This is a genomic window from Arthrobacter sp. 10L430 (assembly GCF_056395245.1).
The window spans coordinates 57,412-114,045 of sequence record NZ_JBFTJD010000002.1 but is presented as its reverse complement, the minus strand read 5'-3'; the positions used below and the strand labels follow the sequence as shown (position 1 = coordinate 114,045).

General features: G+C 66.2%; 56 protein-coding genes and 1 pseudogene (1 of these 57 only partly in view). 45 read left to right on the top strand and 12 right to left on the bottom strand.

Translation table 11 applies throughout. The features are described 5' to 3' along the window. Together AC1DDG_RS02745 and AC1DDG_RS02740 are read right to left on the bottom strand one after the other, a co-directional pair. Positions 1-487, bottom strand: partial view of a VIT1/CCC1 transporter family protein gene (locus AC1DDG_RS02745; RefSeq protein WP_476874861.1) — the 5' portion only. The gene continues 257 nt to the left of window position 1, outside the view; 487 of the gene's 744 nt are visible here — the first part of the coding sequence; it begins with the start codon at positions 485-487; the stop codon falls past the left edge of the window. Between the two features lie 50 nt (positions 488-537). Next, a complete protein-coding gene (locus AC1DDG_RS02740; protein WP_476874860.1) occupies positions 538-1,758 on the bottom strand; it encodes a ferritin-like domain-containing protein in 1,221 nt (406 codons plus the stop codon). Positions 1,759-1,845: 87 nt separating this feature from the next. Between AC1DDG_RS02740 and rimP the strand changes: the two genes are divergently transcribed. The 5 genes and pseudogenes from rimP to rbfA all read left to right on the top strand — a co-directional run. Then, positions 1,846-2,463, top strand: coding sequence for a ribosome maturation factor RimP (rimP, locus tag AC1DDG_RS02735; RefSeq protein WP_230120576.1), 618 nt, complete (start codon positions 1,846-1,848; stop codon positions 2,461-2,463). Further along, positions 2,463-3,440: a transcription termination factor NusA gene (nusA, locus tag AC1DDG_RS02730; protein ID WP_476874859.1), complete on the top strand. Its 978-nt coding sequence runs from the start codon at positions 2,463-2,465 to the stop codon at positions 3,438-3,440. The genes rimP and nusA overlap by 1 nt, the downstream gene beginning before the upstream one ends. A 218-nt stretch (positions 3,441-3,658) precedes the next feature. Beyond that, positions 3,659-4,000, top strand: a complete 342-nt coding sequence (locus AC1DDG_RS02725; RefSeq protein WP_476874858.1) for a YlxR family protein — start codon at positions 3,659-3,661, stop codon at positions 3,998-4,000. A 152-nt stretch (positions 4,001-4,152) separates the two neighbouring features. Then, entirely contained in the window at positions 4,153-7,083 is a 2,931-nt protein-coding gene (infB, locus tag AC1DDG_RS02720) for a translation initiation factor IF-2 (protein ID WP_476874857.1), read from the top strand. Between the two features lie 86 nt (positions 7,084-7,169). After that, a pseudogene (gene rbfA, locus AC1DDG_RS02715) lies at positions 7,170-7,496 on the top strand (30S ribosome-binding factor RbfA); the annotation flags it as partial. Between the two features lie 56 nt (positions 7,497-7,552). Here the strand turns inward: rbfA and AC1DDG_RS02710 are convergent. Further along, on the bottom strand, positions 7,553-8,674 hold the full coding sequence (locus AC1DDG_RS02710; RefSeq protein ID WP_476874856.1) for a ScyD/ScyE family protein: 1,122 nt from the start codon (positions 8,672-8,674) through the stop codon (positions 7,553-7,555). A 175-nt stretch (positions 8,675-8,849) separates the two neighbouring features. On the opposite strand from AC1DDG_RS02710, the gene AC1DDG_RS02705 reads away from it, so the two are divergent. After that, the gene (locus AC1DDG_RS02705) at positions 8,850-9,335 is read left to right on the top strand and encodes a nucleoside deaminase (RefSeq protein ID WP_476874855.1); all 486 of its coding nucleotides are present in this window, start codon (positions 8,850-8,852) and stop codon (positions 9,333-9,335) included. A 15-nt stretch (positions 9,336-9,350) separates the two neighbouring features. Here AC1DDG_RS02705 and AC1DDG_RS02700 read toward each other — a convergent pair whose 3' ends face one another. After that, positions 9,351-10,556, bottom strand: coding sequence for a pyridoxal phosphate-dependent aminotransferase (locus tag AC1DDG_RS02700; RefSeq protein ID WP_476874854.1), 1,206 nt, complete (start codon positions 10,554-10,556; stop codon positions 9,351-9,353). Between the two features lie 114 nt (positions 10,557-10,670). On the opposite strand from AC1DDG_RS02700, the gene truB reads away from it, so the two are divergent. From truB to AC1DDG_RS02685, 3 genes are read left to right on the top strand one after another with little or no spacing between them, the layout of a single operon-like run. Then, the gene (truB, locus tag AC1DDG_RS02695) at positions 10,671-11,606 is read left to right on the top strand and encodes a tRNA pseudouridine(55) synthase TruB (protein ID WP_476874853.1); all 936 of its coding nucleotides are present in this window, start codon (positions 10,671-10,673) and stop codon (positions 11,604-11,606) included. Between the two features lie 2 nt (positions 11,607-11,608). Beyond that, a complete protein-coding gene (locus tag AC1DDG_RS02690) occupies positions 11,609-11,962 on the top strand; it encodes a hypothetical protein (protein WP_476874852.1) in 354 nt (117 codons plus the stop codon). A gap of 2 nt (positions 11,963-11,964) precedes the next feature. Next, on the top strand, positions 11,965-12,417 hold the full coding sequence (locus AC1DDG_RS02685; protein WP_476874851.1) for a hypothetical protein: 453 nt from the start codon (positions 11,965-11,967) through the stop codon (positions 12,415-12,417). A gap of 48 nt (positions 12,418-12,465) precedes the next feature. Here the strand turns inward: AC1DDG_RS02685 and AC1DDG_RS02680 are convergent, their stop codons facing one another. Continuing rightward, complete coding sequence (locus AC1DDG_RS02680; RefSeq protein WP_476874850.1) at positions 12,466-13,308, bottom strand: DUF937 domain-containing protein; 843 nt, start codon at positions 13,306-13,308, stop codon at positions 12,466-12,468. A gap of 234 nt (positions 13,309-13,542) precedes the next feature. On the opposite strand from AC1DDG_RS02680, the gene AC1DDG_RS02675 reads away from it, so the two are divergent. The 7 genes from AC1DDG_RS02675 to AC1DDG_RS02645 all read left to right on the top strand — a co-directional run bounded on the left by AC1DDG_RS02675 (position 13,543) and on the right by AC1DDG_RS02645 (position 21,778). Next, positions 13,543-14,526 carry a bifunctional riboflavin kinase/FAD synthetase gene (locus AC1DDG_RS02675; RefSeq protein WP_476874849.1) on the top strand — a complete coding sequence of 328 codons (984 nt, stop codon included), beginning with the start codon at positions 13,543-13,545 and terminating at the stop codon, positions 14,524-14,526. 40 nt (positions 14,527-14,566) lie between these two features. Further along, positions 14,567-15,421 carry a tryptophan 2,3-dioxygenase gene (gene kynA, locus AC1DDG_RS02670; protein ID WP_230117551.1) on the top strand — a complete coding sequence of 285 codons (855 nt, stop codon included), beginning with the start codon at positions 14,567-14,569 and terminating at the stop codon, positions 15,419-15,421. Continuing rightward, a complete protein-coding gene (gene kynU, locus AC1DDG_RS02665; protein WP_476874848.1) occupies positions 15,418-16,662 on the top strand; it encodes a kynureninase in 1,245 nt (414 codons plus the stop codon). Before kynA ends, kynU begins: the two co-directional genes overlap by 4 nt. 242 nt (positions 16,663-16,904) lie before the next feature. Further along, on the top strand, positions 16,905-17,174 hold the full coding sequence (rpsO, locus tag AC1DDG_RS02660) for a 30S ribosomal protein S15 (protein ID WP_230117553.1): 270 nt from the start codon (positions 16,905-16,907) through the stop codon (positions 17,172-17,174). A 248-nt stretch (positions 17,175-17,422) separates the two neighbouring features. After that, entirely contained in the window at positions 17,423-19,681 is a 2,259-nt protein-coding gene (locus AC1DDG_RS02655; protein WP_476875013.1) for a polyribonucleotide nucleotidyltransferase, read from the top strand. Between the two features lie 150 nt (positions 19,682-19,831). Then, positions 19,832-21,175: a M16 family metallopeptidase gene (locus AC1DDG_RS02650; protein WP_476874847.1), complete on the top strand. Its 1,344-nt coding sequence runs from the start codon at positions 19,832-19,834 to the stop codon at positions 21,173-21,175. Positions 21,176-21,316: 141 nt separating this feature from the next. Further along, complete coding sequence (locus AC1DDG_RS02645) at positions 21,317-21,778, top strand: DUF1579 family protein (RefSeq protein ID WP_230117555.1); 462 nt, start codon at positions 21,317-21,319, stop codon at positions 21,776-21,778. A 30-nt stretch (positions 21,779-21,808) separates the two neighbouring features. On the opposite strand, the gene AC1DDG_RS02640 is transcribed toward AC1DDG_RS02645, so the two are convergent. After that, the gene (locus AC1DDG_RS02640; RefSeq protein WP_476874846.1) at positions 21,809-22,075 is read right to left on the bottom strand and encodes a MoaD/ThiS family protein; all 267 of its coding nucleotides are present in this window, start codon (positions 22,073-22,075) and stop codon (positions 21,809-21,811) included. Between the two features lie 4 nt (positions 22,076-22,079). After that, entirely contained in the window at positions 22,080-23,213 is a 1,134-nt protein-coding gene (gene moaA, locus AC1DDG_RS02635) for a GTP 3',8-cyclase MoaA (RefSeq protein ID WP_476874845.1), read from the bottom strand. Positions 23,214-23,658: 445 nt separating this feature from the next. Here moaA and AC1DDG_RS02630 point away from each other — a divergent pair, with 445 nt between their 5' ends. The 6 genes from AC1DDG_RS02630 to AC1DDG_RS02605 all read left to right on the top strand — a co-directional run bounded on the left by AC1DDG_RS02630 (position 23,659) and on the right by AC1DDG_RS02605 (position 28,740). After that, the gene (locus tag AC1DDG_RS02630) at positions 23,659-25,107 is read left to right on the top strand and encodes a molybdopterin-dependent oxidoreductase (protein ID WP_476875012.1); all 1,449 of its coding nucleotides are present in this window, start codon (positions 23,659-23,661) and stop codon (positions 25,105-25,107) included. 23 nt (positions 25,108-25,130) lie between these two features. Beyond that, the gene (locus tag AC1DDG_RS02625; protein ID WP_476874844.1) at positions 25,131-26,420 is read left to right on the top strand and encodes a molybdopterin molybdotransferase MoeA; all 1,290 of its coding nucleotides are present in this window, start codon (positions 25,131-25,133) and stop codon (positions 26,418-26,420) included. After that, positions 26,408-26,902 (top strand): cyclic pyranopterin monophosphate synthase MoaC, encoded by a 495-nt coding sequence (moaC, locus tag AC1DDG_RS02620; protein ID WP_476874843.1) that lies wholly within the window; start codon positions 26,408-26,410, stop codon positions 26,900-26,902. Before AC1DDG_RS02625 ends, moaC begins: the two co-directional genes overlap by 13 nt. Further along, the gene (locus AC1DDG_RS02615; RefSeq protein ID WP_476874842.1) at positions 26,899-27,411 is read left to right on the top strand and encodes a MogA/MoaB family molybdenum cofactor biosynthesis protein; all 513 of its coding nucleotides are present in this window, start codon (positions 26,899-26,901) and stop codon (positions 27,409-27,411) included. The genes moaC and AC1DDG_RS02615 overlap by 4 nt, the downstream gene beginning before the upstream one ends. Next, a complete protein-coding gene (locus tag AC1DDG_RS02610; protein WP_230117561.1) occupies positions 27,401-27,865 on the top strand; it encodes a molybdenum cofactor biosynthesis protein MoaE in 465 nt (154 codons plus the stop codon). Before AC1DDG_RS02615 ends, AC1DDG_RS02610 begins: the two co-directional genes overlap by 11 nt. Before the next feature lie 113 nt (positions 27,866-27,978). After that, on the top strand, positions 27,979-28,740 hold the full coding sequence (locus tag AC1DDG_RS02605; RefSeq protein ID WP_476874841.1) for a MerR family transcriptional regulator: 762 nt from the start codon (positions 27,979-27,981) through the stop codon (positions 28,738-28,740). Positions 28,741-29,474: 734 nt separating this feature from the next. Here AC1DDG_RS02605 and AC1DDG_RS02600 read toward each other — a convergent pair. Then, the gene (locus AC1DDG_RS02600; protein ID WP_230117564.1) at positions 29,475-29,840 is read right to left on the bottom strand and encodes a hypothetical protein; all 366 of its coding nucleotides are present in this window, start codon (positions 29,838-29,840) and stop codon (positions 29,475-29,477) included. Positions 29,841-29,969: 129 nt separating this feature from the next. On the opposite strand from AC1DDG_RS02600, the gene dapB reads away from it, so the two are divergent. Next, on the top strand, positions 29,970-30,728 hold the full coding sequence (gene dapB / locus AC1DDG_RS02595) for a 4-hydroxy-tetrahydrodipicolinate reductase (RefSeq protein WP_476874840.1): 759 nt from the start codon (positions 29,970-29,972) through the stop codon (positions 30,726-30,728). A gap of 5 nt (positions 30,729-30,733) precedes the next feature. Next, complete coding sequence (locus tag AC1DDG_RS02590) at positions 30,734-31,222, top strand: hypothetical protein (protein ID WP_230117566.1); 489 nt, start codon at positions 30,734-30,736, stop codon at positions 31,220-31,222. 30 nt (positions 31,223-31,252) lie between these two features. Here AC1DDG_RS02590 and AC1DDG_RS02585 read toward each other — a convergent pair whose 3' ends face one another. Then, positions 31,253-32,488 (bottom strand): heparan-alpha-glucosaminide N-acetyltransferase domain-containing protein, encoded by a 1,236-nt coding sequence (locus AC1DDG_RS02585; protein WP_476874839.1) that lies wholly within the window; start codon positions 32,486-32,488, stop codon positions 31,253-31,255. A gap of 103 nt (positions 32,489-32,591) precedes the next feature. Between AC1DDG_RS02585 and AC1DDG_RS02580 the strand changes: the two genes are divergently transcribed. The 8 genes from AC1DDG_RS02580 to AC1DDG_RS02545 all read left to right on the top strand — a co-directional run bounded on the left by AC1DDG_RS02580 (position 32,592) and on the right by AC1DDG_RS02545 (position 41,312). Then, positions 32,592-32,984, top strand: coding sequence for a hypothetical protein (locus tag AC1DDG_RS02580; RefSeq protein ID WP_476874838.1), 393 nt, complete (start codon positions 32,592-32,594; stop codon positions 32,982-32,984). A gap of 9 nt (positions 32,985-32,993) precedes the next feature. Next, positions 32,994-33,752 (top strand): carbon-nitrogen hydrolase family protein, encoded by a 759-nt coding sequence (locus tag AC1DDG_RS02575; RefSeq protein WP_476874837.1) that lies wholly within the window; start codon positions 32,994-32,996, stop codon positions 33,750-33,752. A gap of 97 nt (positions 33,753-33,849) precedes the next feature. Next, entirely contained in the window at positions 33,850-34,758 is a 909-nt protein-coding gene (gene dapA / locus AC1DDG_RS02570; RefSeq protein WP_476874836.1) for a 4-hydroxy-tetrahydrodipicolinate synthase, read from the top strand. A 42-nt stretch (positions 34,759-34,800) separates the two neighbouring features. Further along, positions 34,801-36,492 (top strand): ribonuclease J, encoded by a 1,692-nt coding sequence (locus AC1DDG_RS02565; protein WP_476874835.1) that lies wholly within the window; start codon positions 34,801-34,803, stop codon positions 36,490-36,492. 93 nt (positions 36,493-36,585) lie between these two features. Next, a complete protein-coding gene (locus tag AC1DDG_RS02560; protein WP_476874834.1) occupies positions 36,586-39,501 on the top strand; it encodes an FtsK/SpoIIIE family DNA translocase in 2,916 nt (971 codons plus the stop codon). A 39-nt stretch (positions 39,502-39,540) separates the two neighbouring features. Then, positions 39,541-40,224, top strand: coding sequence for a CDP-diacylglycerol--glycerol-3-phosphate 3-phosphatidyltransferase (gene pgsA / locus AC1DDG_RS02555; protein ID WP_476874833.1), 684 nt, complete (start codon positions 39,541-39,543; stop codon positions 40,222-40,224). Between the two features lie 2 nt (positions 40,225-40,226). Continuing rightward, complete coding sequence (locus tag AC1DDG_RS02550; protein WP_476874832.1) at positions 40,227-40,721, top strand: CinA family protein; 495 nt, start codon at positions 40,227-40,229, stop codon at positions 40,719-40,721. Positions 40,722-40,859: 138 nt separating this feature from the next. Then, the gene (locus AC1DDG_RS02545) at positions 40,860-41,312 is read left to right on the top strand and encodes a helix-turn-helix domain-containing protein (protein ID WP_476874831.1); all 453 of its coding nucleotides are present in this window, start codon (positions 40,860-40,862) and stop codon (positions 41,310-41,312) included. Positions 41,313-41,416: 104 nt separating this feature from the next. Here the strand turns inward: AC1DDG_RS02545 and AC1DDG_RS02540 are convergent, their stop codons facing one another. Further along, entirely contained in the window at positions 41,417-41,926 is a 510-nt protein-coding gene (locus AC1DDG_RS02540; RefSeq protein ID WP_230117576.1) for a MarR family winged helix-turn-helix transcriptional regulator, read from the bottom strand. A gap of 42 nt (positions 41,927-41,968) precedes the next feature. Between AC1DDG_RS02540 and AC1DDG_RS02535 the strand changes: the two genes are divergently transcribed. From AC1DDG_RS02535 to dapF, 6 genes are all read left to right on the top strand, one after another. After that, positions 41,969-42,193, top strand: coding sequence for a DUF3046 domain-containing protein (locus AC1DDG_RS02535; RefSeq protein WP_230117577.1), 225 nt, complete (start codon positions 41,969-41,971; stop codon positions 42,191-42,193). Between the two features lie 208 nt (positions 42,194-42,401). Next, positions 42,402-43,451 (top strand): recombinase RecA, encoded by a 1,050-nt coding sequence (gene recA / locus AC1DDG_RS02530; RefSeq protein ID WP_230117578.1) that lies wholly within the window; start codon positions 42,402-42,404, stop codon positions 43,449-43,451. A gap of 124 nt (positions 43,452-43,575) precedes the next feature. Further along, positions 43,576-44,046, top strand: coding sequence for a regulatory protein RecX (locus AC1DDG_RS02525; RefSeq protein ID WP_476874830.1), 471 nt, complete (start codon positions 43,576-43,578; stop codon positions 44,044-44,046). Between the two features lie 22 nt (positions 44,047-44,068). Continuing rightward, a complete protein-coding gene (miaB, locus tag AC1DDG_RS02520) occupies positions 44,069-45,613 on the top strand; it encodes a tRNA (N6-isopentenyl adenosine(37)-C2)-methylthiotransferase MiaB (RefSeq protein WP_476874829.1) in 1,545 nt (514 codons plus the stop codon). Positions 45,614-45,695: 82 nt separating this feature from the next. Then, positions 45,696-46,574, top strand: coding sequence for a tRNA (adenosine(37)-N6)-dimethylallyltransferase MiaA (miaA, locus tag AC1DDG_RS02515; protein WP_476875011.1), 879 nt, complete (start codon positions 45,696-45,698; stop codon positions 46,572-46,574). A gap of 120 nt (positions 46,575-46,694) precedes the next feature. Continuing rightward, on the top strand, positions 46,695-47,639 hold the full coding sequence (gene dapF / locus AC1DDG_RS02510; RefSeq protein WP_476874828.1) for a diaminopimelate epimerase: 945 nt from the start codon (positions 46,695-46,697) through the stop codon (positions 47,637-47,639). Here dapF and AC1DDG_RS02505 read toward each other — a convergent pair. Next, positions 47,620-48,234, bottom strand: a complete 615-nt coding sequence (locus tag AC1DDG_RS02505; RefSeq protein WP_476874827.1) for a class I SAM-dependent methyltransferase — start codon at positions 48,232-48,234, stop codon at positions 47,620-47,622. The genes dapF and AC1DDG_RS02505 overlap by 20 nt on opposite strands. 386 nt (positions 48,235-48,620) lie before the next feature. Between AC1DDG_RS02505 and hflX the strand changes: the two genes are divergently transcribed. After that, a complete protein-coding gene (gene hflX, locus AC1DDG_RS02500) occupies positions 48,621-50,198 on the top strand; it encodes a GTPase HflX (RefSeq protein WP_476874826.1) in 1,578 nt (525 codons plus the stop codon). Next, entirely contained in the window at positions 50,191-52,248 is a 2,058-nt protein-coding gene (locus AC1DDG_RS02495) for an ATP-dependent DNA helicase (protein ID WP_476874825.1), read from the top strand. The genes hflX and AC1DDG_RS02495 overlap by 8 nt, the downstream gene beginning before the upstream one ends. Before the next feature lie 71 nt (positions 52,249-52,319). Here the strand turns inward: AC1DDG_RS02495 and lexA are convergent, their stop codons facing one another. Further along, positions 52,320-53,069, bottom strand: coding sequence for a transcriptional repressor LexA (lexA, locus tag AC1DDG_RS02490; RefSeq protein WP_476874824.1), 750 nt, complete (start codon positions 53,067-53,069; stop codon positions 52,320-52,322). 384 nt (positions 53,070-53,453) lie between these two features. Between lexA and AC1DDG_RS02485 the strand changes: the two genes are divergently transcribed. The 5 genes from AC1DDG_RS02485 to AC1DDG_RS02465 all read left to right on the top strand — a co-directional run bounded on the left by AC1DDG_RS02485 (position 53,454) and on the right by AC1DDG_RS02465 (position 56,605). Continuing rightward, positions 53,454-53,783 (top strand): LysM peptidoglycan-binding domain-containing protein, encoded by a 330-nt coding sequence (locus AC1DDG_RS02485; RefSeq protein WP_476875010.1) that lies wholly within the window; start codon positions 53,454-53,456, stop codon positions 53,781-53,783. Between the two features lie 68 nt (positions 53,784-53,851). Beyond that, the gene (locus tag AC1DDG_RS02480) at positions 53,852-54,970 is read left to right on the top strand and encodes a histidinol-phosphate transaminase (protein ID WP_476874823.1); all 1,119 of its coding nucleotides are present in this window, start codon (positions 53,852-53,854) and stop codon (positions 54,968-54,970) included. Between the two features lie 58 nt (positions 54,971-55,028). Continuing rightward, the gene (hisB, locus tag AC1DDG_RS02475) at positions 55,029-55,655 is read left to right on the top strand and encodes an imidazoleglycerol-phosphate dehydratase HisB (RefSeq protein WP_476874822.1); all 627 of its coding nucleotides are present in this window, start codon (positions 55,029-55,031) and stop codon (positions 55,653-55,655) included. Next, positions 55,652-56,446 (top strand): imidazole glycerol phosphate synthase subunit HisH, encoded by a 795-nt coding sequence (hisH, locus tag AC1DDG_RS02470; protein ID WP_476874821.1) that lies wholly within the window; start codon positions 55,652-55,654, stop codon positions 56,444-56,446. The genes hisB and hisH overlap by 4 nt, the downstream gene beginning before the upstream one ends. Next, complete coding sequence (locus AC1DDG_RS02465; RefSeq protein WP_476874820.1) at positions 56,447-56,605, top strand: hypothetical protein; 159 nt, start codon at positions 56,447-56,449, stop codon at positions 56,603-56,605. Positions 56,606-56,634: the final 29 nt, after the last annotated feature.

The window sequence follows — 56,634 nt, the reverse complement described above, 5'->3', positions numbered from 1 at the left end:
CAGCGTGCCACGGGCTCACAATGTCCTGTTCATCGATATTCAGTTCCGCGGACAGGTGCGCTGCCAGCGCATCATGTGCGGTGAGCTCCAGGGCGACGTTCTGCGCCGTTTCCTCACTGAGGCCCTTGCTCCGGTAGATGGCCGCCAGTTCGAGCAGCTCCTCCTCGGGCTCTTCGGCAAGTTCCCGGCGCTCCTTTTCGATCAGCGCCTTCTGGCTGTCGCTTTGGCTGCTGACAGATACGTATTCGCCAAGCGCCATGGACACCGCGCCGCCCACCAGCCCCGCGGCACCGGCCGCAAGAATGGGGCCGTGCTCGCTGGTCGCACCGGCTACGCCCACCACAATCGCGGCGACCGACACGATGCCGTCGTTCGCGCCGAGGACACCGGCGCGAAGCCAGTTCAGCCGGTGGACAATGTCGTTGTTGTGGGGCTCGCCTTGGTGGTGTCCGTCGTGGGGCAATCCTGCAACGTCCGCTGACTCCATCTCTCCAGCAAACCACCAGGGCGTCCCTGCTGCCAGAGTCCAGCCGGATATTAAGACGGTGAGGACAGGTCCGCATGCGGCGAGGGCGCAGCTTCCGGCAGTACGGGGAGCTGGGAGGTGTCCAGCACGAGGCCGGGTACAGGGCCGGGATCGGACCCCCAGCCGATGGAACTCTGCGTGGCCGCAAGGAGCGAGGCAATGGCCCATTTTCTGGTGGGGCCTTCACTCAGTGCGACGAGATCGCCGTAGACAGGGAGCGCTCCCGCTTCCAGGCTGGCCAGTCCGGCGGCGGGGTTTTTCAGGAAGGAGGCATCGAGCGTGTAGCCCGGCTCCCGGGGCGGGATCTGGGCACAGTGCAGGCGGCTGTGCGTCTCTGCTTCGTCCACGCGTGCCTCGTGGCTGGTCAACAGGACCTTGGCCCGTTGTGTCGCCTGGCCAGCGAGTCGAGTGAGCGCAACCTGGTAGCCGTAGACGGTCTCTACCTCGGTGCGGACAGTCCTTTGCAGCGCATCCGCCAGGCTCGCTGCGCTGGACGCCGTCGCGGGGCCGGAAGCCGTCGCGGCGCCTGGCGCGGCGCCTGGGGCCGGCGCCCCGGAGGCCGTCCCCGGTTCCGCAGAGGCCGTACCTGGCGAACCCGACGCACTGTCGCCTGGGCCTGCGCCTGGGCACGTGACCGTGGAATTGGCCAGCGGAGCGGGCGGGGCAGGAAGTGCAGGCACCGGCGTTCCGGAGGCCTGGGCAAGAGCCGCCGCCTGGAGCAGCTGTGCGGTGCCGACCGCGGACAAAAGGCGGGCCATCCCGCCGTCGGCCGTTTCCGCATGGGTGAGGCGCTTCCGCCCACTGGCAGAGAGCCCGGCCACCAGTGCTGGGACTGTCGCGGGCGCCGCGGCAGCCGCAGCTGCGGTTCCGGATCCAGACGCCGAAGGCGCGGCGGAAGCAGCGGCGGTGGCCTCGTCGGAGGGCAGAATCAGTGCGCGGGCCTGGGTAGTCAGCAAAGTCACAGTCCGCGAATAAATCTGGCGCTGGGCGCCGGAAGCGTCCTCCGCGAGCTGCAGGCTGACTGCCCGCAACCGCATGGTTTCAGCCAGGGCGGAGGCCCGTGCCTGCTCGGAAAAAGGGGGTGCGGCCGGGCGCTGGGCTTCCCGCGGAATCAGGGCAAATCCGAGGCTGAGAACCAGGAACGCGGTGAAGGCGGCCCGGGCGAACCGGAAATGGCTGGCCGGCCGGCTTCTTTCCCTGGTGTCGTCTTTCACAACAGACCATGTTGTCACGGCCGCAGGGAACTCCGTGCACCAAGGCGGCCGGAAAATGGCTACGCTAGTACTCACAACATCATCTATCGGGAGGCGGCCGGCATCGTGAGCAATGCAGAAGCCACGACTTCATCAGACCGGACCGACGCGGGAAAGTCTGAGCCCGCGGCTGTCCACAATCCCGAGGCTGAACGCCTCCGGTCTTTGCTTGAGCCCGCGGTCCAGGCACACAGGCTGTACTTGGAGGATGTTGCCATCAACATCGCAGGCTCCAACCGCGTTGTCCACGTAGTGGTGGACCTGCCGCAGGAAGAAACGGGCGGGGTCAGCCTGGATGTCATTGCAGACATCTCCAGGGAACTCTCCGACATCCTGGACAACGATCCCAGCACGGACAGCCGCCCGTACGACCTTGAAGTTTCGTCGCCCGGCGTGGGGCGTCCCCTGACCGAGCCCCGGCACTGGCACCGCGCCCGCGGCCGGATGGTGAACGTTAACGTCATCCAGGGCGAAAACGTCACGGGCAGGATCCAGTCAGTGGACGACTCCGGCGTGACCCTGGTCCCCGAAATTGCCGTGAAAAAGGGCATGAAGCCGAAGCAAGGCGATCCCGTAAAACTTCCTTTCGACAAGATCCGCAGCGGAAAAGTCGAAATTGAGTTCAGCCACCTCGACGAGGCCGGTCTGGAAAATGAGCACAATGGACCTTCTGAGGAGGCCTGATGGATATTGACATGAGCGCACTGAGACTCCTGGAGCGTGAGCGCGAAATCCCGCTGGATCTCCTCATTCCCACGATCGAGCAGGCACTGCTGGTTGCCTACCACAAGTCTCCGGGGGCCTTCGAGAAGGCCCGCGCTGAACTCGACCGCAAGAGCGGCCACGTGACCATCTGGGCCACCGAGATCGATGACGACGGCATGCCCATCGGCGAGTTCGAGGACACTCCTGCGGGCTTCGGCCGCATCGCGGCAAGCACCGCCCGCCAGATCATCCTCCAGCGCCTGCGCGACGTCGAGGACGACAACGTCCTGGGCGAGTTCAAGGGCCGCGAAGGAGAGCTCGTGGCCGGGCTGATCCAGCAGGGCAACAACCCACACATGATCCAGGTCAACCTGGGAACGGTCGAGGCTCTGCTTCCGCCGCCCGAGCAGGTTCCGGGGGAGAAGTACATCCACGGAAACCGACTCCGTGCCTTCGTCATTGACGTCCACCGCGGCACCAAGGGCCCGTCCATCACGCTGTCCCGCTCCCACCCGGGCCTCGTGCGGAAGCTCTTCGAACTTGAGGTTCCGGAGATCGCCGACCACTCGGTGGAGATCGTTGCCCTGGCCCGTGAGGCCGGGCACCGCACCAAGATCGCAGTGAAGGCCAACACCTCCGGCATCAATGCCAAGGGCGCCTGCATCGGCGAAATGGGTTCCCGCGTCCGGGCAGTCATGACCGAGCTGAATGACGAAAAGATCGACATCGTCGACTTCAGCGAGGATCCGGCAACGTTCATCGCCAGCGCCCTGTCACCGTCGCGTGTGAATTCCGTCACCATCACCGACGAAACCACCCGCTCCGCCCGCGTCGTGGTGCCGGACTACCAGCTGTCGCTGGCCATCGGCAAGGAGGGCCAGAACGCCCGCCTCGCCGCCAAGCTGACGGGCTGGCGGATCGACATCGTTTCTGACGCCGCGGCGCCGCGCGGCTAGAAGAACGTTTTCGCAGTTCGGCCCAGGCTGAACCGGCACCCGAACTGCCTGCCATGGCGGCGGGCAGTTTCGGGTCATTGGCCCCCAAGGGGCTAGAATAGAACATGACCGCGCCTAGCAGCCGGCATCAGTGTGTCTGTTTGTGCCCACGTTTCTGCCCGATGGCAGCAGCTGGCCCCCGGGCAGGCAGATAAGTACAGGCAGGAAGATACTCGACAGTGGCAGCAGTGCAACACCTCGGGAATCAGCCGCAACGTACCTGCATCGGATGCCGGAAGAAAGGGTCGCGGTCTGAGTTACTCCGGCTCGTTTCCGACGCCGGCGGATCATCCGCCGTCGCTGTGGATGAACGACGCCGGATGGCTGGCAGGGGTGCATGGCTGCACCCCAGCGAAGCGTGCCTGGCCCTGGCGGTCAAGCGGCGTGCGTTCGGAAGGGCCCTTAACGGCGCGACCGGAACCGCCGCCGTCGAACGCCGGATAACGGCAGGAACGCTAGCTGCGGACGCCCCGGCGGCTGCAGCAACAACCGTCCAACCTGAAAGCGGGTCAGAAAACTGATGGAAACCCGATGAGTTCCCAGCGATGAGTGCGCAACGATGACAACTTTGTTGCGCTCTGCAATGGACCTTTCAGCTGCACTCGCGGCGGAGGTCCGCAGTAAGAAGTAGACGGTTCGTGCCTGGCTCGGTGCGGACCGAGACAGGAGAAATGTGGCCAAGGTCCGCGTACATGAGCTTGCTAAAGAGCTCGGTATTACTTCCAAAGATGCAGTAACCAAACTGCAGGAACTGGGCGAATTTGTTCGCTCCGCCTCTTCCACCATTGAGGCCCCCGTCGTGCGGAAACTCCGCAACGCCTTCCCGGCTGCGGCCGCTTCCAAGACCGAAGCACCCGCAACCGCTCCCAAAGCTCCCGCCGCGGCAGGAGAATCACGCCCCGCCCCGGCTCCCGGTCCCGCTGCCCCCAAGGCTCAGGCACCTGCCCCGGCACCGGCCCCCGCACAGGTACCTCAGGCGGAAGCTCCGGCGGCGCCTGCAGCGCCCGCTGCTCCCGCTGCCGCAGCACCTTCGGCCGCCGCCCCCGCAGCTCCCTCGACGGGCGCCAAGCCCGGAGCGCGCCCGGCACCCAAGGCTGAAGCGCCGGCTGCGCCCGCAGCACGACAGGGCGGCTCGGCACCTCGACCGGGCGGTCCCCGTCCCGGCAACAACCCGTTCGCGACGTCCCAGGGCATGCCCCGCGGCCGTGGCGGCGACGGAGACCGTCCGTCGCGCCCGGGCAACAACCCGTTCGCACCTTCGCAGGGCATGCCGCGTCCCGGTGGCAGCCGCACTGACGGCGACCGCCCCGGCGGTCCGCGTCCCGCGGCAGGTGCCGGCGGTCCCCGTCCGGGCGCTCCGCGTACCGGTGGTGCTCCGGGCGGTCCCCGTCCCGGTGCTCCGCGTACCGGTGGTGCTCCGGGCAGTCCCCGCCCCGCAGGTGCCGGCGGAAACCGTCCTACTCCGGGCATGATGCCCAACCGCACTGAGCGTCCGGCACCGGCTGGTGCAGGACGTCCCGGTGGCGGCGGCCGCGGTCCGGGCCGTCCAGGCGGCGCTCCCGGAACCGGTGCTCCCGGTGCAGGCGGCGGCGCTCCGGCCGGCGGTGGCTTCGGTAAGGGTGGCCGCGGTCGCGGCGGAACCCAGGGTGCCTTCGGTAAGGGCGGCGCAGGCCGCGGCAAACAGCGCAAGTCGAAGCGCGCAAAGCGCCAGGAACTTGAGCAGATGAGCGCCCCGTCGCTGGGTGGCGTGAGCGTACCCCGCGGCGACGGCAACACCGTAGTGCGGCTTCGCCGTGGCTCGTCCATCACGGACTTCGCTGACAAGATCGAGGCGAACCCCGCCGCACTGGTGACCGTGCTCTTCCACCTCGGTGAAATGGCAACGGCAACCCAGTCGCTGGATGAGGAAACCTTTGCACTGCTTGGCGAGGAGCTTGGCTACAAGCTCCAGGTCGTTTCGCCGGAGGATGAGGAGCGCGAGCTGCTCTCCACCTTCGACATCGACTTCGACGCCGAACTGGAAGCCGAAGGCGACGAAGACCTCGAGGCACGTCCTCCGGTTGTCACTGTCATGGGCCACGTCGACCACGGTAAAACCCGACTGCTCGATGCCATCCGCAAGTCCGACGTTATGGCGGGCGAGCACGGCGGCATTACGCAGCACATTGGTGCCTACCAGGTCACGCACACCCACGAAGGCGAAGACCGCAAGATCACCTTCATCGATACCCCGGGCCACGAGGCGTTCACCGCCATGCGTGCCCGTGGTGCGAAGGTCACCGACATCGCCATCCTGGTGGTCGCAGCGGACGACGGCGTTATGCCGCAGACCGTTGAAGCCCTCAACCACGCGCAGGCAGCCAACGTGCCGATCGTTGTCGCTGTGAACAAGATCGATAAGGAAGGCGCCAACCCGGACAAGGTCCGTGGCCAGCTGACCGAATACGGCCTGGTTCCGGAAGAATACGGTGGCGACACCATGTTCGTTGAGGTCTCTGCCCGCCAGAACCTCAACATCGACGAGCTGCTCGAGGCTGTCCTGCTGACCGCAGACGCAGCCCTGGACATGCGCGCCAACCCGAACAAGGACGCCCGCGGCATCGCGATCGAAGCCAACCTCGACAAGGGCCGCGGTTCCGTGGCAACTGTCCTGGTGCAGTCCGGTAGCCTGCGCGTCGGCGACACGATCGTGGCCGGTACGGCCCACGGCCGTGTCCGTGCGATGTTCGACGACGACGGCAGCGCCCTGACCGAGGCCGGCCCGTCCCGCCCCGTCCAGGTGCTGGGTCTGTCCAACGTGCCGCGCGCCGGTGACACCTTCTTCGTGACAGCTGACGAGCGCACAGCCCGCCAGATCGCCGAGAAGCGTGAAGCTGCCGACCGCAACGCTGCCCTGGCCAAGCGCCGCAAGCGCATCAGTCTGGAAGACTTCGACCAGGCCGTCGCCGAAGGCAAGATCGACACCCTCAACCTCATCCTCAAGGGTGACGTGTCCGGTGCCGTGGAAGCCCTCGAAGACGCGCTGCTCAAGATCGACGTCGGCGAGGGCGTCCAGCTCCGCGTTATCCACCGCGGTGTCGGTGCGATCACGCAGAACGACGTCAACCTGGCAACGGTCGACAGCGCCGTCATCATCGGCTTCAACGTCAAGCCCGCAGAACGGGTTGCCGAACTGGCAGACCGTGAAGGCGTGGACATGCGCTTCTACTCCGTCATCTACGCAGCAATCGATGACATTGAGCTGGCTCTTAAGGGCATGCTCAAGCCGGAGTACGAAGAGGTCCAGCTTGGCACCGCCGAGGTCCGCGAGGTGTTCCGTTCTTCCAAGTTCGGCAACATTGCCGGTTCCATCGTTCGCTCGGGCATTATCCGACGCAACTCGAAGGCCCGCATCAGCCGCGCCGGCAAGATCATCGGCGACAACCTCACCGTTGAGACGCTCAAGCGCTTCAAGGACGACGCCACCGAGGTCCGCACGGACTTCGAGTGTGGTATCGGTCTTGGCTCGGACGGGTTGCGATCTGCGATCGCAACCCGTCCGGCTCCGRCAGGCCCGATGCCACTCCCAGGCCGCCGGAAAAACTCCAACGGGAGTCCGTCGTAGACTCGCCCTAGGCGCGTGGCAATAAACCAACGAGAGTACGTCAGCTGCTATCGCGCCGTCGTACATCCAAATATTTAGGAGTGGAAATGGCTGATCCGGCACGCGCTGCCAAGTTGGCGCAGCGGATTAAGGTTGTTGTTGCAGAGGCTTTGGGCCGGAAGGTGAAGGATCCGCGGCTTGAGGGCATTACTGTTACCGATGCGCGTGTGACCAATGACCTGCAGCATGCCACCGTCTACTACACGGTGTTCGGTGACCAGGCCGTGCAGGCGGATGCGGCCAAGGGGCTGGAGAAGGCCAAGGGCGTGCTGCGGCAGGAAGTGGGCCGGAATATCACCGTCCGGCTGACGCCTACGCTCGAGTTCGTCGCGGACCAGATCCCCGTGAACGCCTCCAACCTTGCACCACTTTTGTCATATGGAGGTTGTGTGCCCGCCAGGAGTTCCCCGGCGTTTGCCTGGCGCCGGTTTCAGCCGTCTGAATCGTGCTCCAGGGGCACGGACACGACCCGCCCTTCGGGTGCCTTGTTCGGTTCCGGGAGGGAATTGACGGTGGCGTAGAGGGTGTCACCCCTGACATCCACGTCTGCGGCGAGCGTTGCCGGCAGCACCACGTGTTCCTTGCCGGAGTGGGCAGAAAGCCGGAGCACGCCCTCGCCAAACAGAGACGCCACATAGACGTTGCCCTCATCGTCCATGTCCAGCCCGGTGGGGGACATCACGTCGTCGGCAAACATCTTGACGCGGCCGCTGTGCGGGTTGATCTTGAACACTGCGCCGCGGGCACCAAGGGCCGGGTCCTCCGGTCCGCCGGGAAGCGATGTCACGTACAGCCAGCCGTCCGGTCCCCGTTTGACGTCGGTGGGTACCGGCTCGAAGTTGTAGGTTTGGCCGGACACGCAGCCTGGCAAGCCCACAGCCTTTGCCTCCGCGGCGGTGAAGCGGTGCGGCCGGGGCGGCAGGACAGCCACTGTTTCGGTCTCGCCGGTCCTCACATCAACCGAGACGATGCTGTTGGCGCCGGCATCGGCCACGTAGATGGTGTCCCCATAGACTTCGATCCCGTAGGGATGGGAGTCCACATGTCCCTTGTAGGAAGCTTCCACTTGCGGTGGCAGCTGTGCCGCGCAGGCGGTGGGAAGGCTCCGGAACCCGTAGGAGTTGCCGGCGTCGGCGTTTTCTTTCGTTTCGAGGGCGGCCAGATCGCCTACGGTACGCTGCTTTCCGTCCGCATCTATGCTGCGGAGGTGACCGGCCAGCGCAATATTTCCTCCGGCGCCGGCCCCTTGGCTTTCAGCGAAATAGATGGTCTTGCCGCGGCGGTCGCTGCCCGCGACATCCCAGGCGCTCTTTTCGTAGAGTTTGGTGCGGCTTCCGTTCCGGCCGATCTGCGTTAGTCTGCCGGCGAATTCTTCGCTGACCAGGACGGAGCCGTCATGTCCGTCGCTGATGTGGAGGGGGCTCAGCAGGCCCTTGGCCAGCACGGCGGGTGCCGGCGTCTTCGGGTCCGGGGCAGCCTGTGCTGCCGGAGCGAAGCACAGAAGGAGCGAGGCGGCGGCGAAGGCTGCCGTACGTGATCTTTGCTTTTTCATGCTGTCTCCAACGTCAATGGTGATCATCCAGAGCATTGAGACCGTTAGTGGGCCGGAAAGACCCGTTCCCCCTGACGCGCGCAGTCTAGTCCCGCTGGTCCGGAGCTGTCGATGGGCGCGGGAGACCATCCCTGCAGGCGGGGGGAAATTGGGCGCATCTGGCTATGATCAGATCATGCTTGCGCAACCTTCAGCGGCAGATGTCCGTGAGTACCTGACTCAGGCGGTAGCCCTCGCCGAGAGGAACGTGGCCGCCGGGGGCGGACCCTTCGGCGCGCTGGTGGTCACCCCTGACGGGACGGTCCATGAAGGAGTAAACCGGGTCACCCGGGACAACGATCCTACCGCCCACGCTGAAGTGGTTGCCATCCGGACCGCGGCGGCGGAGTCAGGCAGTTTCGATCTCGGCGGCGCGGTCCTCTATGCCAGCTGTGAACCGTGTCCGCTCTGCCTCGCTGCTGCGCTGTGGGCGCGAATCGACCGTGTGTACTATGCCGCAGACCGACACGGCGCGGCGGCCGCGGGGTTCGACGATGCAGTTTTCTACGAGTATTTCGCCGGTACCCGCCCGGAACTGCTGCCGGTCAGCCACACCCCGGTTCCGACGTCGGGCGTCCCCTTCGACGCTTGGCGCAACAACACTGAACGCACCGATTACTGACGCCGGTGACCGGCCCTAGCTGCTGATGGGTTCTTGTCCCCGCGCGGAATACCTGTTGCCACCGTTGTGCTCCCGTTCCGGAAGCCGGCTGACGCCCTCCACGAGTTCAGCTTGGCTGCCGCACAGCGCGATCCGGATCCAACCCTCGCCAATAGACCCGAAGGCGGTTCCGGGCGCAAACGAGACGCCGGAATCGGCGAGGAAGCGCCGGACCCAGCCCCGGACATCGCCGCCGCTTAGATGTGACACATCCGCCCACAGGTAGAAGGCCCCCTGCGCATTGAGGAACCGGATGCCTTTGGAGCGCAGGATGGCGGAGGCCGCATCCCGGTTGGCGCGGTAGTGTTCCCGCGCGTGCGCCACGTAGTCCTGCGGGCCGGTGAGTGCGGCCAGGGCCGCATACTGCGACGGCGAGGCAACGCAGGAGACGATAGCCTCCATCACGTTGTTCATCCGCTGCTCCAGACCGGGCGGGCAGACGAGGGCCCCTATCCGGAGTCCGGTCAGGCCGTAGGTTTTGGACAGCGTAAGGGACGTGAATACTCTCGCTTCGCCGGGAACACTGCTGTCAAAGCGCGCCGGGCTGACGTGGGGTACATCGTAGGTGAAGGCCTCATAGCATTCGTCCGAAATGATCCAGAGGTCATGCCTTCGGGCCAATTCCACGAGCTCGCGGGTCAGATCCTCGCCCAGAACCGCGCCGAGGGGGTTCGACGGCGAATTGAGCATGAGAACGCGTGTCCGGTCCGTGATGAGCGCTTCCACATCCTCGATCCGGGGCTGGAAGTCGTGCTCGGGGTAGAGGGGATACCTGACAGGGACGGCATTGACCAGCTGGCTGGTCATGGCGAAGGTGGGATAGCCGGGATTGGGGATCAGGATTTCGTCGCCCGGGCCGAGGAGGATGCTCATGGCCAGGTGCAGACCCTGCTGGGCGCCGTCAACCACGTATACCCGGTCGGCTCCGATGCCGGTGCCGGACTCCTCGCGGAATCTGTCAGCGAAGGCTTCCCGGAGGGCGGGGATTCCGGCGTTGGGAGTGTAGTTCGTTTCGTCCCGGTCCAGGCAGGCGATTCCAGCGTCCAGGACATGCCGGGGGAGCGGGAACCCGGGTTCGCCGATGCTCAGCACCACAGCGCCGGGGGTGCGCCAGGCCGCCTCGGTGATTTCGCGGATCTGGTTGACGGGAACATCGCTGATGTGCGGCGCAAGCTCAGGCATGACTGCCATCCTAGCCCTGGCGCACCGGCCGGCGCACCGGCTGGCAGGCCGGCCGGAAGGTCGGCAGGGCGGGGCCGGACCGGGCTGGCCGGCCGCCCCGATATACTGGGAGGCGTGCTTTCTGGACTGGTAATAGTGGACAAGCCGCAGGGATGGACCAGCCACGATGTGGTTGGACGGATGCGGCGGATCGCCGGTACCCGGAAAGTGGGCCACGCCGGAACGCTGGATCCCATGGCCACCGGCGTGCTCGTGGTCGGAATCAACAAGGCCACGCGGCTCCTTACCTACATCGTGGGGACCTCCAAGACCTACACGGCAACCATCCGGCTCGGCGAATCCACCGTCACGGACGACGCCGAGGGCGAGGTCGTGGCCACTGTGAGTGCCGCTGCTGCCACGGAGGACGCCATCCGGGCCGGGATCGCAGCGCTGACCGGCGAGATCCAGCAGGTGCCCAGCAGCGTCAGCGCCATCAAGGTCAACGGAGAGCGCGCCTATGCCCGCGTCAGGTCGGGTGAAGACGTAAAGCTCGCCGCCAGGGCCGTGACCATCCACCGCTTCGAGGTGCATGGAATGCGCCGCGAGCGGGGCGGGGACGTGGTGGACATTGACGTCACCGTCGAATGCTCGTCCGGGACGTATATCCGTGCCCTGGCCCGCGACCTGGGCGGTTCACTGGGCGTCGGCGGCCATCTGACGGCGTTGCGCCGGACCCACGTGGGGCCGTACTCGCTGGACCAGGCCCGGACGCTCGAGCAGCTCGCCGAGGAACTCGAAATCCTGGAAATGTCCGAAGCGGCCCGGGCCCTCATGCCCAACCGGGAACTGAGCGCGGAGGAAACCACCGAGATATCGTTCGGCCGCCGGATCGCTGCGGGAGCCCCTGCGGGCTCCGCGGAAGCGGCCACCGCGGACCGTCCGGCGGCCGCGTTCGCCCCCGACGGATCACTCGTGGCCTTGCTCGCTGACACGGGCAGCTTCGCCAAGCCGGTGCTCGTATTCGCGCCCGGAACCGGCGGTTCGCCCACCAGTGAGCAGGCCGGTTAGCCTTGGACGCATATTTCTACATCATCCTGGGCGTCGGACTCCTCTCCACCGTCATCTGCGCGGTGGCGGGAATCCTGAAGAAAGCCCCCAACGATGTCACTATTCTGTCGGTGGGCGCCGTGGAGTTGTCGCTGCTGGTGTACCTCGTCGGTTCGATCGTCCGGGTTATTGCGGGGGAACAGATCGCAGGCGAGGCCTGGGAATTCTGGGGCTATCTCGTCACCGCCCTCATGCTGCCCGTCGCCGCCGTGTACTGGTCCATCCTGGAACGGACCCGCTGGAGCAACTTTGTCCTTGCCGCCGTCGGCGTGACCGCCCTGGTCATGGCCGCGCGAATGAACCAGATCTGGTACTGAAAGTGGAAGAAGCACACAACGTGACCGCAACACCCAAGACCGCCGCAAGCCTCCGGAACACGCGCAACACAGGCCCGGGACGGCTGCTCATCGCGGTGTATGCCGTGTTCGCCATTTCAGCCACAGCGCGGGCCGGCTACCAGATTCTCACCAAGTTCTCCGAGGCGCCGCTGGCCTACGTGCTGTCTGCCTTCGCAGCCCTCGTCTATGTCGTGGCCACGGTGTCGCTCGCCAAGCCGGGCCGGACCTGGTTCCGCGTCTCGGTCATCGCCGTGCTCGTGGAACTGGTCGGAGTGATCGTCGTCGGCGCGCTGAGCGTGTTTGACGCCGTCCAGTTTCCCCACGAGACGGTGTGGTCCCTGTTTGGCCGCGGCTACGCCTTCATCCCGCTGATCCTTCCGGTGCTGGGCCTGGTCTGGCTCTACCGCAGGCGGCCATCCGCGCCGGCCGCCTAGCTGCACCTCACCTGGCGGCACCACACCCGGCAGTACTGCACCGCCGCATTACTTCTTGCCGAACAGGTCTCCGAGGATCCCGCCGAGGCCGCCGTCGTTGTTCGTTGACGGCTGCCCGGATGTCGACTGATCCGGCTGGTCCTCGCCCGGCAGATCAACGTCAATGACCTCGCCCGGCGTGACGGAACGCTGCGCCGGTTCGCCCTCCGTGCCAGTGGCCGGCTCGGCGCGCTGCACGGGCTCAGGCGGCTGTGTCGGCTCGGGCTGGTCCGAAGCCGGGACCGGGTTTGGCTGGGACTGCTGTTGCCGGCCTCCGCCCAGAATGCCGCCGAGGATATCGCCCAGGCCTCCTTGTCCAGGGCCGCCCGCGCCGGCAGCGCCACCCAGAATGCCACCCAGGATGCTGCCCAGATCGATCCCGCCCGCCCCGCCGGAGGCCTCCCCGCCAGGCAGCGGGGACCGGCCGGCACCCTGCTGGGCGCCGCCAAGGATTTTCTTCGCCAGGTAGGACATGACAATCGGCGCGAGAATCGGAAGGAGTTTGCGGACGAGGTCCCCGCCCACGCCGCCGCCCAGGTTTGCGGCACCAGCCAGCTGGTTTGCCACCTGGTCCTGCTGGCCGCCAAAGACATGGCTCACGATTTTTTCGCCGTCGTCGGTGTTTACCTGGGTGGCGTCCACTCCGCCGTCGGCGGGTCCGTTCCGGTGCTGCGCCAGCGCCGATTCCAGGGACGCCGCGCCGCCCGGAGCCTGCGCATTGTTTTGCATGCCGGCAAGGAGCGTGGGGACGGCGGCCTCCACGGCGGCCTGCGCGGTGGCGGTATCGGTGCCGAGCAGGGTTGCGATCTGGTCCACCGGGATCTGCCCCAGAAGCTCATGGATGTCAGTCAATGGATACTCCTTCTGGCCCGCTGAGCGCTCGGGCGTCATGGGAAGCGGCACAAGCTTGCGTCGCCGGACAGCTGCCTTTGCATCCTAGTCCGGGACTCCGGGGCGCGGTAGGTTCTGCCGAACCGCGGCGCCGCGGGCGTCCATGACCTGCAGCGATTGCAGGTAATCTTAGAGAGTTCCGGCGCCTTTGAGGCGCCCGGACGGGTTCCTGTAAGGCAGTAAAAGGCGAGGTTGATGGTTCACATCTGGAACGATCCGACCGAAGTCCCCGACGACTTTGGTCCCTCCGTTGTCACTATCGGCAACTTCGACGGAGTCCACCGCGGGCACCAGCAGGTGCTGTCCCAGCTGATCCGGACGGCCAGGCTGAACAGGGCAAAGTCCGTGGCCGTGACGTTCGATCCCCACCCGGCGCAGGTCCACCGGCCGGAGGCCGCACCTGAGCTCATCATGGGCCTGCAGGACAAACTCCAGGCGCTGGGAGAGCTGGGCCTGGACGCGGTGCTGGTCATGAAGTACTCGCTGGAGCTTGCCAGCCTCACTCCCGACGAATTCGTCGGAACGGTTCTTGTTGACAGCCTCCACGCCAGCCACGTGGTCATCGGCCATGACACCCGCTTCGGGCGGGGCAATTCCGGTGACCTGAACACCATGCGCGAGCTGGGGGAGAAGTTCGGCTTCGAAGTCCTGGTCATCAGTGAATTCGGTTCCGAGGGTTTTCCCCTCCACGACGACGGCGGCACTGACCGCCGCTGTTCGTCCACCTGGGTGCGTGAAGCGTTGAACGGCGGCGACGTTGCCACGGCGGCCGCCGTGCTCGGACGCCCGCACCAGATGCGCGGTGAAGTGGTCCACGGGGCGGCCCGCGGCCGCGTGCTCGGTTTTCCCACTGCCAACCTCTCCCATGACGCCAGCGGCTTCATCCCGGCGGACGGCATCTACGCCGGCTGGCTGGTGGACCAAGGTGGCACCCGGTGGCCGGCCGCTATTTCGGTCGGCTCCAACCCGACCTTCGACGGCGTCAGCCGCCAGGTTGAGGCCCACGTCATCGACCGCCCGGAAGAGTCCGCAGACGACTTCAATCTGTACGGCCAGACAGTAGTGGTGGAGTTTGTCGCCCGGCTCCGGGGCATGGTGGCATACCGTGGGCCGGAAGCCCTCGTGGAGCAGATGCGCCAGGACGTCGTGCAGACCCACGACCTCCTCCTCAAGCGCTGATTTGTCGGCCCCACACAGTACTGGCAAGGAAGGCAACACTGTGACCGTGGAAAAGAACACCAGAAAACTGGACAAGGGGATCGTCCGCGATTTCAGTTCCAGGATGAGTTACGGGGCATACCTGCAGTTGCCCACGCTGCTCAGTGCCCAGCGGCCTGTCAGCACGCCGGAACACCATGACGAAATGCTGTTCATCATCCAGCACCAGACCACCGAACTCTGGCTCAAGCTCGTGCTCCACGAGCTTCGCAGCGCGGCGGAGCACCTTAGGGCGGATGATCTCGGGACGGCCCTGAAAGGGATTGCCCGGGTTAAGCACATCCAAAAAACCCTCACGGAGCAGTGGTCGGTGCTGGCCACGCTGACGCCCACCGAGTATTCGCAGTTCCGCGGTTTCCTCGGCAACTCCTCAGGATTCCAGTCCAGCCAGTACCGGGCAGTGGAGTTCGTCCTCGGCAACAAGAACCGGAAGATGCTGCCGGTGTTCGAATCCGATCCGGAGGCTCACGCGCTGCTCCAGGAAGTCCTCGATGCCCCGAGTATCTACGACGAATTCCTGGCCTACCTGCACCGCAAGGGCTATGACGTGCCCGCTTCCGTCCTTGACCGCGACGTCAGCAAGGCGCACGAGTTCACGCCCGAGCTCGTGCCGCTTTTCAAGCACATCTACGAAAATGCGTCCGACAACTGGGGCGCCTACGAAGCGTGCGAGGAGCTCGTGGACCTGGAGGACAACTTCCAGCTGTGGCGGTTCCGCCATCTGCGGACCGTGCAGCGCACCATCGGCATGAAGGGCGGAACCGGCGGCTCAAGCGGCGCGGCTTTTCTCCAAAAAGCCCTTGAACTCACGTTCTTCCCGGAATTGTTCGCCGTACGGACGGAGATCGGCCAGTGACCAGGATTCACGGCACTGAAGACGCGCTCCGCCAACGTGCGGCCCTGCTGGACGCCGAGGATCCCCTGGCGCCGTACCGTGCGCGTTTCATCGGCACGGACACGGAGCTCTCCCACCTTGACGGCAACTCCCTGGGCCGTCCGCTCAAGAGGACGGCCGAGGACATCAACGCCTTCATCCATGCGGGCTGGGGCGGCCGTCTGATCCGGGGCTGGGATGAGGAATGGCTGGAGATGCCCCAGGCCATTGGGGACCAGCTGGGACGTGCCGTCCTGGGTGCCGCCCCGGGCCAGACCATCATTGCCGATTCCACCACGGTGGTGCTCTACAAGCTGATCCGCGCCGCGCTTGCAGCGGTCAAGGATTCCGCAAGGACAGAGATCGTCCTGGACACGGACAACTTCCCGACCGACCGGTACCTCGTCGAGGGCATCGCGCGGGAGGAAGGGCTGACGCTGCGCTGGATCGACGCCGACCCTGCCGCCGGGGTAACCGTTGAACAGGTGAGCGAGGCCGTAGGGCCGGCCACCGCCGTCGTGCTTCTCAGTCATGTGGCCTACCGCTCGGGGTTCCTTGCCGACTTGCCGGCCATCACGGCGGCGGCGCACGACGCCGGCGCGCTGGTGGTGTGGGACCTGTGTCATTCGGCGGGGTCAGTGGAGATAGGGCTGGATGCCAGCGGCGTTGATTTCGCCGCCGGCTGTACTTACAAGTACCTCAACGGCGGCCCCGGCTCGCCCGCCTTTGCGTATGTCAATGCCAGGCATCTTCCCGGACTGGCCCAGCCAATTTGGGGATGGATGGGCCGGAAGGACGCCTTCGAGATGGGCGCCGGCTACGAGGCAGCCCCCGGTATCCGAGGCTTCCTCAGCGGGACCCCGGCCATCTTCGGAATGATCGCGATGCGAGGCACATTGGACCTGATCGAGGAAGCGGGAATGCCGGCCATCCGGGAAAAGTCGCTGCGCCTGACCGCCTACGCTTTGGAGCTGCACGATGCCTGGCTTGCGCCAGCCGGCGTGAAACTCGCAACACCACGCGCCCCCGAACAGCGGGGGAGCCACATCAGCCTCGACCATCCGGCCTTCCGGGAAGTGACTGCGTTGTTGTGGGACAGGGACGTCATCCCCGATTTCCGCGCACCGGAGGGCATCAGGATCGGGCTCTCCCCGCTGAGCACGGGGTTCACCGAGCTCCACCGGGGCATGGCGGCCGTCCGCGACCTGCTGCCGCGTGCCTGACCTTCACGCGCGGCCGGCCTTCACGTGCCCGGCAAGGCGGCCCGGGTAGTTTCGACAACGCTGGGGGCGTTTCGACAAGATTGCAACAAGGCCGGTAAACTAAGCGGTGGATCCGGCTGCAGTCCGTGGTTGCTGGATCCTGTTTCGCGCGCACCGGCCCCCGTTTATCGGGATGGTCCGCGCCGGCACACCCGGCAGTGGGTTACTGACTCGGGCCTCACGGCACATCTCTAGGAGTTATTGTGGCACTTGAAGCCGCTGTAAAGCAGTCCATCATCAAGGATTTCGCAACGTCCGAAGGCGACACCGGTTCACCGGAGGTCCAGGTTGCAGTCCTGACTCAGCGGATCAAGGATCTCACTGAGCACATGAAGGAGCACAAGCACGATTACCACACCCAGCGCGGTCTGCTGGCCATGGTCGGTCGTCGCAAGCGCATGCTCACTTACCTGAAGAACACTGACATCGCCCGCTACCGTTCGCTCATCGAGCGCCTCGGCCTGCGCCGCTAGTCAGGCATTACGGGCGGCCCTTTCCGGAGCGGAACGGGCCGCCCGCTTCACAGATAACTAAACAGGAGGATCAACCGCATCACGCATTCGCGGTCCTCGGTAGTGATCCCCGGGAACGGCTTCGACGTCTTGAAGCCCCGGCCCGTGGGTCTCGATCGATGACCGGGTGCAGTGCAGGCCAGTAGACAGATGCTGGCCTGGGTTGATGCGGCTGGACTTCCGTTAAACAAGAAACGGAGGTGACTCTCTTGGAGGGTCCCGAAATCCAGTTCTCAGAAGCCGTCATTGACAATGGCCGCTTCGGCAAGCGTGTAATCCGCTTCGAAACCGGCCGTCTTGCCAAGCAGGCAGCCGGCGCAGCCATGGTGTACATCGACGAAGACACCGCCCTGCTGTCCGCCACCACCGCCGGCAAGCACCCGCGCGAAGGCTTCGACTTCTTCCCGCTGACGGTCGACGTCGAAGAGCGCATGTACGCTGCCGGCCGCATCCCGGGCTCGTTCTTCCGCCGCGAAGGCCGTCCGTCCACCGAGGCCATCCTCGCGTGCCGCCTCATGGACCGCCCGCTGCGTCCGGCCTTCGTCAAGGGCCTCCGCAACGAGGTCCAGATCGTCGTCACCGTCCTGGCGATCAACCCCGACGAGCTGTACGACGTGGTGGCCATCAACGCCTCCTCGATGTCCACCCAGCTCTCCGGCCTGCCCTTCTCCGGCCCGATCGGCGGCGTCCGCGTTGCCCTCGTCGCCGACGAGAACGGCTCGCAGTGGGTAGCTTTCCCGAAGCACTCCCAGCTCGAGAACTCCGTGTTCAACATGGTCGTCGCAGGCCGCATTGCCGGTGATGACGTCGCCATCATGATGGTCGAGGCCGAAGCCACCGACAACTCCTGGAACCTCATCAAGGAACAGGGCGCCACTGCCCCCACCGAAGAGGTTGTTTCCGAAGGCCTCGAGGCTGCAAAGCCCTTCATCAAGGCCCTCTGCGAAGCACAGGCCGACCTGGCAGCACGCGCCGCCAAGCCGACCGTCGAGTTCCCGGTCTTCCTTGACTACCAGGATGACGTCTACGCCGCCGTCGAGGCTGCCGCCGCTGAGAAGCTGGCCGCCGTCTTCCAGATCGGTGACAAGCAGGAGCGCGACACCGCCTCCGACGCACTCAAGGACGAAGTCACTTCTTCCCTGGCCGGCCAGTTCGAGGGCCGCGAGAAGGAACTGTCCGCAGCATTCCGCTCGGTCACCAAGCAGGTTGTGCGCCAGCGCATCCTGAAGGACCAGATCCGCATCGACGGCCGCGGCCTGACGGACATCCGCCAGCTCACCGCCGAGGTCGAGGTTCTGCCCCGCGTCCACGGTTCGGCCATCTTCGAACGCGGCGAGACCCAGATCATGGGTGTCACCACGCTGAACATGCTCAAGATGGAACAGCAGATCGATTCGCTGTCGCCGGTAACGCGCAAGCGCTACATGCACAACTACAACTTCCCGCCCTACTCCACCGGTGAAACCGGCCGCGTGGGTTCGCCCAAGCGCCGCGAAATCGGCCACGGCGCCCTGGCTGAGCGCGCGCTCGTGCCGGTCCTGCCGTCCCGTGAGGAATTCCCCTACGCCATCCGCCAGGTGTCTGAGGCTCTCAGCTCCAACGGTTCGACGTCGATGGGTTCCGTCTGCGCCTCCACCCTGTCCATGCTGAACGCCGGTGTGCCGCTGAAGGCCGCCGTCGCCGGCATCGCCATGGGCCTGGTCTCTGACCAGGTTGACGGTCAGACCCGCTACGCGGCCCTGACCGACATCCTCGGCGCCGAAGACGCCTTCGGCGACATGGACTTCAAGGTCGCCGGTACCTCCGAGTTCGTCACGGCCATCCAGCTGGACACCAAGCTCGACGGCATCCCCGCCTCCGTGCTGGCAGCAGCACTGAAGCAGGCCCGCGAAGCCCGTCTGCACATCCTCGAGGTCATCAACGCAGCGATCGACACCCCGGACGAGCTCTCCGAGTTCGCACCGCGTGTCATCGCCGTCAAGATCCCCGTGGACAAGATCGGCGAGGTCATCGGGCCCAAGGGCAAGATGATCAACCAGATCCAGGAAGACACCGGCGCCGACATCTCGATCGAGGACGACGGAACTGTCTACATCGGCGCAACCAACGGCCCGTCGGCTGACGCTGCACGGTCCGCGATCAACGCCATCGCCAATCCGCAGGTTCCGGAAATCGGTGAGCGCTACCTGGGCACGGTCGTCAAGACCACCACCTTCGGTGCGTTCATCTCCCTGACCCCGGGCAAGGACGGCCTGCTGCATATCTCCGAGCTGCGCAAGCTCGCGAGTGGCAAGCGCGTGGACAACGTCGACGACGTCGTCTCCGTGGGCCAGAAGATCCAGGTCGAGATCACCAAGATCGATGACCGTGGAAAGCTGTCCCTGTCTCCCGTAGTGGCTGACGAGGAAGGCGCCGGCGAAGCCGAGCGCGTTCACGCTTCGTCTCCCGCAGAGGGATCTGACGACTAACAGCAGTCAAGGGCGGTAACTGCCCAGCAGACGACGGCGGGGCCGGTGGTTGATCCACCGGCCCCGCCGCCGTTAACCCCTCACACTCCGGCGTCGCGGCCCGCTGGTACGATTGCAGGCAGATTTGGCTCCGCTTCCTGAAAGGCCTTGATGACTGTCGTACCCCTGCCGCTGGCTCAGAACCACCCCGGCGACACCCTGATCCACGGCGCCGACGGCGGCTCGGTTGTGCGCCGGTCCGTCCTCCCCGGCGGGGTGCGTGTCCTGACCGAGGCGATGCCGGGCCAGCGCTCCGCCACCGTCGGATTCTGGGTGGGTGTGGGGTCGCGTGACGAGGCACCCGGCCAGCACGGTTCGACCCACTTCCTCGAGCACCTGCTGTTCAAAGGCACCAAGCGGCGCACCGCGCTCGAAATCGCGTCGGCGTTCGACGAGGTCGGCGGGGAATCCAACGCCGCTACGGCGAAGGAGAGCACCTGCTATTTCGCCCGCGTGCTGGACACTGACCTGCCGATGGCCATCGACGTGATCGCGGACATGATTACCGGCGCCGTCCTGGACCCGGGCGAAATGGAGCAGGAACGGGACGTCATCCTGGAAGAAATCGCCATGGACAGCGACGACCCCACAGACGTGGCCCATGAGCATTTCGTCGCCGCCGTTCTTGGAACGCATCCTCTCGGACGCCCCATCGGCGGCACCCCTGACGCCATCAGGGCTGTGGCCCGCGACTCGGTCTGGGACCACTACCGGCGCTACTACCGTCCGGATGAGCTGGTCATTACTGCTGCGGGCGGCCTGGAGCACGACGTCGTGTGCCGCCTTGTGGTGGACGCCCTTCACGCCGCAGGCTGGTCGCTAGAGCCCGATGCTGCCCCTGTGGAGCGCCGCTCCACAGAACGCGCGGACATCACCGGCACGTCAGGCCTGCACGTGGTCAAGCGTCCTGTGGAGCAGGCCAACATCATCATGGGTTGCCCCACCATCGTGGCCACCGATGAGCGACGGTACGTCATGAGCGTGCTGAACGCAGTACTGGGCGGCGGGATGTCCTCGCGCCTGTTCCAGGAGATCCGTGAGAAGAGAGGGCTTGTTTACTCCACGTATTCCTTCGCCTCTTCCTACGCCGACGCCGGCTACTTCGGCATGTACGCCGGCTGCACGCCCACCAAAGTCCGCCAGGTACTGGAACTCCTGGGGGCGGAGCTGGACAAGCTTGCAGACGGCGGCATTTCTGACGACGAACTCCGCAAGGCAGTTGGCCAGCTGTGTGGCGGGATCGTCCTCGCCCTGGAGGACACCGGATCCCGCATGTCCCGGCTGGGCCGCGCCGAACTCGTCTCCGGCGAGTACCAGGACATCGACGAGACGTTGCGGCTCATCAAGGCCGTGACGGCGGGGCAGGTGCAGGAGCTGGCCCGCGAGCTGGCAGCCGCGCCGCGGACAGTGACGGTTGTGGGTCCCTTCGAAGAGACGGAAACCTTCGGGCTCTGATGTTTCGCGAGGGGTGGCCCTCAGCCGGCGCGGCACCGGACCTGCCCCTGACCATGCCGCTGGACATGCCCGCGGCGCGGGATCATCATGGAGCCAGACCACTCCGGAATTCCGCTCGGAGTCATCCGACTCGGAGGAAGAATGGACCGGCCGCATCCGGGGACAGCGCACGAGGCGCTCGGGATTTTCGTCGGACGCTGGCTGGGCACCACTGAGCTGGCCTCATCGCCGTGGGGGCCGGCCCGGATCGCCACCGCGGAGGTGACGTTCACGCGGGCAGCCGGCGGGTTTGCGGTGGTGCAGACGTACCGCCACACCGAGGCCGACGGCACGCACTTCGAAGGCCACGGCGTCTTCACCGTCGACCCGGACCACGACGAAACCCTCTGGTACTACGTGGACAGCATGGGCAGGCCCCCGGCAGCGCCGGCCCGGGGCGCCTGGCATGATTCCACGCTGACCGTGGAGCGGCACAGTGACCGCGGAACAGCCCGGCACACGTTCCGGGTCGATAACGGCATCCTCATCCACACCGCCGAACTCAGGCTGGGGGACGCGCAGGACTTCAGCCCCTTCATGACGTCAATCTGCCGCCGGGCGTGACCCGCAGTCCGGATCCGAGCCGCTTCGTTCTTAACCGCCGGCGAAGGGCGGCAGGACGTCCACCACGTCGCTGTCGGAGAGAACCACAGTGCGGTCGCGGACGGCAACCTCGTTGAGCAGGAAGCTGCTGCGGGCAAGGATCCTCGCCAGCGGTGGCGTCCCGGCAGGCGGCTCGGGGCGTTCAACCCCGAGCACGGCGGCCAGCAGCGACTCCACCGTGGCCCCGGCGGGAAGGTCGAAGCGCTCTTCCTCCATGCCTGCCGCAGCCCGTGCGGCAGCGAAGTAACGTACGTTCAAGGGTTCAGCCTCCGATGGCGCTCATGCTGCGGTCCGGCTGGACGAAGTCCGGGGCGTCGAGTCCCACGTGGTCCATGCCGTGGGCCCTGGGCTTGACCCACATGGCGTCCTGCCAGCGTTCCGCCAGTTCCTGATCACTGGCTCCGTCGCGAAGCAGGCCCAGAAGGTCGAACTCCTCGCGGGAGAACAGGCAGCTCATGATCTTGCCTTCGGCCGTGATGCGGGTCCGGCGGCAGTCCGAGCAGAACGGCTCGGTGACCGAGGCGATGATTCCCACGGTGCCCAGCACCGGTCCGTGCGGATCAGCTGACCCCGCCACCCGGCGTCGTACTTCAAAACGCTCGGCAGGCGCGCCGTCCCGTGCACGCGGATCCGGGCTCAGGAGGTAGTCCGCGGAGAGCAGGTCCCGGATTTCCGCCGCGGTGATCATGTTTCGCCGCGTCCAGCCGTGATCGGCGTCGAGCGGCATCTGCTCGATGAACCGCAGCTCGTAGCCCCGGTCCAGCGCCCAGGCGAGCAGCGACGGGGACTCGGCGTCGTTGATTCCGCGCATCAGGACGGCGTTGAGCTTGACCGGCCCCAGGCCTGCCGCCCAGGCTGCGTCCACGCCGGCGAGGACCCGGTCCAGGAACGGGCGCCTGGTCAGTTCGGCAAACGTTTCCTCGTGCAGGGAATCGAGCGAGACGTTGATGCGGGTCAGCCCGGCCGCTTTGAGCGCGGCGGCCTTCTTGTCCAGGCCTACCCCGTTGGTGGTCATGGAAATCGGGAGCTCGGGGTGCGCCTTCCGGAGGGCCGCAATAATGCTGACCAGATCCGCCCGGACCAGAGGCTCGCCGCCCGTCAGGCGCAGCTCGCGCACGCCCAGCAGGTCCACGCCCACCCTGACGATCCGCACGATTTCCTCCGCGGACATGACAGCCTGCTTGGCCAGCCACTCCAGCCCCTCGGCCGGCATGCAGTACGTGCACCGTAAGTTGCACTTGTCCGTGAGGGACAGCCTCATGTCGGTGGCACGGCGTCCGTAGCGGTCTGCAAGCCCGGCAGGAGCATCGGCCGGGCGGGCAGCGGGAAGGCCCTGGGCGCCCGGAACCGGGCTGCCTCCTTCGCGGGGCTGCGGCATGCCAAGCTGAACACTCATAAATTCAGGCTACGCCACGTTGGGCACAGCTCCACGCCTGTGACATTCCCGGGACGGGCAGGCCCGCCGTTCAGATCCATGCGCCGCGGGAAGGGGCAGGCGCGGGTTTGGGAATGACGCTGGAAATGGCGCCGACGGCGGCCGGCGAACTTATGCTGGAAGGGTGAACGAGTCCCAGCCGGCAGTGCCCCGGGCAGCAGCCGGGCAAGCGAACTACTCCCCCGAACGCACCCGTGGACCTGTGCCGGTTACGGCGGCAGGGGCATCCCCTGCGGAACAGCCTGCCGAACAGCCGCCCGTCGCGTCTGGGCGAATTCCGGAACCCGGGCCTGGCGCTGGTGCGCAGCCCCGCGGCTGGGCTGCGGCCGCCGGTGTGGTGGCGGCAGGCACGGGACTGGTGGCCAGCGAGCTCATCGCCGGGTTCGTCAGCCCTTCACTGTCGACCATGACGGCGCTGGGCGGCGCAGTCATTGACGCAGCTCCGCCGGGAGTCAAAGATTGGGCGGTTTCGCTTTTCGGCACCGCGGACAAGATAGCGCTGCTGACCGGCATGGCGCTGGTGATCGCAATCCTCGCGGCCGTGGCCGGTGTGCTGGAGCTGCGCCGCCGCTTCGCCGGTGCCGCCGTTTTCGCGGCCTTCGGCATCGTGGGCGTGGCGGCAGTCCTGACCCGCGCCCAGGTGACTGTCACCGCCGTCGCGCTCCCCGTGCTGGCGGCCGGCATCGGAGGACTGCTGCTCCAAAGCCTGATCTGGCGGCTGGCCGCCTGGCAGAAGGCCGCCGCACCACGTTCCCGCGGGCAGCACCCCGGGCAGAACAGCGCGGAGCGGCGCAGCTTCCTGCAACTGCTCGGCGGCACGGCAGCGGCCGTCCTGGTGGGAGGCGCCTTCGCCACCGCCTGGCGGGGAGGCGCTGCCGGCGTCAGCGAGCTCCGCAGCGCTCTCCGGCTGCCGTCCCCACGTTCGCGGGCCGCGGGCATTCCGCAGGGCGCCCAGATTGGCCTGGCCGGAATGGTTCCCCTCGTCACCCCGAATCCCGATTTCTACCGCATCGACACCGCACTCTCCGCTCCTGTGATCGATCCGCGCGAATGGACGCTCAAAGTGACCGGCATGGTGGAACGGGAGGTAGAGCTCAACTTCGATGCACTGCTGGCGAAACCCCTCACGGAACGGCATGTGACCATCGCGTGCGTGTCCAACGAGGTGGGCGGCGACCTGATCGGCAATGCGCTCTGGCTTGGCTGGCCCGTCCGTGAGTTGCTGGCGATGGCGGGGCCGAAGCCCGGCGCAGACATGGTGCTGTCCAGAAGCACTGACGGCTGGACAGCAAGCACGCCGCTGGAAGTCCTGACTGACAAAAACCGGGATGCGCTGCTCGCGGTAGGCATGAACGGCGATCCGCTGCCGCTGGAGCACGGGTTTCCGGTGCGGATGATCGTTCCCGGCCTGTACGGATACGTGTCCGCCACGAAATGGCTGACTGAGCTCAAAGTCACGAGGTTCGCCGACGACGTCGCGTACTGGACACCGCGCGGCTGGTCAGAGCGCGGCCCCATCAAGATCTCCTCGCGGATCGATGTGCCCCGCAACGGCCGGCCCGCCCGCGCCGGCACGGTGATGTTCGGCGGGGTGGCCTGGGCGCAGCACACCGGAATCGGCAAGGTGGAACTGCGCGTGGACCGGGGCAACTGGCAGCCGGCCGACCTCGCCCCGGGCATCTCGGTGGACACGTGGTACCAGTGGCAGCTCGGCATCGACCTCCAGCCGGGACAGCACGAGGTCCAGGTGCGCGCCACGGACCTCCGCGGCGCCGCGCAGGCCGAGGAACAAAGGTCGGTCGCCCCGGACGGCGCCACGGGCTTCCACACCATTAGAGTTGACGTGAACCCGTAGCCGCCGTTCCCGAAGGCAGGACCATGCACAGCCAACCGCAGCCGCACGCCTCTGCCACCTTCGCCTCCGCTCCGGCAGCAGCCGCCGAAACGGGGCACGCGGCCCACGCCCACCGCACTGTGGCCGAACACCGGCGAGCCGTCCGGGAGCTCCTTGAGCCGCTGCCGGCCGCAGGGCGCACCGAGCGCCTTTCCCTCGCCGATGCCCTGGGCCGCGGGCTGGCGGAGACCGTGACCGCACCGGTCAGCCTGCCGTCCTTCGCCAACTCCCAGATGGATGGCTTTGCCATCCGCGCTGCTGACGTGCCCGACGGCGGCGCGGAACTGCGGGTTGTGGCTCCGGTTCCGGCCGGCTCGCGTCCCGTCCCGCTGCAGCCGGGCGAGGCGGCCCCCATCATGACCGGAGCCATGGTCCCGGCGGGTGCCGATGCCGTCGTGCCCGTTGAGCGGGCCGTTCCGGCCAGGTTCCCGGTACCCGGCGAGGAAGCGACGGTGCGGCTGCCCGCGGCGCCTGCCGGAACGTATATCCGCCGTGCAGGAAGCGACATCCGGGCTGGGGAAATTGCCCTGCCCGCCGGCACGTTTTTGGGGCCGGGCCAGCTGGGGCTCCTCGCAGCACTGGGACTGCCGGACGTCCTGGTCCACCCTGCACTGACCGTTCTGCTGGTCACTACGGGCGATGAAGTGGTGGAACCGGGCGAACCACTGGAGGACGGCAAAATCTACGACGCCAACGGCACCCTGCTGGAATCGTCCTTGCGGCAGGCGGGGCTGGCAGTGGTCAGGGCCGGCATCTCCACCGACAACCCCGCCGCGCTGCGCAGCCTCCTGCGCAGCCACACGGCCACCGTGGACCTCATCGTCACCACCGGGGGAGTCAGCAAAGGCGCGTACGAAGTGGTGCGCCAGGCCATGGACGGCCAGGCCGTGGTCTTTCAGCATGTGGCGATGCAGCCGGGCGGCCCGCAGGGGATCGGAACGTTCGACGGCGTCCCTTTCCTTGGGTTTCCGGGTAACCCTGTCAGTTGCCTCGTTTCGTTCGAGATGTTCCTGCGTCCCGTCCTCAGCGAACTTTTCGGCTCGCCCGCGCCACGGGCCAGGATCCAGGGCCGGCTCGCCCAGCCGCTGACGTCGCCGGCAGGCAAGCATCAAGTGCGACGGGGAACGCTGCTGCCGGACCGCACCGTGCGGCTCGAGGGCGGCGAAAGCTCCCACCTCATCAGGGCACTCGCGCAATCGAACGCCCTGGTCCACGTGCCTGAAGGAATCTCCGCGCTCGACGAGGGCGCCGAAGTGGAAGTATGGATGTTGTGACTGCACAAAATGACAGCGCCGGGCTTACGCACCTGCGCAACGACGGCACCGCCCAAATGGTGGACGTCTCAGGAAAACCCGAGACCACGCGTGAGGCCACGGCCACAGCAACAGTCCGCAGCACCGCGGAGGTCCTGGCGCTGCTGGGCACCGGCGGGCTGCCCAAAGGCGATGCCCTGGCTGTGGCCAGGGTGGCCGGCATCATGGCGGCCAAGAAGACACCGGAACTGATTCCGCTGTGCCATCCGCTGCAGATTTCGAAGGTGACCGTCGACTTCGAACTCGGTCCGGATACCGTGGACATCCTGGCCACCGTCAGGACCAGGGGAGTCACCGGCGTCGAGATGGAGGCCCTGACTGCCGCCTCCGTCGCTGCACTGAGCGTTTACGACATGATCAAGGCCGTGGACAAGCACGCGGTACTTACCGACATCAAAGTGCTCGCCAAAAGTGGCGGCAAGAGCGGGGACTGGACACTGTGAGCGGCACGCAACCCCATGTCCACGGCGACGTCCAGGGCCGGAAGGCAGGCGTTGTCATTGCCTCAACGCGCGCCGCGGCCGGCTTGTACCGCGACGAGACCGGGCCCGTCATCATCGACTGGCTCACCGAACACGGTTTTGAGACGTTTCCCGCCATGGTGGTCCCCGACGGAGAACCGGTGGGAGCGGCCATCCGCGCGCTCCTGACCCAGCAGCCCGCCGTCGTGATCACCAGCGGCGGCACGGGACTCAGCCCCGACGACCGCACGCCGGAAATGACGCTCCCGCTGCTGGACCGCGAAATCCCCGGCATCATGGAGGGCATCCGCCAGGCCGGGATAGCCAAGACCCCGCACGCCATGCTTAGCAGGGGCCACGCCGGCGCCGCCGGCAGGACCTTCATTATTAATCTTCCCGGATCACCCAAGGGCGTCATGGACGGCCTGTCCGTGCTGGACCCGGTGATCGGGCATCTCTGTGACCAGCTGGAGGGCGGACATGGGCACTGAAGCATCCTTTGAAGTAGTTCACGCGGTGCTGAGCACGGAGCCCATCTCCGTGGACCAGGCCATCGCCGCCGTGGAGTCGGACACGGCAGGAGCCGTGGTCAGCTTCAGCGGCGTGGTGCGGAACCACGACGGCGGGAAGGCAGTCGAGCGGCTCAGCTACAGCGCGCACCCCACGGCACACCAGGTGATGGCCGACGTCGTGGCGCAGCTGGTGGCCGAACACGCCGTCGGTGCTGATGCCCAGGCACCGCCGGTGAAGATCTGGGCTGCCCACCGGGTAGGACCCCTGGAAATCGGGGATCCCGCCCTGGTCTGCGCGGTATCCGCGGCACACCGGGGGCAGGCGTTTGCCGTGTGTTCCGAGCTCGTTGACCGCATCAAGGCACAGGTTCCCATCTGGAAGGAACAGTTCTTCGCCGATGGCACCGTGGAATGGGTCGGGGCAGGAGCCTGAGCGGCGGGTGACTTCCCGGCAAAAAAGCGGCCTTGACCCTTCCGTAACGTCAACCTTTAGAGTCGCATTAGCGGGCCGGACCGGCCGGCCGCTGATGGGCAAGGGGAGGACGCATGGACTGGTCCATCCAGGAGATAGCGAAGATCGCCGGCACGACGAGCCGCACGCTGCGCCATTACGACGACATCGGACTGCTCAGGCCGAGCCGGACCGGCCATAACGGCTACCGGTACTACAACTCCGCTGCCCTGGTGCAGCTGCAGCGCATCCTGCTTTTGCGCGAACTGGGCCTCAGCCTGCCAGTGATTTCTGACGTGCTCCGGCAGGAGACGGATGCCGTCAGGGCCCTCGGCGGGCACCTTGAGTGGCTGCAGCAGGAACAGGCAAGGCTGGCCAGGCAGGCGGCCTCCGTCCGGCAAACCATTGAGTCATTGAAAGGAGATGGGGAACTCGTGGCAGAAAAAATGTTCGACGGTTTCGACCACACACAGTACAAAAACGAAGTCGAGGAACGGTGGGGGAAGGACGCCTACGCCCAGGGGGACTCCTGGTGGCGCGGAATGAGTGCCGAGGAGAAGCAGGCCTGGCGGCAAGGCTCCCAGGATTTGGCGACGGACTGGATCCGCGCCGCAGGGTCGGGCGCCGCAGCCGACAGTGCTGAGGCGCAGGACCTGGCGCGACGCCACGTCGACTGGCTCACCGCCATCCCGGGGACACCGGCGTCCCGGGGCGGCGACAGGAAGGGATATGTGGTGGGCCTTGGCGAGATGTATGTCGCCGATCCGCGTTTCGCAGCAAATTATGGCGGCGAGGCCGGAGCGGGCTTCGTCCGCGATGCTCTTCGCATCTATGCGGAGCGGCATCTCCAGAGCTGAGGAGAGCTGAGGGGTATAGCCGGGTCCGGAGCTTCTGGGGGAGTGCGTCCGGACCCGGCAGTCCTGCAGCCGAGGGTTCGCGGCGATCTTCGACTTCAGGACACTCCAACTTTCGCCCGGGCGTCTTGAGGAAAGCCGCACCCTGCATCCCCGCCACATGGTCCCCCGCCGCCCCCCTCATGGGGGTGGTTCCCGCTCGTGGGGGGCAGGGGGCTTAGGACAGGGGGTCCCCGGTCCGGGTTTTCGTAGCAGAAGCGCGACACGATGACGCTCGCCGGGGAAAGCCGGCCAGCCGTTGCGACGGCTGGCCGGCTTGCCGGGCACGCCCGGACGACTAGCCCGGGCGGGTCTCAGGTCAGTGGGCGAAGGGGCTCTCTGGCCGATTGGAGCGGAAGGAGTGGGCCGATGGAGCCGGGAGACCCCGACACGGAGGCCCGACCGCGCGGGCTTCACGCCGGGAACCCACTGGAGTCCGGGTCAAGGGAGCGGAGGGCTGGGGATCCTTCCCTGCGCGGTCAGGTCCTGGACGTCATCGCTGACGTCATTTCCGGAACAACGACATCCCCCGAGGTGCGGCGCAGGCTGCTGTGGCAGCTGATGGAAAATCCGGGAAACCCGGAGCGGGCCTTGCTCTCACACCTCCAGGAATTGGAGGGGCCTTAATGCCGCCACCCCCCCGCCGCATGTGCGTGCGGCGGGTGAGGGGCGGCTTCTGGCAGCCAGGCAACTGGCCGTTACAGGACTTCCAGTGCCCCGTTTGCCTTGATGCCGGGGTCCCGGAGATGTTCCAGCAGAGCCCGTTCCGGGTGGCCGGGATTGTCCGCCAGATGTTGCAGGAGGCGGCCGCGGACCTCGGGCCGTACAGGTTCAGAATCGGAAAGGACATCCAGGATGATGTCCAGGATCTGCTGGCGGAGCTCCGGATTCCCCAGCTGGACGCACGCAGGCGCCTGTGGGGCGGCGGTCTCCCACTGCTGTGGAGCGACGTGCTCGTGAAGATCGCGGGTGTCGATGCGCATTCCGGACTCCTTCGGCTCGTTGAAGTCACGATCCTTGTCCCCCTGGAGTTCCATGATGAGGGGCAAACGTGAGGGGTGCATGAGACTCGTCTGAGAGTCTTCTCATAAGGGTGCCGGCCACGCGGCGGCCTCTGTGCGCCCTCAGGCACGGGAGGTAACGCATGGGGACCGGTTCCTTTCGCCGGCCGGGCGAAAGGTAGGGTTGAATCCATGACCGAACAACTCGCTGTCGCCGTCCTTGGCGCGAATGGGCGCATGGGCGCCGAAGCAGTCAAGGCCGTTGAATCGGCTCCCGACATGAAGCTCGTCGCAGCCTTGGGGCGTGGCGATTCCCTGGACACACTGCTCAGCGCCGGGGCCCGGTTCGTCGTGGACCTCACCGTTCCGGAGAGCACGGAGGAGAACATCCGTTTTGCCGTGGAGAACGGCATGCATGCCGTGGTGGGCACAACGGGCTGGGACGCAGCAAGGCTTGAGAAGCTTGAAACGCTGCTCGCCGGCAACCAGGGCGTCGGCGTCCTGATTGCGCCGAACTTTGCCCTTGGCTCGGTGCTGGCGTCGGCGTTCGCCGCCAAGGCCTCCAAATACTTCGAATCCGTGGAAATCATCGAGCTCCACCACCCGGACAAGGTTGACGCGCCCTCCGGCACCGCCGTCCGCACCGCCCAGCTGATCGCAGCAGAGCGGGCAGCGGCCGGGATGGATCCCAGCCCGGACGCCACCACCAGCGGGCTTGCCGGCGCCCGCGGGTGCGACGTTGACGGCGTCCGCGTGCACAGCGTACGGCTTCGCGGCCTCGTAGCGCACCAGGAGGTCCTGCTCGGGGGGCCGGGGGAACAGCTGACGATCCGCCATGATTCGTTTGACCGGGCCTCGTTCATGCCGGGGGTCCTCCTGGGCGTGCGGAACGTCGCGCGCCACCCCGGACTGACCGTTGGCCTGGACGGCTACCTGGATCTGGGGCTGTAGAAACTGTGAAACCGCTCCTTGGCCAGCTGGCGAAGAACCGCACCAAGATCTGGGTTGGGGCAGTGACGCTCCTCCTGGTCTTCTATCTCATTGTCTCGTTGCAGCGCTCCGTGCTTCTGCTGACGGATCCGGAGCCCGTTGCCAAGGCGATCGGCGCGGCGTATCTCGTCCTGCCTGTCATCGGCGCGTGGGCCCTTATCCGTGAACTGCTGTTCGGCGCCCGCACCGAACAGATGGCGCGCGTGCTCGAGGCCGAAGGCGGCCTGCCCGTTGACAACCTGCCCCGCACGCCGGCAGGAAGGATCGTCCGCGCCGCCGCGGACCAGGAATTCGAGAAGTACCGGGCCGAAACGGAGGCAGCCCCGGACGACTGGCGTTCCTGGTTCCGCCTCAGCTGCGCGTACGACGCCGCCGGCGACCGCAAGCGTGCCCGTTCTTCCATGCGCGACGCCGTTCGGCTTTTTCGCACCTCCAAGGGTGCCCTGGCGGGATAAGCCGCCCGGGTCCTGCTGACGGAAACCCGGCTACCGGACCCTGGCCGGCTCGTGCCGTCCCACCTGGTTCGCGGCGTGGCCAAGCCATTCGAGCGGGCCGCGCTTCTTCAGGATCACGAAGGCCATCCCTATCAGCACAGCCAGCGCGGCGTGGGCAAAGTACATCCCGTCCTCGGTCCATCCCGGCGGCAGCGGCTTGAGGTGGAACGAGGCCACCACGCATACGTGCGCGGTGTACAGGGTCAGGGTCATCGCACCGGCGCCGCGCAGCGGCAGCAGCAGGTCCAGGTCCAGCCATTCGCCCAGCCGGCCCACGAGGAGGCAGAGTCCGACGACGGCCGCGGCCACGCCGCTTGTATGGAGCAGGTCGAGGGTGGTCCCCGAATGCGGTGCGCTGGACGCCAGCCACCACCACGAGCCCTCCTGCCGCACCCCGGCCAGGTTGACCTGCAGGAGGCTGCCCAGCGGGTAGTTGGGATCAGTGAGGATCGACTGTAATGCGGCGTGGCCGCCCCATTCCTCCATGGCCGCCGTGCCCAGAACCTTGGCGAAGGCGGCCACAGCGGTACCTCCGGCCAGCAGCAGCACCGGGAGTAGCGACGTCGTCAGTGCCAGCCTGCCGATGATGAGGCCCACCAGCAGATAGGAAATCCACTGGACCACGGGGTAATAGCCCGTCAGGAACAGGTCACCGAGCAGCCGGCCGGGAGCCGACAGGTCCTCCCAGCCCGGGTTGTGATCGAGCTGCAGGGGCGGATCCGCGGCCATCAGCCATGGCCGCAGCAGGAATGCCAGCACGGGGGAGCCGAGGATCCAGCCTGCCGCCCAGGCGCACAGGGCCTTCAGCCGCAGCCCGATGAAGGGCAGGATGCACAGGAAGAGCACGGCATAGTGCACGAGGATCACTGCGATGTTGACGTCGAGGCCGCCCAGGGCCAGGCCGACGACGGCAATCACCAGCGCTCGCAGGGCAATGCCCCGCCGGGCAGCTGTGAGGGCACTGCCTTCCAGGGGGCGCTGCTTGCCGGTGGACAGGGCCAGCCCGACTCCGGCCAGGACGGCAAAGAGGGCCGCAGCACGGCCGGAAAACGTCAGCCCGATCCACGTGGGAGTCAGGGCGGCATCCGCCTCGAACGTGGGCAGCAGGTGCGTGGCCATCATTCCCAAGAGGGCGAGGCCGCGAGCGGCGTCGATGCCCGCGAGGCGGGTGCCGGTTGCAGGTCCTTTTGCTGTTCTGGACGATGCAGCCGTGCTCCGCGAGGTCATGATGTGATCGTCTCACATCCCGCCATGACGTTTTCTGACCGGGCATTCATCTCCCGCTGCCGCGGGTCTTGTGTTCGAATATATGTTCGAATAGTATTTCCGCATGATCAACTCATCCGGGCACCAGGTCAACCCATCGCGTCATCAGCCGGGACAGCAGGCGGGGGACAGCAGCTCCGTTCACCGCGCCGCACCGAGGCGCGGCAATGACGGACCGCTGAAAGCGATGAGCCCGGGAGTGGTGGACTACCTCTTCCGGCGGCTCGTCGCAGGCGAGCCCGCCGAAGACGTGCAATGGGGGCGTGAGGGGATCCCCCTCTCAGCCCAGGCCCCCGGCGCGGAGCTGGCCCGCCGCCTGTCGGAGACCGACGTTGAGGCGCTGACGCCCACGGAGCTGTTCCACTACGTTCGCGCCGCCCAGCGGCTCGCGTCCTGGGCAGAGTCGCTGCGGGAGACGGCTGTGGGCCGCTACTGTGCGGGGAACGGTCCCGCCTAGGATGGAGCCGTGACCGGAGCGCTGACAGTAGCCGCCATCCAATACGAGGCCGTCGCGGGCGGGATCGGGGCCAACATACCCGAACACGTCCGCCTCATCGAGGACGCCGATTCCCACGGCGCCCGGCTCGTCATCTTTCCCGAACTGTCCCTGACCGGGTACGACCTGCCGATGTTCCGGAACGCGGACGAGTGGCTGGTGCCGGGCGACGCGCGCCTCAGTGCGGTCCGGGAGATCTGCCGCCGGACCGGAGTGACCGCCGTCGTGGGTGCGGCGCTGCGGACAGCGGACGGGACGCCGAGGCTCGCATCCCTGGCCGTCCATCCGAACGGATCTGAAGAGGCAGCCTTCAAGACCCACCTCCACGGCGGTGAGGAGGCGCTGTTCACCGCCGGTCCGGGTCCCGCCATCCTGACTGTGGACGGCTGGAAAATAGCCCTGGCCGTCTGCTTCGACGCAGCCCACCCCGGCCACTCGGATGCCGCGGCCGGGGGCGGCGCGGACGTTTACGCCGTTTCTGCGCTGTACACCCAGGGCGAAGGGCACCGGCTGGGGCTGCATCTGGGGGCGCGGGCCATGGACAACCGCCTGTACACGGTCCTTGCAAACCTTGGCGGCCACACGCCGCTGGGACCGTCCTGCGGACTGAGCGGTTTCTGGGGCCCCGACGGCCTGGTCATGCAGCACGCGGCGGGGAGCGGAACGGAAGTTGTCACGGCGGTTCTGCGCCGGGGTGCCCTCGATCGGTACCGGCATCCCGCCATGTGACGAGCCGGCGCCGCAATTTGACGGCAGCCAGGTGTTTGACCATCATCACGTGCCGGCCATTGTCCTAACGTGCAGGTGACAGGGTAACGTTTTTCCCATGGCTGACACTTCCGCGAACATTCCTGCTCTTGGTACCCTCCTGACCGCGATGGTCACGCCCTTCACCAAGGATGGCAAAGTGGATTACGGGCAGGCGGCGGAGTTGGCCAGCAAGCTCGTGGACGACGGCTGCGATGGCCTGGTGGTTACCGGAACCACAGGTGAGACCTCTACCCTCACGGACGAGGAAAACCTCGGAATGTTCCGCGCTGTCAAGGACGCTGTCGGGGGGCGGGCCGCCATTATCGCCGGCACCGGGACCAACGACACGGCGCACTCCGTGCATCTTTCCCAGCAGGCGGCCGCCCTCGGCGTCGATGGCCTCCTGCTCGTCACGCCCTACTACAACAAGCCCAGCCAGGCCGGCGTCCGAGCACACTTCGAGACCATCGCGTCGTCAACAGATGTCCCCGTCATGCTGTACGACATTCCGGGCCGCTCCTCCATTCCGATCGAGCCCGACACCATGATCCGTCTTGCCCAGCACCCGAATATCGTCGCCGTCAAGGATGCCAAGGCAGACTTCACTGCGGCCACACGCGTCATGGCAGAGACCGACCTTCTCTTCTACTCCGGGGACGACGGACTGACCCTTCCTTGGATGGCCCTGGGCGCCGTAGGACTGGTGGGTGTCACAACCCACGTTGCTACCCGCCGCTTCCGGGACCTTATCGACGCCGTCAATGCGAACGACCTCGGAACGGCCCGCAAGATCAACTTCGAGCTGCAGCCCGTGGTGCGCGCAACGATGACCCGTGTCCAGGGAGCCGTTGCGGCCAAGCAAATTCTTAAATGGCAGGGAGTCCTGCCCAACTCGATTGTCCGTTTGCCCCTCGTGGAGCCGGACGAAGCCGAGATCGAAATCATCCGCGAGGACTTGGCGGAGGGAGGGCTGGTCTTTTCCTGACGGACTGAGACCGGCACTCTTCCGCCTGGAAAGAAGTGCATTATGACCCAAGTAGCGCTACCCGGCCTTGTCACGCCTCCCCGACTTCCCCAAGGAACCCTGCGGATCGTTCCGCTCGGCGGGCTGGGCGAGATCGGCCGCAACATGGCCGTCTTCGAAATCGACGGCAAATTGCTGATCGTGGACTGCGGCGTCCTGTTCCCTGAGGAAACGCAGCCCGGCGTGGACCTGATCCTGCCCGATTTCTCGTACATCGAAAACCGGCTTGACGACATCGTTGCCGTGGTGCTGACCCATGGTCACGAGGATCACATCGGTGCGGTTCCGTACCTGCTCAGGCTCCGCAGCGACATCCCGCTGGTCGGATCGCAGCTGACGCTTGCCCTCATCGAGGCCAAGCTGCAGGAACACCGGATCAAGCCGTACACGCTCACGGTGGTAGAAGGACAAGTGGAGAAGTTCGGCCCGTTCGAATGTGAATTCGTGGCCGTCAACCACTCGATTCCGGATGCTCTGGCGGTCTTCCTCCGCACCGCAGGCGGCACCGTCCTGCACACCGGCGACTTCAAAATGGACCAGCTGCCGCTGGATGGCCGGATCACCGACCTCCGCCACTTCGCCCGCCTCGGCGAAGAGGGCGTGGACCTGTTCATGTCCGACTCCACGAACGCGGATGTCCCCGGATTTACCACCGCTGAAAAGGAAATCGGACCCACCCTGGACCGGCTCTTCGGGCAGGCCAGCAAGCGCATCATCGTGGCCTCCTTCTCGTCGCACGTCCACCGCGTCCAGCAGGTCTTGGACGCCGCGGCGAAGCACAACCGTAAAGTTGCCTTTGTGGGCCGCTCCATGGTCCGCAACATGGCCATCGCCGCGAAGCTTGAGTACCTGGACGTGCCGGACGGCATCCTCGTCGACGTCAAGAACATCGGGAACCTCCCCGACAACCGCGTGGTGCTGATGTCCACCGGTTCCCAGGGTGAGCCGATGGCCGCGCTATCCCGCATGGCCAATGGTGACCACCCAGTGGTGGTGGGCGAAGGCGACACCGTCATTCTGGCGTCAAGCCTCATTCCGGGCAACGAGAACGCGGTTTTCCGCATCATCAACGGCCTGCTCAAACTGGGCGCGGACGTCATCCACAAGGGGAACGCCAAGGTCCACGTCTCGGGCCATGCCGCGGCCGGCGAGCTGCTGTACTGCTACAACATCCTCGAGCCGCTCAACGCGATGCCCGTCCACGGGGAGACGCGCCACCTGATCGCCAACGGAAAAATCGCCGAGGAGTCGGGTGTGCCCGACGCGAGCATCCTGCTCGCGGACAACGGCACGGTGATCGATCTCCGGGACCACCAGGCTGACGTGGTGGGCCAGGTGGAGGTCGGCTTCGTCTACGTGGACGGTTCAAGCGTGGGCGAAATCACCGACGCCGATCTCAAGGACCGCCGCGTCCTGGGGGATGAAGGTTTCATCTCCATCATCACGGTCATCAACCGCGCCACCGGCAAAGTGGTTTCGGGCCCGGAGATCCACGCCCGCGGCGTCGCCGAAGACGACTCGGTTTTCGACGACATTATCCCCAGGATCAATGCCGCGCTTGAGGAAGCCGTGCTCAACCGGACGGACCACACCACGCACCAGTTGCAGCAGGTTGTCCGGCGTGTGGTCGGCACCTGGGTAAACCGCAAGCTCCGCCGCAAGCCCATGATCATTCCGGTGGTCCTGGAGGCCTAAACGGGCGCCGCCGGGCCTTGGGAGCGGGTGAACACAGCCCCCAAGGCCCGGAAATCCGCGGAATCCGGCCTGGGTTGGAGTACCGTGGCACATATGGCCACACGTACTTCCCCCGCGCCAAAACGTACTCCGAGCGCTAAGACAGGCACGTCCGCAGGCCGCGCCGGTTCTCCGGCATCCAAATCCAGCCGGGCCGGAGCGTCCGGCGGAACCGCCCGCACACGTCAGCTGGCCGCCGTCGAACCGCACCAGCCGTGGCTGCTGCGCGTGGCCGGCGGCGCCTGGCAGGGCATCGGGCACCTCGTGGGCGGGGGAGTGCGCCGGATCGGCCATGACGTCAGCGACCTCGCACCGGAAGAGCGACGTGACGGTGCCGCCCTGTTCAACCTTGCGCTGGCGGTCTTCATCGCCACCTTCGCGTGGTGGGGCCTCCGGGGCTGGTTCCCGGATGCGGTCTACGCCGTCGTCAACGGCACCTTCGGCTGGATGTCCCTGGTGCTGCCGCTCATGCTGTTCGTCTGCGCGTTTCGGCTGTTCCGCCAGCCGGCCGACGGCCGCGGAAACAACCGGGTGGGGATCGGTTTCCTCATCATGACCTTCGCGGGCTGCGGGCTCGCCCACATCATCGGCGGCCAGCCCACCGTCAGCGAGGGCTTCGACGGCCTCCGCCAGGCGGGCGGCATGCTGGGATTCCTCGCGGCATCCCCGCTGGCGGCCATTCACGCTGCCGTTCCGCTGGCACTCTACGGGCTGCTGGCCTTTGTCTCCGTGCTCATCGTCACGGCCACGCCGTTCGGCGCGATCCCGAGCCGGCTGCGGGGGGCCTATGAGCACCTGATGGGCATCGACCTTCAGGACGACGACGGCGACAGCCACGACCGCAGCTACCTTTACGAAAACAGCGCCCCGGCAGCGCCGAAGAAGAAGCGCAAGCGGCTCTTCGGCAAAGACCAGGACTCCGACGCCCGCCTGCAAGGCTACGTCGGGGACGAGGCCTTTGAGCATGCCGTCATTGACGACGACGCCCCGCCTGCGTCTTCCGGCAAGGGTTCCTCAGCGGTGGCGCCCGGCGTCCGCCGCCCCACCCAGGCCGAGATCGCCGTCGAGAAGATCAAGGCTGCCCAAGGCCTCGGGGCCTCGAACCGGGAGACTACGGCGGGCGCCGCCGAAGACAACGCCACGGAGGCCATCCCGCTGGTAACGCCTGGGATGGTGGCGGCAGGTTCGCTGAACGCCGCTCCGGCTGCCGCGGCAGCCGCGCAGGTGCCGTCGAAGCCGGTGGCACCCGCGCCGCTGCCCACACCCATCCCGCAGCGCACGGAGCAGCTGTCGCTGGCTGGCGACGTCACCTATACGCTGCCGTCGTCGGACGTGCTGACTCCCGGTTCCATTCCCAAGGAGCGCACCGAAGCCAATGACGCCATCGTGGCCTCTCTGACGGACACGCTGAACCAGTTCAACGTGGACGCGCAGGTAACTGGCTTCAGCCGCGGCCCCACCGTCACCCGGTACGAGATAGAACTGTCCGCGGGCACCAAGGTGGAGCGGGTCACCGCCCTGTCCAAGAACATCTCCTACGCCGTGGCCAGCTCTGACGTCCGCATCCTGAGCCCCATCCCCGGCAAGTCAGCCATCGGCATCGAGATCCCCAACACGGACCGCGAGACGGTCTCCCTCGGCGACGTCCTCCGCAGCCAGAACGCCCGCCGCACCGACCACCCCATGGTGATGGGCGTCGGCAAGGACGTCGAGGGCGGCTACGTGGTGGCGAACCTCGCCAAAATGCCCCACCTGCTCGTTGCCGGCGCCACCGGCGCCGGCAAGTCCTCCTTCGTGAACTCGATGATCACGTCAATCCTGATGCGGGCCACGCCCGATGAGGTCCGCATGGTCATGGTGGACCCCAAGCGCGTGGAACTCACGGCCTACGAGGGCGTCCCGCACCTGATCACGCCCATCATCACCAACCCCAAGAAAGCCGCCGAAGCCCTGCAGTGGGTGGTCCGCGAGATGGACGCGCGCTACGACGACCTCGCCAACTACGGCTTCAAGCACATCGACGACTTCAACAAGGCCGTCCGGGCCGGCAAGGTCCACCCGCCGGTGGATTCCAAACGCGTCATCCGCCCTTACCCCTACCTGCTGGTGATCGTCGACGAACTCGCCGACCTCATGATGGTGGCCCCGCGCGACGTCGAAGACTCCATCGTCAGGATCACCCAGCTGGCCCGTGCCGCCGGCATCCACCTGGTCCTGGCCACGCAGCGGCCTTCCGTGGACGTCGTCACAGGCCTGATCAAGGCCAACGTGCCCTCCCGCATGGCCTTCGCGACGTCCTCCGTCACCGACTCCCGCGTGGTCCTTGACCAGCCAGGAGCCGAGAAGCTGATCGGCCAGGGCGACGCCCTCTTCCTGCCCATGGGCGCCTCCAAGGCGATGCGTGTTCAGGGCGCCTGGGTCACGGAGTCCGAGATCCACCAGGTCGTGGAGCACGTCAAGGGCCAGCTCAAGGCCGTGTACCGCGACGACGTCGCCGCCGAAGCGCCGAAGAAGCAGATCGACGACGACATCGGAGACGACCTCGACGTGCTGCTGCAGGCCACCGAGCTGGTGGTCACCACGCAGTTCGGCTCAACATCGATGCTGCAGCGCAAGCTCCGTGTGGGCTTCGCGAAGGCCGGCCGCCTCATGGACCTGCTTGAGTCCAGGGGAGTGGTGGGCCCCTCCGAGGGATCCAAGGCCCGCGACGTACTGGTCAAGCCCGATGACCTCGCCACGGTGCTGGCCGCCATGAAGGGCCAGGAATCCCCGGCTGCACCTGATTCACAGACCGCGGCCCTGAGTGACAACGCCAATGCCAACATCGCCCAGGGCGGCTATGCCGAGGACCTCGTGGCGGCTGACCTGGACAACCGCACCCAGAACGTTGAGTACTACGACGGCGCCGACGCCAGCTCCGGCGACGACGAGGACGGTTCCGAAGACGCCTGGTCCCTCACCGGACGGTAGCTTAGAAGACGGTAGCTGAGAAGACGGTAGCCTAGGACAGTGACTAGCACCGAAGCGACCGCGGCCGGCTCCAGCAGCTCCGGAATCTGGAATCTTCCGAACATCCTCACCATGCTCCGCATCGTGCTGGTGCCGTTCTTTGTGTGGTTCCTCGTCGCTGATGCTCCCGGCCTGCGGAGCGAATCCGGACCGTGGCGCTGGGCTGCGGTGGCGGCCTTCGCCGTCGCCATCTACACGGACAAGCTCGACGGCGACATCGCCCGGAGCCGGGGACTGGTTACCGATTTCGGAAAAATAGCCGATCCCATTGCCGACAAGCTGCTGATCGGTTCCGCCCTGGTCATGCTGTCCGTCCTGAACGAGCTGCCGTGGTGGATCACACTGGTCATCCTCGTCCGCGAGTGGGGGATCACGGCGCTGCGGTTCTTCGTCATCCGTTATGGCGTGATCCCAGCCTCCCGTGGCGGAAAGCTCAAGACCGTCGTGCAGACCGCCGCGATCTTCCTCTACCTGCTCCCGCTGTCAGCCATTGCGCCATGGCTGGTCTGGGTGGCCCTCGCCGTCATGCTCGTGGCGGTGCTCATCACGGTGTGGACCGGCGTCGAATACGTCATTGAAGCAATGAAGGTCCGCGCCCAGGGCTTGCTGCGCAGGGCCGGGGAACTCCCAGCGGACGGGCATCCGAAATCGGAAAACCACAAGCCGGAAGCACCGGAGGGATAGGCATGTCCGACCTTCACCGAATCGCCGGGGAGGCTGTTGCCGCGGCCGTCGGGCGCGGCGTCACCGTGGCCACCGCCGAATCACTGACTGCCGGCATGGTCACGGCAATGCTGGCGGACACCCCGGGTGCGTCGGCCATGCTGCGTGGCGGCGTCGTTTCCTACAGCAATACCGTCAAACGGGATGTTCTCCACGTGTCGCAGGAACTGCTCGACGCCGTTGGCTCGGTTGACGGCGACGTGGCGGCGGCCATGGCAGAGGGTGCGCGGAGCGCCTGCGGCGCGGACCTGGCCGTGTCCACCACCGGCGTGGCAGGGCCGGACGAGCACGACGGCAAGCCGGTGGGTACGGTGTACATCGGCGTCGCCACAGCGCAGGGCTCCTCGTCGTATCCCTACAGCTTTGAAGGCACCCGGGCGGAGATCAGGGCCCTGGCGTGTGAGGCGGCGCTGGAGCGGCTACAGGAGGCCCTCGCGTCGCTAGGCTACCGGGAGTAAGGTTGCCGGGAACAAAAAGCATTACCGAATAGTTGTTACTTTGTGTCGCTTCCACAATACGGAGGCGCCTAGGATGAAAAGACCAACTACGGTTCGCGTCACAGCGAACCGGACTCATGAGGGAGCAAGGCGATACAGATGGTAAAGCAGCCCGTATCCGTGAACGGCGTTGTCCGCTGGAAGGATGTGGGCCTCGCCGATCAGGCCAAGAGCGAACAGAAGGAGCGCAAGATGGTAGTACTTCGTCACGAAATTGGTGATGTTCTGCGCGACGTCCGCCAGCGTCAAGGGCGTACCCTCCGCGAAGTCTCGCACAGCGCCCGAGTTTCCCTGGGCTACCTCAGTGAAGTGGAGCGCGGGCAGAAGGAAGCCTCCTCGGAGCTGCTGTCCTCGATCTGCTCAGCCCTGGATGTTCCGTTGTCCAGCATGCTCCGCGAGGTCAGCGACCGCGTGGCAGTGGCCGAAGGCGTAGCCGTACCAGACACCGTTCCGCAGGAATTTTCACAGCGTTACGGCCGGGATCTTGAGCGCGATCTCAGCACCGAACTCAACAACGAACTGGCCAAGGGCCTGCTGTCCGGCGCACGGTAGCCTAACGGAACCCGGGCCTACCGAACCCAAAGCGTTACAGATCCAAGATGAAGGCCTCCGGCACAAGCCGGAGGCCTTTTGTCGTCTCCTAAAGGGCGCCGTCTCTAAAGGGCGCCGTCTTTGGGAAACCCGTCTCGTTCATAAGTTGCGTTGAGCTTGGCCATATAGGTGGCGAGGGCCTCAAGATCCGCCACCGGCCATTCGCCCAGCCGCTCGCGGAACACTTCCCGTCTGGCGTCCTGTACCTGGTGCATTTTCTCTTCGCCCTTGGGCGTGAGCCGGATCGTCTGCGCGCGACCGTCCAGCGGGTCGGCTTCCTTGAGTACCAGGCCGATACTTTCCAGGAAGGCAATCTGCCGGCTCACCGACGGTTTGCCCACGCCGATGCAGGAGGCCAGTTCGGTCAGCCGGATGGGTCCCGTCTGGCGGATCATGGTGAGCAGGCCGTAGGCCGCAGGCTCCATGTCCGGGTGAACCTGACGCGAAAGCTGCTGCGAGACGGAGCGGGCGCGCCGCCAGAAGATGCTGATCTGATGCTCCACTGACTTCAGTGCGGTATCCATGGTGTCCTCGAAGGGGGCGGACACTCCGGGGACGTCAACGGGGTTGCTCATGGCAACCATTCTAGAGTCCGCGGGCGTGAGAGACTCTATGTCGTGCGGATTAGTGATTTTTGGCGGCTCATGGACGATGAATTCGGCGCTGGCTACTCCCGCGTGCTCAGCAGTTCGCTGGTCCTCGCGGGTGTGGGGGGACGGACCGCGGACCAGGCGTTGGCCGCCGGCGTCAGCCCCCGCGATGTCTGGCTCGCAGTCTGCGACGTCCAGGACGTGCCGGCGGAGCGGCGGCTTGGCAGGGACGTCAAGCCCAGCCGCAACTAAATCCGCCCCGCCCGCTGGCAGACTCCTGACACGCCGACCGATTGTTCGAATATCTGTTCGGGTAGGACTATGCTTTTTTCAGCGGGTTATCCACATACGCGGTGCCGCCCGGCAGCAATGTCAGAGGGCGGCGCTAGCGTCAGTGATGACAGAGAAAAGGGGCCGCGCAGGCCCACTCCACAGCGAGAAAGCATTAGAGGTGTGAACCATGGCGGCAGCCCCGGATCGTGCAAAGGCGCTTGAAGCAGCGCTTGCCCAGATAGACAAACAGTTCGGAAAAGGCTCCGTCATGCGGCTGGGCGATGAAGTCCGCGCCCCCATCGAGGTCATCCCGACGGGGTCCATCGCCTTGGACGTGGCCTTGGGAATTGGCGGGCTGCCGCGTGGCCGTGTGGTGGAAATCTACGGTCCGGAGTCCTCCGGTAAGACCACCGTCGCCCTGCACGCCGTGGCAAACGCCCAGCGGCTGGGCGGCATTGCGGCGTTCATTGACGCCGAGCACGCCCTGGATCCTGAATATGCCGCCAAGCTCGGCGTGGACACGGATGCCTTGCTGGTCTCCCAGCCGGACACCGGCGAGCAGGCGCTTGAAATCATGGATATGCTCATCGGCTCCGGCTCCCTCGACGTCATCGTCATCGACTCCGTGGCGGCGCTGGTGCCCCGGGCGGAAATTGAAGGCGACATGGGTGACAGCCACGTCGGCCTGCAGGCCCGCCTCATGAGCCAGGCCCTGCGAAAAATCACTGGTCGGCTGAGCCAGACCAAGACCACCGCCATCTTCATCAACCAGCTCCGCGAAAAGATCGGTGTGTTCTTCGGCTCACCCGAAACCACCACCGGTGGTAAGGCGCTGAAGTTCTACGCGTCCATCCGCATCGACGTCCGCCGCATCCAGACCCTGAAGGAAGGCGCGGATTCGGTCGGCAACCGTACCAAGGCGAAGATCGTCAAGAACAAGATGGCCCCGCCGTTCAAGATCGCCGAATTCGACATCATCTACGGACAGGGCATCTCCCGCGAGGGCGGCATCATCGACATGGGCGTGGAGCACGGCATCATCAAGAAGTCGGGCTCATGGTTCACCTACGACGGCGACCAGCTCGGCCAGGGCATGGAGAATTCCCGGCGCTTCCTCCGCGACAACCCTGAACTGGCCGCGGAATTGGAGCGGCTCATCAAGGAAAAGCTCGGGGTCGGAGTGAAGCCGGCGGATGCCGAGGCCTCACCGAAGCTGAAGGCCGTTGACGGTTTCTAACAGCAGGCGGCGGGGCCGGTCAGGCCCCGCCGAGCCGGCCTCAACACCACTTTCCGGTCCTGCGGGTCCACTGTCCGGTTCGGCGTCCGGGCCGCCGGAGGACAGGGAGCCCGATCCGGCGTCGGTGGCTCGAGCGATTGTGCTGCGGCAGCTGACCAGTTCGCCTAAGAGCAGGCTCCAGTTGGAGCGCAAGCTGGCCGAACGCAATGTGCCCGGGGATGTTGCGGCAGCAGTCCTCGACCGCTTTGAAGAGGTCAAACTCGTCGACGACGCAGAGTTCGCCGATATGTGGGTGCGGAGCCGCGCACAGTCCCGCAAGCTGGCCAAGGGTGCCTTGCGCCGTGAGCTGGCGGACAAGGGCATTGATCCGGACACGGCTGCCTCGGCTCTGGAGCAGCTCAGTGACGACGACGAGGAAGCCGCCGCCCGCCATCTGGTGGAGCGCAAGCTCCGGCCCGGCACCGACCTGTCGGACCGCGCCGAGCGCGACAAAACCATGCGGCGCCTGGCGTCCATGCTGGCCCGCAAGGGGTACCAGCCCTCGCAGGCCTTCCGGATCGTAGGCGAAGTGCTCGACGCCGCATCGGGGAGCTAGGCGCAGCCGGTACGCTTAACGGGTGAGTCTGACCTACCCTTCCCCCGCATCCGGCACCGTCCCCGCAGCAGCTGACGCGTCCGCCGCGCCCCGCACCTACCAGGTACGCACATTCGGCTGCCAAATGAACGTGCACGATTCCGAACGGATGGCCGGGATGCTTGAGGCGGCAGGCTACGTTCCCGCGGACGGCGGCCAGGCCGACGTCGTGGTGTTCAACACCTGCGCCGTACGGGAAAACGCAGACAACAAGCTGTACGGCAACCTGGGAATGCTTGCGCCGGTCAAGGAAGCCAACCCGGGGATGCAGATCGCCGTGGGTGGCTGCCTGGCGCAGAAGGACCGCGAGACCATCCTGAAGAAGGCGCCGTGGGTGGACGCGGTCTTCGGAACGCACAACGTAGGTGCCCTGCCGGCACTCCTGGACCGCGCGCGGCACAACAACGAAGCCCAGCTGGAGATTCTTGAGTCGCTGGACGTCTTTCCGTCCACGCTTCCCACGAAGCGCGATTCCGTGTATTCCGGCTGGGTATCCATCTCGGTGGGCTGCAACAACACCTGTACCTTCTGCATCGTGCCGGCGCTTCGGGGCAAGGAGAAGGACCGCAGGCCCGGAGACATCCTCGCCGAGGTTCAGGCCCTCGTGGATGACGGCGCCATCGAAGTGACCCTTCTCGGCCAGAACGTGAACTCGTACGGCGTGGAGTTCGGCGACCGGCAGGCCTTCTCCAAGCTGCTCCGCGCCTGCGGTGACATTCCGGGCCTGGAACGGGTCCGCTTCACGAGTCCCCACCCGGCGGCCTTCACCGACGACGTCATCGACGCCATGGCGGAGACGCCGAACGTCATGCCCCAGCTGCACATGCCCCTGCAGTCCGGTTCGGACAAGGTCCTCAAGGACATGAAGCGGTCCTACCGTTCCGCGAAATTCCTCGGAATCCTGGATAAGGTCCGGGAGAAGATCCCGCACGCCGCAATTTCCACCGACATCATCGTCGGCTTCCCGGGGGAGACCGAGGAAGATTTCCAGGCAACCCTGGACGTCGTCGAAAAGTCGCGCTTCGCCACCGCCTTCACGTTCCAGTACTCCAAGCGGCCCGGCACCCCGGCGGCTGACCTTCCGGACCAGCTGCCCAAAGCCGTCGTGCAGGAACGCTTTGAACGGCTCACGGCACTCCAGGACCGCATTGCCGCAGAGGAGAACGCCAAGCAGCTCGGACGCCGCGTCGAGGTCATGGTAACCGCCCAGTCCGGCCGCAAGGCCGAGGAAACCCACCGGTTGTCCGGCCGGTCCCAGGACCAGCGGCTCGTCCACTTCTCCGTACCGGCCGGCGCCCAGGCGCCCAGGCCGGGCGATCTGGTCACGGTCACCATCACCGAAGCTGCAGCCTTCCACCTGGTTGCCGACCCGGAAAACTCAGGAGACTACACCCTGTGCCGCTCGCGCGCCGGTGACGCATGGGACAGGTCGCAGGCCGACTCCTGTGGTGCACCGTCGCCGGCCGCCGCGGGAGGTAAATCCGGCGTCTCGCTCGGCATGCCGTCCCTTCCGGTCCGCGGCCGCTAGCCCTGTGGCCGCCAGTCCCGGAACAGTCACTTCCCAAGCCTCAACCTCCGGAGCCAAGGGTCCAGAAGGACAGCCTCCCGTCATCGCCGTGGTCGGGCCGACAGGTTCTGGAAAATCCGACCTCGCCGTCGAACTCGCCCTGGAACTCGGTGGCGAGGTCATCAACGCCGACGCCATGCAGTTCTACCGCGGCATGGACATTGGGACGGCTAAGGTCACGGAGGCCGAGCGCAGGGGAGTGCCGCACCACCTGCTGGACATCCTGGACGTCACCGAGGAAGCGTCCGTGTCGGACTTCCAGCAGCAGGCAAGGGCGGCCGTCGCCGGCATCCACCGGCGGGGACGGCGCGCCATCCTGGTGGGAGGTTCCGGGCTCTACGTCCGGGCCGCCCTGGACGTTCTGGAATTCCCCGGCACCGACCCTGACATCCGCGCCCGCCTTGAGCAGGAACACGCCGCCGCCGGGACGGCCCCCCTCCTTGAGCGATTGCGGGATGTTGACCCGGTGTCTGCCGGCCGGCTCGGGGACGTCCGCCGGATCATCCGGGCGCTGGAGGTCTTCGAACTGACGGGACGCCCGTTCAGTTCCTTCATGCCAAACCGTGAGTACTTCCAGCCCGCCGTACAGATCGGTCTTGAGGTTGACCGCGAAGTTCTGCGGGGGCGGCTGGCTGAACGCGTCCACCGCATGGTGGACCGCGGGCTGCTGGCCGAGGTTGAAAGACTGGATGCCGCGGGCCTGCGCCGCGGCCGGACCGCGCCGCGCGCCCTGGGCTACGCCCAGTTCCTCAAAGTGCTCGACGGCGAAGCGGACGCTGCGCTGGCCGCTGAGGAGACCATCGTGGCCACCCGGCAGTTCGCCCGCCGCCAGCTCACCTGGTTCCGGGCCGACCCGCGCATCACCTGGCTGGACTGGCAGGACCCCGCCCTGGCCGCCAAGGCCGCGGCGTTCTGCCGCTGACCCCGGAAGACGCGCCCGTCCGGAAGGCGCGCCCGTCCGTTAGGCCACCCCGTCCGGAATGCCATCGAGGCGGGAGGGGCCGGTTTTCGGCCGCCAGCGGCGTGCGGGTAACCTTGACGCATGGATGACACCCTTGCAGAAACCGCTGAGCCCGCCATCTCACAGCTGAGCGGTCTGCGCTTCTCCAAGGGCCACGGGACGGGCAACGACTTCGTTCTGATTGCCGACCCCGAGGGCATGCATTCCATTTCCCCCGAGCAGGTTGTGGGGCTGTGCGACCGCCACAGAGGCATCGGCGGCGACGGACTCATCCGGGCTGTCCCATCCCGGCTGCTTGACGAGGGCCGCGAGCTGTTGACCGGAAGCCCCGACGCCGAATGGTTCATGGACTACCGGAACGGTGACGGCTCACTGTCCGAAATGTGCGGCAACGGAGTCCGGGTCTTCGTCCACTTCCTCCTCGCCGAAGGCCTCGCTGAACTGCCTCCGGGCGGCTCGCTGACCATCGGCACCCGCGGCGGCGTGAAGACCATTGTCCGTACTGCTGACGGCTACGCCGTGGACATGGGGCCGTGGGAGTTCATCTTTCCGGCCGAGGCAGCGGCCCGCGCCATGGATTCCCTCGTCAGCGCCGACGGACTCGAAGTGCCGCGGCCGGCGCTGTCCGTCAGCATGGGAAACCCGCACACGGTGGTCGCCCTGGCCGAGCTGTCAGAACTCGAGGGCACAAAGCTCTTCACCGCACCCCATGTTGATCCCACGCCGGAACACGGCACCAACGTCGAGTTCGTCGTACCGGCCGAGCCGCTGGTCCACGACGGCGTCGGCACCGTGACCATGCGCGTGCACGAGCGTGGCGTCGGCGAAACGCAGTCGTGCGGAACGGGCGCGTGCGCCGCCGCCGTGGCCATCCGTCACTGGGCCGGCCAGGGCGCACCGGACGCCTGGCACGTGAAGGTACCGGGCGGCGTCGTCGGGGTTAAATTCTTTACCGTGGCAGACGGGCACGAACACGTGGAGCTGAGCGGCCCGGCAACGATTGTCGCTAGCGGGACGCTTTCCTGACCCGCAGGATCCGGAACGACTTCGACGTGCTCTCGCGGGTCACCGTAAAGGAACCGTCGAGCGCCCCCGCCAGCCAGCGCTGAAGCGAATCCGAGCCAAGGTTCTTCTGCACCACCAGCCAGGCAGAACCCCCCGGTGCCAGCCGGGGCAGCCACAGCATCAGCAGCGAATGCAGCTCATCCTTGCCGATCCGGATCGGCGGGTTGGACCAGATCGTGTCGAAGCGCAGGTCCGGATCAACGGCCTCCGGCGCGCTGGCGGTGAGGTTGCCAAGGCCCAGCAGTTCGGCGTTCTCGTTCGTGAGCGTGATGCAGCGTTCGTTGACGTCCACCGCGTACACCTTGGCGTGCGGCGCCCGGAGGGCCATCGTCAGGGCAATCGGCCCCCAGCCGCAGCCAATGTCCAGCAGGTTTCCCTGCGGGGCCGGGGCAGGAACGTCCGCCAGCAGGACCGCCGTGCCTTTGTCGATGCCGTCCGGGCTGAAGATGGCGGAGGAGCTCTGCAGCTTGCGTGTTTCGCCGGCAAGTTCCACCGTGAGCTGCTTGCGGGCAAACGGCCCTGCGGGCGAGGCGCTGAAATAGTGGGCAGACTCCATAACTGGCCAGATTAGTGGGCCGCCCGCCGGATGGGAAACCGGAGGGTGCGCGTCTGCTAATCTAAAAGGCATGTTCTTGATCTTTGAGTAGCCGGCCCTGACGCGGTCCGCCCCGAACTGCCGGCCTACGAGGCCGCCGCCACGGGCGCAGCACCGTGTCCGGAGTGATGCAGGTTTCGACCTTCCGCCCGGACGCCGCGATGCACGCACCACGGAATGCAGCCCTCACTCAGATCAATTCACCCAGATCAATTTCGCCGGCCCAGGCTGTCCGCCGCGGCCGCACAGGAGCCCAGATGACCTCCAGCCGTCAGCCCAGCGCGAATTCTGCGCCCAAGGCAAGCAATCAGCACTATTCTGAAGATGCAGAACCTTTTAAGGAGACCATGACCAGTCAGCAAAATTCCGGATCCGAGCCAGTAGCCCAGGACATGAGTCCTGAGGAAATCCAAGCTGTCATCGACCGGATTCTCTCCAAGGACGTCCCGGCACGAAGTGCCGCGGCTGCGGACGGCTCGGGAGCCGGCAGCAGGGCCGTCTTTGGCAAGGCCCAAGCCATCTCGCGGCTTGATGAAGAACACAGCACTTTCGACGGCGACCAGCAGGATCTCGAGGAACGCCGGGCCCTGCGCCGCACGGCGGGACTGTCCACCGAACTGGAAGACGTCACCGAGGTCGAGTACCGGCAGCTGCGCCTTGAGCGCGTCGTCCTTGCCGGGTTGTGGACCGAAGGCACGTTGGCCGACGCCGAGAATTCGCTGCGCGAACTCGCGGCGCTGGCCGAAACCGCAGGTTCCGAGGTGCTGGACGGCTTGGTCCAGCGACGCGCCAAGCCGGATCCCGGCACGTTCCTCGGCTCGGGCAAGGCGTTGGAACTCAAGGACGTAGTGATGTCCACCGGCGCAGATACCGTGGTGGTGGATGCGGAACTGGCGCCGTCACAGCGCCGTGGACTCGAGGACATCGTCAAGGTCAAGGTGATTGACCGCACCGCACTCATCCTCGATATCTTCGCCCAGCATGCCAAGAGCCGCGAAGGCAAGGCCCAGGTGGAGCTGGCCCAGCTCGAATACCTGCTCCCGCGCCTCCGTGGCTGGGGTGAATCCATGTCCCGCCAGGCCGGTGGCCAGGTGGGCGGCGCAGGCGCCGGCATGGGCTCCCGCGGTCCGGGCGAAACCAAGATTGAACTGGACCGGCGGCGAATCCGCACGCGGATGGCCAAGCTGCGCCGCGAAATCTCCGCGATGAAGCCGGCCCGCGAGACCAAGCGAGCCAACCGCCGTCGTAATGCAGTGCCGTCTGTCGCCATTGCCGGATACACCAACGCCGGCAAGTCGTCCTTGCTGAACCGGCTCACCGACGCCGGAGTCCTGGTGGAGAATGCCCTGTTCGCCACCCTGGACCCCACGGTCCGCAAGGCCGAGACCTCGGACGGCCTGGGTTACACCCTGGCCGACACCGTCGGCTTCGTCCGGTCACTTCCCACCCAGCTCGTGGAGGCTTTCCGATCCACCCTGGAGGAAGTGGCGGACGCGGACCTGATCCTGCACGTGGTGGACGTGTCCCACCCCGATCCGGAGGGTCAGATTGCTGCGGTGCGCTCGGTGTTCGCCGAAGTGGACGCCCGCAAGGTGCCCGAGATCATCGTGCTGAACAAGGCCGACGCAGCCGACCCGTTCGTCGTGGAAAGGCTGAAGCAGCGCGAACCGCGCCATGTGGTCGTTTCCGCCCGCACGGGCCAGGGCATCCCGGAGCTGCTGAAGGCCATCAGTGAGGCCATTCCGCGGCCAAACGTCAAGCTGGAGTTGCTGGTCCCGTACCACCGAGGTGATTTGATCAGTAAACTCCACGACTCCGATGCGGAGATCCTGAGCCTGGATCATGAAGAAGGCGGCACACGCGCCGTGGTCATGGTCCGGGAAGGCCTCGCGGCTGAACTGGAATCCTTCATCAGCAATGACTGACCAGGAACCGGACGGCGCCGAAGCCACAGCCGGCGAGGAGTTCGTGATCGAACTCCTCGACCGCGCCGTGGCCGGTATGGGCGGACAAAGCCGCAGCGGCCAGCACGAGATGGCGCGGCAGGTGGCGCGGGCGATCGACACCGGCGACCACCTGCTGGTCCAGGCGGGCACCGGAACGGGTAAGTCGCTGGCGTACCTGATTCCGCTCATCGCCCACTCGCTGGAGAGCGAGAAGCCCACCCTGGTGTCCACCGCCACCCTTGCGCTGCAGACCCAGATCGTAGGCAGGGATCTGCCCCGGCTGCTGAAGACCATCACTCCGGCGCTGGACCGGCCGGTCAAGGTGGCACTCGTCAAGGGCCGCGCCAACTATGTGTGCCGGCACAAGCTGGAAGGTGGTTTCCCCTCGGAGGAGCCTTCCGAAGGCCAGCTCTTCTCCCTGGGCGAGGACACCAGCGTCCCGCACTTTGCCGCCGCCATGGGCGGTCCGTCGTCGCAGCTGGGCAAGGAAGTGGTCCGGCTCCGGGAATGGGCAGAAAAGACGGCCACCGGCGACCGCGACGAACTCCTCCCGGGCGTGACGGACCGCGCCTGGCGCCAGGTCTCGGTCACCTCCATGGAATGCCTGGGCGCGCAGAAGTGCCCGCTCGCGGCGGAATGCTTCAGTGAACTCGCGCGGCACAACGCGGCCGAGGCCGACGTCGTAGTGACCAACCACGCGATGCTCGCCGTCAGCGCCTTTGAAGGGCTGGCTGTGCTGCCCGAATACGACGTGGTGGTGGTGGACGAAGCGCACGAGCTCCAGGACCGTGTCACCGGCGCGGTTTCGGGACAACTGTCCGTTGCCATGGTGCACGCGGCCGCCTCCGGTGCCCGCAAGCACACCGGGATCACGGTGGATGCGCTGAACAACGCCGCGGCCAACCTGGAACTCGCCATCGCCGGGGTCCCCAGCGGGCTGGTCCCCAACGGGCTCAACGACGAACAGCTCGACTGCGTGGACCAGCTCCGGGAAGCGTGCCGGGCGGCGCTGTCCGATTCCAAGGGGGACAGCAACACCACGGCCGACGGCGGGCGCCAGCTCGCGCGGTCCCGCCTCCTCGTGATTCTCGAGCTCTGCGAACGCCTGCTCACGGCGCGCGACAACCGCGAAGTGGTGTGGTTCTCGCGGAACAGCACGTTTGATCCGCAGCAGGGCTATTCGGCACCGGATGACACCCAGCCTGCCCTGATCAACATTGCCCCGCTGAGCGTCGCCGGAAAACTCAGGGAAGGCCTGTTCGCAGGCCACACAGTAGTTCTGACGTCGGCAACGCTTGCCATCGGCTCCGCGTTCGAACCCGCTGCCGGCGGACTCGGCCTCGTGGGGGAGGGTGCGCCGAGCTGGACCGGCATCGACGTCGGTTCTCCCTTCGATTATCCCAAGCAGGGCATCCTCTATGTGGCGGGCCACCTGCCCAAGCCGGGCAGGGGTACGTCGCCTGAAACACTCGACGAACTGGAATCGCTCATCCGCGCCTCCGGTGGGGGAGCGCTGTGCCTGTTCTCCTCCCGGCGTGCTGCCGAGGAAGCGGCCGAGGCACTGCGTCCGCGCCTGGATGTGAGTGTTCTTTGCCAGGGCGACTCGACGATGACCGCGCTGGTAAAGCAGTTCGCCGACGAACCGGACACGTGCCTGTTTGGCACCATGTCGCTGTGGCAGGGCGTGGATGTTCCCGGCGGTTCATGCAGGCTTGTGGTGATCGACAGGATTCCGTTCCCCAGGCCCGACGACCCGCTCATGACGGCACGCTCACGGGCAGTGGCACAGGCCGGCGGCAACGGATTCATGTCCGTATCAGCTACCCATGCGGCCATCAGGCTGGCCCAGGGTGCCGGGCGCCTGATCCGGTCCACCGATGACAAGGGCGTGGTGGCAGTGCTGGATTCGCGGCTGTCGACGGAGCGCTATGGTGGGTTCCTGCGCGCCGCACTCCCGCCCTTCTGGCCCACGACGGACCGGAAGATCGCCGTGGCGGCGCTGGAGAGGCTCGCGGGAGCGCGGTCCTAAGGACCGGCCTTCAGCGAACGCACGACGTCCTAGAGCGAACGCACGACGACCTAGAGTGAACGCACGAAGTCCTAGAGCGAACGCAGCACCGACACCACTTTGCCCATGACCACGGCGTGGTCCCCAAGGATGGGCTCGTACTGGGTGTTCTGCGGCAGCAGCCAGGTGTGGCCGTCCCGTTGCCGGAAGGTCTTAACGGTTGCTTCGTCGTCGAGCAGCGCCGCCACGATATCGCCGTTGACGGCGTCACTTTGCCGCCTGACAACTACCCAGTCGCCGTCACAGATCGCAGCGTCCACCATGGAGTCGCCCGCAACCTTGAGCATGAACAGTTCGCCGTGGCCAACGAGCTGGCGTGGCAGGGGCATGAGTTCCTCAACCACTTGGTCGGCGAGGATGGGGCCGCCGGCCGCGATGCGGCCGACCAGCGGCACCATGGCCGTGTCTGTTGCGCTGGGCAGCTCGGTGACTGACGCGCTTCGCGCGCTGTGCGGCTTGGCGTCACCTTCGGCACCGGAGGCCTTGGACAAGCCGGCGTCCAGGGTGAGGGGCATGAGGACTTCCATGGCCCGGGGGCGTTTGGGATCACGCCGCAGGTAGCCGAGCTTCTCCAACTGTGAGAGCTGGTGGGTGACGCTGGACAGGCTGGCCAGGCCAACGGTGTCGCCGATTTCCCTCATGGAGGGCGGGTACCCGTTGTCGTTGACCGACCGCTGGATGGTTTCCAGGATCCTTTTCTGGCGGATGGTCAGTCCTTTGGGTGTCCGCTGAGACCGCTGGCTGCGCTGGGTAGCCTTGCCGTCGGAGGCTTGTGCTGCCATGTTCGCCAACGCCTTTCGTTCCACCCGGCCTCCGTGGCTGCAGTTGCCGGGAACTTCCGGCCTGAAAATGTCAGACCCTGCTGATCAACTGCAGAAGTGGTTGTTCTTTGATTTCAAACGTAGGCCAGCCACACGGCTTTTTCAAACATTTGTTCTAGCGAGTCTCGACTTTGTTCGTTGATAAGTGCTAAAACTGAAGAAGCAAAGTTCGAACATGTGTTCTAGTTCAGCTGCGGAGCAGGCCGGTTTCTTCGAATATTCCGGCGGATGCCGGGCGGACCGGGCACACCGGGCAGCACAGAGTGGTCCAGGAGGGCTCAGTTCATGTCAGCTTCAACAGCAGTCAACCATTCACGTCAGCAGGGTGCGCAGGGTGCTTTCGGCATGCAGCCAGGCAGGCCGCCGCGGCTTCGGCTTACTCGCCGGGGCCGGATCGTCCTCATCGGATTGCCTCTGGTTCTCCTGGCGGCACTGCTCCTGTCGCTCACCGGTTTGCTGAACTCGCCGGCCAAGGCCGCCGACACCGCCAGCGGACTCTCCGTGACGGAGACGGTTTCCGTGACCGTGCAGCCGGGGGAATCACTGTGGGCCATCGCCGGGACAGTCGACCCCACCAGGGATCCGCGCGATGTCATCGCGGACATCGTCCAGCTGAACGACCTCGATAACGGCAAGGTCATGCCGGGGCAGCAGCTGTTTGTACCGTCCAAGTAAGGGCAGATTCACCGGGCCTGATACGTCACAGTTTCCCGGTCACCGCCTCCGGCACTTAAACTGTCCAAGTGAGTGACCAGCTTGAGCGACTGAACCGACTGCCCCTGCGGAATAATCTGCGGGGGCTGACCCCCTACGGAGCGCCGCAGCTGGACGTACCCATCCTGCTCAACGTCAACGAGAACACCCATGGGGTCCCCGCCGATGTCAGGGCGGCAATTGCCGAGGCTGTGACAGAGGCGGCTGCAGGCCTCAACCGGTACCCTGACCGCGAATTCACCGGACTCAGGGAAGCGCTGGCGGAGTACCTCGGCCACGGACTCGGCGCCGAAAACATCTGGGCAGCCAATGGCTCCAACGAAGTCCTCCAGCAGATTCTCCAGGCATTCGGAGGCCCCGGCCGCAAGGCTCTGGGTTTCCCGCCCACGTACTCCATGTACCCACTGCTGGCCAGCGGAACGGACACCGAATATATCGTCGGCCAGCGCGCGGACGACTACGGCTTGAGCGCCGAGTCCGCCGCCCGCCAAGTCCGCGAGCTGCAGCCGAACGTCGTCTTCCTCTGCTCGCCCAATAACCCCACCGGAACTGGCCTGGGCCTGGATGTCGTGGAAGCCGTTTACGAGGCTGGCGAAGCCAGCCAGACCGTCGTGATCGTCGATGAGGCCTACCACGAGTTCGCCCACGACGGCACACCCAGCGCCCTCTGCTTGCTGCCGGGACGCGAACGTCTCATCGTCTCCCGGACCATGAGCAAGGCGTTTGCCCTTGCGGGCGCCCGGCTCGGATACATGGCAGCGGCACCTGAGGTAACGGACGCGCTGCGCCTTGTTCGCCTGCCGTACCACCTGTCCGCCATCACGCAGGCCACGGCCCTGGCGGCCCTCCACCACCGTGAGGCACTGATGGCCGACGTCGAGGACATCAAGCAGCAGCGCGACCGGATTGTCGCCGAACTCATCAGGATGGGCCTGCGGCCTGCCGCATCGGACTCCAACTACGTGTTCTTCGGGGGCCTCGACAACCCGCACGAGGTCTGGCAGGCATTGCTGGACTCCGGCGTGCTGGTCAGGGACGTCGGCATCCCCGGTCACTTGCGGGTCACTGCCGGCACTGAGACCGAAACCACAGCCTTCCTCGAGGCACTGGAGAACATCCTGGCCGGGCAGGCTGCTCTTCCGGCCTAAACTTGAGGGTAGACCCAGCAATGTCTGCACCCTCCTTCGTCAAAGGACATCTATCACTATGAGCGACACCGGAATCAAGGCTGCCGGGGCCCGGACCGCACGTCTCGAGCGTGCCACAAGCGAATCTTCCGTTCTGGTGGAGATCAACCTCGACGGCACCGGCGTGTCGGACATCAGCACGTCGGTCCCGTTCTACGACCACATGCTGACTGCGCTGTGCAAGCACTCCCTCATTGACATGACCGTGAAGGCAACCGGCGACATCCACATCGATGTCCACCACACAGTTGAGGATGTGGCCATCACCTTCGGCGAAGTGCTGCGGACCGCTCTCGGCAACAAGGCCGGTATCCGCCGCTTCGGGGAAGCCACCGTGCCGCTGGACGAAGCGCTTGCCCACGCCGTCGTCGATGTCTCCGGCCGGCCTTACCTGGTCCATGGCGGGGAGCCCGCGGGCCAGGAGTATCACCTGATCGGCGGCCACTTCACCGGTTCGCTGACCCGCCACGTGTTCGAGGCCATCACACTGCACGCCGGCATCTGCCTGCACATGAACGTCATCGCCGGTCGCGACCCGCACCACATCGTCGAAGCCCAGTTCAAGGCCTTCGCCCGTGCGCTGCGCGCTGCCGTAGAACCCGACCCCCGCGTCGAAGGCATTCCGTCCACCAAGGGAGCACTGTGACCGGCAAAGTGTTGCGGGAAGGTGCGATCATCGACCCCTCGGCCACCGTCAAGCCCCCGTCGCCGGAGGGCAAACCCACCGTGACAGTGCTCGACTACGGTTCGGGCAATATCCGCTCCGCCGTCCGTGCGCTGGAGCGTGCGGGCGCCGAAGTCATCCTGAGTTCCAAGCCGGAGGACGTCCTCAATGCCGACGGACTGCTCGTTCCTGGGGTCGGCGCCTTTGAAACCGTGATGCGCGAACTGAAATCCGTGGACGCCATCAGGATGATCGGACGCCGCGTTGCCGGCGGCCGGCCCGTCCTCGGCATCTGCGTGGGACTTCAGGTGCTTTTCGAAGCCGGAGTGGAACACGGGACCGAAGCTGAAGGCATGGGGGAGTGGCCCGGCAAGGTGGAACTCCTTCCGGCGGACGTCGTTCCGCACATGGGATGGAACACCGTCAAGGTCCCGGAAGGCTCCAGGCTCTTCGAGGGCGTGGAAAATGAACGCTTTTATTTCGTGCACTCCTACGGCGTGCAGAACTGGGAATTCGACGTTGTCCAGCCGCGTATGGCAGCACCCCTCGTCACCTGGTCCGAGCACGGCGGACCCTTCATCGCCGCCGTGGAAAACGGGCCGCTCTGCGCTACCCAGTTCCACCCGGAAAAATCGGGGGACGCCGGCGCCCGGCTCCTGCGGAACTGGGTGAACGGCCTCCGCGGCCCGCACGGCCGCACCGCGACAGCGGAGGCAAGTGCGACAACGGAGGCAAGTGCGGCAGTGGACGCGGCGCCTGCTGCGGACGCCTAGATGTGGTCCATCGTCCTGATGGGCCTTGCCGGCCTTCTGGTCGGCGGCGCGCTGTCCTTCAGGCAGCAGAAGAAGCCGCTCTGGACGCAGGTCGGGTTCTACGTGCTGGCAGGAATGTCGCTCCTGGCCGCCTACCTGCTCACTTTGCCAGGGGCCTGAAACCAGGTGCTTGCCGCACCTACCAAAAC

Excerpts from the sequence above, each read along its gene's own strand:
- AC1DDG_RS02700 (WP_476874854.1), bottom strand. The coding sequence starts at position 10,556 with ATGCCTGAGCTTGCGCCGCACATCAGCGATGTTCCCGTCAACCAGATC.
- AC1DDG_RS02505 (WP_476874827.1), bottom strand. The coding sequence starts at position 48,234 with ATGGAGTCTGCCCACTATTTCAGCGCCTCGCCCGCAGGGCCGTTTGCC.
- AC1DDG_RS02585 (WP_476874839.1), bottom strand. The coding sequence starts at position 32,488 with ATGACCTCGCGGAGCACGGCTGCATCGTCCAGAACAGCAAAAGGACCT.
- AC1DDG_RS02705 (WP_476874855.1), top strand. The coding sequence starts at position 8,850 with ATGCTTGCGCAACCTTCAGCGGCAGATGTCCGTGAGTACCTGACTCAG.
- AC1DDG_RS02600 (WP_230117564.1), bottom strand. The coding sequence starts at position 29,840 with ATGCACCCCTCACGTTTGCCCCTCATCATGGAACTCCAGGGGGACAAG.
- AC1DDG_RS02580 (WP_476874838.1), top strand. The coding sequence starts at position 32,592 with ATGATCAACTCATCCGGGCACCAGGTCAACCCATCGCGTCATCAGCCG.
- moaC (WP_476874843.1), top strand. The coding sequence starts at position 26,408 with ATGGATGTTGTGACTGCACAAAATGACAGCGCCGGGCTTACGCACCTG.
- AC1DDG_RS02645 (WP_230117555.1), top strand. The coding sequence starts at position 21,317 with ATGGACCGGCCGCATCCGGGGACAGCGCACGAGGCGCTCGGGATTTTC.
- AC1DDG_RS02485 (WP_476875010.1), top strand. The coding sequence starts at position 53,454 with ATGCAGCCAGGCAGGCCGCCGCGGCTTCGGCTTACTCGCCGGGGCCGG.
- dapA (WP_476874836.1), top strand. The coding sequence starts at position 33,850 with ATGGCTGACACTTCCGCGAACATTCCTGCTCTTGGTACCCTCCTGACC.
- AC1DDG_RS02540 (WP_230117576.1), bottom strand. The coding sequence starts at position 41,926 with ATGAGCAACCCCGTTGACGTCCCCGGAGTGTCCGCCCCCTTCGAGGAC.
- AC1DDG_RS02545 (WP_476874831.1), top strand. The coding sequence starts at position 40,860 with ATGGTAAAGCAGCCCGTATCCGTGAACGGCGTTGTCCGCTGGAAGGAT.
- AC1DDG_RS02675 (WP_476874849.1), top strand. The coding sequence starts at position 13,543 with ATGGTTCACATCTGGAACGATCCGACCGAAGTCCCCGACGACTTTGGT.
- AC1DDG_RS02625 (WP_476874844.1), top strand. The coding sequence starts at position 25,131 with ATGCACAGCCAACCGCAGCCGCACGCCTCTGCCACCTTCGCCTCCGCT.
- lexA (WP_476874824.1), bottom strand. The coding sequence starts at position 53,069 with ATGGCAGCACAAGCCTCCGACGGCAAGGCTACCCAGCGCAGCCAGCGG.
- AC1DDG_RS02610 (WP_230117561.1), top strand. The coding sequence starts at position 27,401 with ATGGGCACTGAAGCATCCTTTGAAGTAGTTCACGCGGTGCTGAGCACG.
- dapB (WP_476874840.1), top strand. The coding sequence starts at position 29,970 with ATGACCGAACAACTCGCTGTCGCCGTCCTTGGCGCGAATGGGCGCATG.
- hflX (WP_476874826.1), top strand. The coding sequence starts at position 48,621 with ATGACCAGTCAGCAAAATTCCGGATCCGAGCCAGTAGCCCAGGACATG.
- recA (WP_230117578.1), top strand. The coding sequence starts at position 42,402 with ATGGCGGCAGCCCCGGATCGTGCAAAGGCGCTTGAAGCAGCGCTTGCC.
- moaA (WP_476874845.1), bottom strand. The coding sequence starts at position 23,213 with ATGAGTGTTCAGCTTGGCATGCCGCAGCCCCGCGAAGGAGGCAGCCCG.
- AC1DDG_RS02465 (WP_476874820.1), top strand. The coding sequence starts at position 56,447 with ATGTGGTCCATCGTCCTGATGGGCCTTGCCGGCCTTCTGGTCGGCGGC.
- AC1DDG_RS02605 (WP_476874841.1), top strand. The coding sequence starts at position 27,979 with ATGGACTGGTCCATCCAGGAGATAGCGAAGATCGCCGGCACGACGAGC.
- AC1DDG_RS02565 (WP_476874835.1), top strand. The coding sequence starts at position 34,801 with ATGACCCAAGTAGCGCTACCCGGCCTTGTCACGCCTCCCCGACTTCCC.
- hisB (WP_476874822.1), top strand. The coding sequence starts at position 55,029 with ATGAGCGACACCGGAATCAAGGCTGCCGGGGCCCGGACCGCACGTCTC.
- nusA (WP_476874859.1), top strand. The coding sequence starts at position 2,463 with ATGGATATTGACATGAGCGCACTGAGACTCCTGGAGCGTGAGCGCGAA.
- AC1DDG_RS02560 (WP_476874834.1), top strand. The coding sequence starts at position 36,586 with ATGGCCACACGTACTTCCCCCGCGCCAAAACGTACTCCGAGCGCTAAG.
- AC1DDG_RS02495 (WP_476874825.1), top strand. The coding sequence starts at position 50,191 with ATGACTGACCAGGAACCGGACGGCGCCGAAGCCACAGCCGGCGAGGAG.
- AC1DDG_RS02710 (WP_476874856.1), bottom strand. The coding sequence starts at position 8,674 with ATGAAAAAGCAAAGATCACGTACGGCAGCCTTCGCCGCCGCCTCGCTC.
- dapF (WP_476874828.1), top strand. The coding sequence starts at position 46,695 with ATGGATGACACCCTTGCAGAAACCGCTGAGCCCGCCATCTCACAGCTG.
- AC1DDG_RS02650 (WP_476874847.1), top strand. The coding sequence starts at position 19,832 with ATGACTGTCGTACCCCTGCCGCTGGCTCAGAACCACCCCGGCGACACC.
- AC1DDG_RS02630 (WP_476875012.1), top strand. The coding sequence starts at position 23,659 with ATGACGGCGCTGGGCGGCGCAGTCATTGACGCAGCTCCGCCGGGAGTC.
- AC1DDG_RS02550 (WP_476874832.1), top strand. The coding sequence starts at position 40,227 with ATGTCCGACCTTCACCGAATCGCCGGGGAGGCTGTTGCCGCGGCCGTC.